At 70.2% G+C, this 56608-nt stretch carries 51 protein-coding genes and 1 tRNA gene (2 of these 52 running past the window's edge); 15 read left to right on the top strand and 37 right to left on the bottom strand.

All coding sequences use genetic code 11. The features are described from left to right. On the bottom strand, positions 1-815 hold the 5' portion of the coding sequence (locus RJQ01_RS02625; RefSeq protein ID WP_350475155.1) for a glycoside hydrolase family 3 N-terminal domain-containing protein. It extends 415 nt beyond the left edge of the window; only the first 815 of its 1230 coding nucleotides appear in the window; the start codon lies at positions 813-815; its stop codon lies beyond the left edge, outside the window. Positions 816-856: 41 nt separating this feature from the next. Here RJQ01_RS02625 and RJQ01_RS02630 point away from each other — a divergent pair, with 41 nt between their 5' ends. Then, on the top strand, positions 857-1687 hold the full coding sequence (locus RJQ01_RS02630) for a UbiA family prenyltransferase (RefSeq protein ID WP_350475156.1): 831 nt from the start codon (positions 857-859) through the stop codon (positions 1685-1687). On the opposite strand, the gene RJQ01_RS02635 is transcribed toward RJQ01_RS02630, so the two are convergent. Beyond that, positions 1670-3046 carry an MFS transporter gene (locus RJQ01_RS02635; protein ID WP_350475157.1) on the bottom strand — a complete coding sequence of 459 codons (1377 nt, stop codon included), beginning with the start codon at positions 3044-3046 and terminating at the stop codon, positions 1670-1672. The two genes, RJQ01_RS02630 and RJQ01_RS02635, sit on opposite strands and share 18 nt — an antisense overlap. A gap of 110 nt (positions 3047-3156) precedes the next feature. Between RJQ01_RS02635 and RJQ01_RS02640 the strand changes: the two genes are divergently transcribed. Next, a complete protein-coding gene (locus tag RJQ01_RS02640; RefSeq protein ID WP_350475158.1) occupies positions 3157-3522 on the top strand; it encodes a rhodanese-like domain-containing protein in 366 nt (121 codons plus the stop codon). A gap of 19 nt (positions 3523-3541) precedes the next feature. Here RJQ01_RS02640 and RJQ01_RS02645 read toward each other — a convergent pair whose 3' ends face one another. The 4 genes from RJQ01_RS02645 to RJQ01_RS02660 all read right to left on the bottom strand — a co-directional run bounded on the left by RJQ01_RS02645 (position 3542) and on the right by RJQ01_RS02660 (position 8191). Beyond that, positions 3542-4615, bottom strand: coding sequence for an LLM class flavin-dependent oxidoreductase (locus RJQ01_RS02645; protein ID WP_350475159.1), 1074 nt, complete (start codon positions 4613-4615; stop codon positions 3542-3544). A 98-nt stretch (positions 4616-4713) separates the two neighbouring features. Beyond that, positions 4714-5382 (bottom strand): pyridoxamine 5'-phosphate oxidase, encoded by a 669-nt coding sequence (gene pdxH, locus RJQ01_RS02650; RefSeq protein ID WP_350475160.1) that lies wholly within the window; start codon positions 5380-5382, stop codon positions 4714-4716. Positions 5383-5386: 4 nt separating this feature from the next. Continuing rightward, the gene (locus RJQ01_RS02655) at positions 5387-8044 is read right to left on the bottom strand and encodes a cation-translocating P-type ATPase (RefSeq protein WP_350475161.1); all 2658 of its coding nucleotides are present in this window, start codon (positions 8042-8044) and stop codon (positions 5387-5389) included. A gap of 71 nt (positions 8045-8115) precedes the next feature. Then, positions 8116-8191, bottom strand: a tRNA-Ala gene (locus tag RJQ01_RS02660). A 55-nt stretch (positions 8192-8246) separates the two neighbouring features. Between RJQ01_RS02660 and RJQ01_RS02665 the strand changes: the two genes are divergently transcribed. Beyond that, entirely contained in the window at positions 8247-8867 is a 621-nt protein-coding gene (locus RJQ01_RS02665; protein WP_350475162.1) for an antibiotic biosynthesis monooxygenase, read from the top strand. A gap of 19 nt (positions 8868-8886) precedes the next feature. Here the strand turns inward: RJQ01_RS02665 and rsfS are convergent, their stop codons facing one another. The 9 genes from rsfS to rplU form a co-directional block, all read right to left on the bottom strand. Continuing rightward, a complete protein-coding gene (gene rsfS / locus RJQ01_RS02670) occupies positions 8887-9267 on the bottom strand; it encodes a ribosome silencing factor (RefSeq protein WP_350475163.1) in 381 nt (126 codons plus the stop codon). A gap of 35 nt (positions 9268-9302) precedes the next feature. Next, entirely contained in the window at positions 9303-10397 is a 1095-nt protein-coding gene (locus tag RJQ01_RS02675) for a hypothetical protein (RefSeq protein ID WP_350475164.1), read from the bottom strand. A 27-nt stretch (positions 10398-10424) separates the two neighbouring features. Continuing rightward, entirely contained in the window at positions 10425-11024 is a 600-nt protein-coding gene (gene nadD, locus RJQ01_RS02680; protein WP_350475165.1) for a nicotinate-nucleotide adenylyltransferase, read from the bottom strand. A gap of 75 nt (positions 11025-11099) precedes the next feature. After that, entirely contained in the window at positions 11100-11300 is a 201-nt protein-coding gene (locus tag RJQ01_RS02685; protein WP_350475166.1) for a hypothetical protein, read from the bottom strand. Positions 11301-11346: 46 nt separating this feature from the next. Next, positions 11347-12633, bottom strand: a complete 1287-nt coding sequence (locus tag RJQ01_RS02690; RefSeq protein WP_350475167.1) for a glutamate-5-semialdehyde dehydrogenase — start codon at positions 12631-12633, stop codon at positions 11347-11349. A 31-nt stretch (positions 12634-12664) separates the two neighbouring features. Then, positions 12665-13453, bottom strand: a complete 789-nt coding sequence (gene proB / locus RJQ01_RS02695; protein ID WP_350475168.1) for a glutamate 5-kinase — start codon at positions 13451-13453, stop codon at positions 12665-12667. Next, positions 13450-15006 carry a GTPase ObgE gene (gene obgE, locus RJQ01_RS02700; RefSeq protein ID WP_350475169.1) on the bottom strand — a complete coding sequence of 519 codons (1557 nt, stop codon included), beginning with the start codon at positions 15004-15006 and terminating at the stop codon, positions 13450-13452. The genes proB and obgE overlap by 4 nt, the downstream gene beginning before the upstream one ends. Positions 15007-15158: 152 nt before the next feature. Beyond that, entirely contained in the window at positions 15159-15413 is a 255-nt protein-coding gene (rpmA, locus tag RJQ01_RS02705; protein WP_152582660.1) for a 50S ribosomal protein L27, read from the bottom strand. Between the two features lie 18 nt (positions 15414-15431). Next, complete coding sequence (gene rplU / locus RJQ01_RS02710; protein ID WP_152582661.1) at positions 15432-15740, bottom strand: 50S ribosomal protein L21; 309 nt, start codon at positions 15738-15740, stop codon at positions 15432-15434. Positions 15741-16139: 399 nt separating this feature from the next. Between rplU and RJQ01_RS02715 the strand changes: the two genes are divergently transcribed. Beyond that, positions 16140-17702, top strand: a complete 1563-nt coding sequence (locus RJQ01_RS02715; protein WP_350475170.1) for an HNH endonuclease signature motif containing protein — start codon at positions 16140-16142, stop codon at positions 17700-17702. Between the two features lie 174 nt (positions 17703-17876). After that, positions 17877-18149 (top strand): DUF4031 domain-containing protein, encoded by a 273-nt coding sequence (locus RJQ01_RS02720; RefSeq protein ID WP_350475171.1) that lies wholly within the window; start codon positions 17877-17879, stop codon positions 18147-18149. 164 nt (positions 18150-18313) lie between these two features. On the opposite strand, the gene RJQ01_RS02725 is transcribed toward RJQ01_RS02720, so the two are convergent. The 4 genes from RJQ01_RS02725 to RJQ01_RS02740 are packed head-to-tail and all read right to left on the bottom strand — an operon-like array spanning position 18314 to position 24357. Continuing rightward, complete coding sequence (locus RJQ01_RS02725; protein ID WP_350475172.1) at positions 18314-19846, bottom strand: hypothetical protein; 1533 nt, start codon at positions 19844-19846, stop codon at positions 18314-18316. Continuing rightward, complete coding sequence (locus RJQ01_RS02730; protein ID WP_350475173.1) at positions 19827-20579, bottom strand: TIGR03943 family putative permease subunit; 753 nt, start codon at positions 20577-20579, stop codon at positions 19827-19829. The genes RJQ01_RS02725 and RJQ01_RS02730 overlap by 20 nt, the downstream gene beginning before the upstream one ends. Next, on the bottom strand, positions 20569-21693 hold the full coding sequence (locus tag RJQ01_RS02735; protein WP_350475174.1) for a permease: 1125 nt from the start codon (positions 21691-21693) through the stop codon (positions 20569-20571). Before RJQ01_RS02735 ends, RJQ01_RS02730 begins: the two co-directional genes overlap by 11 nt. 42 nt (positions 21694-21735) lie before the next feature. Continuing rightward, entirely contained in the window at positions 21736-24357 is a 2622-nt protein-coding gene (locus RJQ01_RS02740; RefSeq protein ID WP_350475175.1) for an Rne/Rng family ribonuclease, read from the bottom strand. Positions 24358-24716: 359 nt separating this feature from the next. Here RJQ01_RS02740 and RJQ01_RS02745 point away from each other — a divergent pair, with 359 nt between their 5' ends. Beyond that, on the top strand, positions 24717-25343 hold the full coding sequence (locus tag RJQ01_RS02745; protein WP_350475176.1) for a vitamin K epoxide reductase family protein: 627 nt from the start codon (positions 24717-24719) through the stop codon (positions 25341-25343). A 21-nt stretch (positions 25344-25364) separates the two neighbouring features. Here the strand turns inward: RJQ01_RS02745 and ndk are convergent, their stop codons facing one another. The 4 genes from ndk to ileS all read right to left on the bottom strand — a co-directional run bounded on the left by ndk (position 25365) and on the right by ileS (position 30864). Next, on the bottom strand, positions 25365-25787 hold the full coding sequence (ndk, locus tag RJQ01_RS02750; protein ID WP_350475177.1) for a nucleoside-diphosphate kinase: 423 nt from the start codon (positions 25785-25787) through the stop codon (positions 25365-25367). A gap of 87 nt (positions 25788-25874) precedes the next feature. Further along, complete coding sequence (locus RJQ01_RS02755) at positions 25875-26252, bottom strand: DUF4233 domain-containing protein (protein ID WP_350475178.1); 378 nt, start codon at positions 26250-26252, stop codon at positions 25875-25877. Further along, entirely contained in the window at positions 26249-27607 is a 1359-nt protein-coding gene (locus RJQ01_RS02760) for a bifunctional folylpolyglutamate synthase/dihydrofolate synthase (protein WP_350475179.1), read from the bottom strand. The genes RJQ01_RS02755 and RJQ01_RS02760 overlap by 4 nt, the downstream gene beginning before the upstream one ends. Beyond that, complete coding sequence (gene ileS / locus RJQ01_RS02765) at positions 27604-30864, bottom strand: isoleucine--tRNA ligase (protein ID WP_350475180.1); 3261 nt, start codon at positions 30862-30864, stop codon at positions 27604-27606. Before ileS ends, RJQ01_RS02760 begins: the two co-directional genes overlap by 4 nt. 429 nt (positions 30865-31293) lie before the next feature. On the opposite strand from ileS, the gene RJQ01_RS02770 reads away from it, so the two are divergent. From RJQ01_RS02770 to RJQ01_RS02785, 4 genes are all read left to right on the top strand, one after another. After that, the gene (locus tag RJQ01_RS02770) at positions 31294-32118 is read left to right on the top strand and encodes a hypothetical protein (protein WP_350475181.1); all 825 of its coding nucleotides are present in this window, start codon (positions 31294-31296) and stop codon (positions 32116-32118) included. 30 nt (positions 32119-32148) lie between these two features. Further along, entirely contained in the window at positions 32149-32886 is a 738-nt protein-coding gene (locus RJQ01_RS02775; RefSeq protein ID WP_350475182.1) for an AfsR/SARP family transcriptional regulator, read from the top strand. Between the two features lie 133 nt (positions 32887-33019). Then, positions 33020-34357, top strand: coding sequence for an MFS transporter (locus RJQ01_RS02780; RefSeq protein ID WP_350475183.1), 1338 nt, complete (start codon positions 33020-33022; stop codon positions 34355-34357). A 204-nt stretch (positions 34358-34561) separates the two neighbouring features. After that, on the top strand, positions 34562-35104 hold the full coding sequence (locus tag RJQ01_RS02785) for a hypothetical protein (protein ID WP_350475184.1): 543 nt from the start codon (positions 34562-34564) through the stop codon (positions 35102-35104). A 27-nt stretch (positions 35105-35131) separates the two neighbouring features. On the opposite strand, the gene RJQ01_RS02790 is transcribed toward RJQ01_RS02785, so the two are convergent. Beyond that, complete coding sequence (locus RJQ01_RS02790) at positions 35132-35878, bottom strand: flavodoxin family protein (protein ID WP_350475185.1); 747 nt, start codon at positions 35876-35878, stop codon at positions 35132-35134. A gap of 107 nt (positions 35879-35985) precedes the next feature. Between RJQ01_RS02790 and valS the strand changes: the two genes are divergently transcribed. The 3 genes from valS (at position 35986) to RJQ01_RS02805 (ending at position 39386) form a co-directional block, all read left to right on the top strand. Continuing rightward, positions 35986-38589, top strand: coding sequence for a valine--tRNA ligase (gene valS, locus RJQ01_RS02795; RefSeq protein ID WP_350475186.1), 2604 nt, complete (start codon positions 35986-35988; stop codon positions 38587-38589). Positions 38590-38605: 16 nt separating this feature from the next. Beyond that, positions 38606-39064, top strand: a complete 459-nt coding sequence (locus RJQ01_RS02800) for a GNAT family N-acetyltransferase (protein WP_350475187.1) — start codon at positions 38606-38608, stop codon at positions 39062-39064. A gap of 85 nt (positions 39065-39149) precedes the next feature. Beyond that, on the top strand, positions 39150-39386 hold the full coding sequence (locus tag RJQ01_RS02805; protein ID WP_350475188.1) for a hypothetical protein: 237 nt from the start codon (positions 39150-39152) through the stop codon (positions 39384-39386). A gap of 36 nt (positions 39387-39422) precedes the next feature. Here the strand turns inward: RJQ01_RS02805 and RJQ01_RS02810 are convergent, their stop codons facing one another. Continuing rightward, complete coding sequence (locus tag RJQ01_RS02810; RefSeq protein WP_350475189.1) at positions 39423-39644, bottom strand: hypothetical protein; 222 nt, start codon at positions 39642-39644, stop codon at positions 39423-39425. Further along, positions 39641-40255 (bottom strand): ArsR/SmtB family transcription factor, encoded by a 615-nt coding sequence (locus tag RJQ01_RS02815; RefSeq protein ID WP_350475190.1) that lies wholly within the window; start codon positions 40253-40255, stop codon positions 39641-39643. The genes RJQ01_RS02810 and RJQ01_RS02815 overlap by 4 nt, the downstream gene beginning before the upstream one ends. A 160-nt stretch (positions 40256-40415) precedes the next feature. Here RJQ01_RS02815 and RJQ01_RS02820 point away from each other — a divergent pair, with 160 nt between their 5' ends. Beyond that, entirely contained in the window at positions 40416-42446 is a 2031-nt protein-coding gene (locus RJQ01_RS02820; protein ID WP_350475191.1) for a M3 family metallopeptidase, read from the top strand. A gap of 25 nt (positions 42447-42471) precedes the next feature. On the opposite strand, the gene RJQ01_RS02825 is transcribed toward RJQ01_RS02820, so the two are convergent. From RJQ01_RS02825 to RJQ01_RS02865, 9 genes are all read right to left on the bottom strand, one after another. Next, positions 42472-43803: a GNAT family N-acetyltransferase gene (locus RJQ01_RS02825; RefSeq protein WP_350475192.1), complete on the bottom strand. Its 1332-nt coding sequence runs from the start codon at positions 43801-43803 to the stop codon at positions 42472-42474. Beyond that, complete coding sequence (locus RJQ01_RS02830; RefSeq protein ID WP_350475193.1) at positions 43800-44615, bottom strand: hypothetical protein; 816 nt, start codon at positions 44613-44615, stop codon at positions 43800-43802. The genes RJQ01_RS02825 and RJQ01_RS02830 overlap by 4 nt, the downstream gene beginning before the upstream one ends. A 49-nt stretch (positions 44616-44664) precedes the next feature. Then, positions 44665-45867: a benzoate/H(+) symporter BenE family transporter gene (locus RJQ01_RS02835; protein WP_350475194.1), complete on the bottom strand. Its 1203-nt coding sequence runs from the start codon at positions 45865-45867 to the stop codon at positions 44665-44667. Positions 45868-45888: 21 nt separating this feature from the next. After that, complete coding sequence (locus tag RJQ01_RS02840; protein WP_350475195.1) at positions 45889-48123, bottom strand: glycoside hydrolase family 31 protein; 2235 nt, start codon at positions 48121-48123, stop codon at positions 45889-45891. Next, positions 48120-49295, bottom strand: coding sequence for a glycoside hydrolase family 15 protein (locus tag RJQ01_RS02845; protein ID WP_350475196.1), 1176 nt, complete (start codon positions 49293-49295; stop codon positions 48120-48122). The genes RJQ01_RS02840 and RJQ01_RS02845 overlap by 4 nt, the downstream gene beginning before the upstream one ends. Positions 49296-49419: 124 nt before the next feature. Beyond that, positions 49420-50664 carry an ABC transporter substrate-binding protein gene (locus RJQ01_RS02850; RefSeq protein WP_350475197.1) on the bottom strand — a complete coding sequence of 415 codons (1245 nt, stop codon included), beginning with the start codon at positions 50662-50664 and terminating at the stop codon, positions 49420-49422. A gap of 65 nt (positions 50665-50729) precedes the next feature. Next, positions 50730-51617, bottom strand: coding sequence for a carbohydrate ABC transporter permease (locus RJQ01_RS02855; RefSeq protein WP_350475198.1), 888 nt, complete (start codon positions 51615-51617; stop codon positions 50730-50732). Then, positions 51610-52578 (bottom strand): carbohydrate ABC transporter permease, encoded by a 969-nt coding sequence (locus tag RJQ01_RS02860; RefSeq protein WP_350475199.1) that lies wholly within the window; start codon positions 52576-52578, stop codon positions 51610-51612. The genes RJQ01_RS02855 and RJQ01_RS02860 overlap by 8 nt, the downstream gene beginning before the upstream one ends. Further along, positions 52575-53795 carry an ROK family protein gene (locus tag RJQ01_RS02865; protein ID WP_350475200.1) on the bottom strand — a complete coding sequence of 407 codons (1221 nt, stop codon included), beginning with the start codon at positions 53793-53795 and terminating at the stop codon, positions 52575-52577. The genes RJQ01_RS02860 and RJQ01_RS02865 overlap by 4 nt, the downstream gene beginning before the upstream one ends. 153 nt (positions 53796-53948) lie before the next feature. Here RJQ01_RS02865 and RJQ01_RS02870 point away from each other — a divergent pair, with 153 nt between their 5' ends. Next, the gene (locus RJQ01_RS02870) at positions 53949-54722 is read left to right on the top strand and encodes a hypothetical protein (protein WP_350475201.1); all 774 of its coding nucleotides are present in this window, start codon (positions 53949-53951) and stop codon (positions 54720-54722) included. 63 nt (positions 54723-54785) lie between these two features. Here the strand turns inward: RJQ01_RS02870 and RJQ01_RS02875 are convergent, their stop codons facing one another. Together RJQ01_RS02875 and RJQ01_RS02880 are read right to left on the bottom strand one after the other, a co-directional pair. Beyond that, complete coding sequence (locus RJQ01_RS02875) at positions 54786-56117, bottom strand: HNH endonuclease signature motif containing protein (protein WP_350475202.1); 1332 nt, start codon at positions 56115-56117, stop codon at positions 54786-54788. A gap of 207 nt (positions 56118-56324) precedes the next feature. Further along, positions 56325-56608 carry the 3' portion of a pyridoxamine 5'-phosphate oxidase family protein gene (locus RJQ01_RS02880; protein WP_350475203.1) on the bottom strand. The gene runs 238 nt beyond the window's last position, so only the last 284 of its 522 coding nucleotides appear in the window; its start codon lies beyond the right edge, outside the window; its stop codon occupies positions 56325-56327.

Consider the following 56608-nt stretch of genomic DNA (forward strand, 5'->3'; position numbering starts at 1 on the left):
AGGTGACCGGTCATGACGAGCGGGGCGCCCGCCTCGATGCCGGCCAGAAACGGCACAGCGTGGGTGCGACGCCACTCCTCGATGCTGATGCTCGAGCGAGGCACGCTGACGTGCGAGTCGTCGGGACTCGCCCCGTGCCCGGGGAAGTGCTTGAGAGTGGAGAGCGCGGCTCCGCTCTCTCCGCGCACCGCGGCCGCCACGCGCTCGGCGCTCGCCGTCGGCGACTCGCCGAGCGTGCGGGGGCCGATGAAGCTCGAGCGATCCGGCGTGACGTCGGCCACGATGCCGAAGTTGATGAGCACGCCGGCCCGGTCGACGAGCTCCGCCCTCTCACGGAAGGCGGCCTCCGCCGCGGACGGCGGCGCCGACCAGAGCGCACGGCCCGCAGGAGCGGAGTCGGCCAGGAGGCGACGCACAACGCCGCCCTCCTGATCGATCGCGGTCAGGATCGGCAGTCCCGGTTCAGCGTGCAGCGCGCTCGTGAGACGCGCGACCGTCTCGGCCGAGCCGCCGATATTGTCGCCCATGAGGATCACGCCGCCGAAGCCGTGCCGCTGGACGACGTCGCGGATGGGGCCGGGCTCGGTGCCGGGCACATGGATCATCACCTGTGACGCGAGCTTCTCCCGCAGGTCCATCGCCGCGAGCCGCTGGTCGACGTAGAGCTGGGCAGGGTCGAGCAAGGGCGGCGCACCCGCTGCCCGAGACTCGGGGGCGCGCGGCGCGACGTCGTAGGAGACGCACCCTGCGACCGCGAGCACGGCGATGGCGGTCACGGCGACGAGCGCGCGCGGTGGCCTCGGGCGTCGTCGCATCCTCCGATGGTAGCCCGGGCCTGTCGGCATACCATGGCCGCATGCTCTCTCGCGCGCGCGCCCTGCTCGGTGCCGCGCATCCGGGGCCGACCGTCGTCGTGACGGCCGTGTCGGTCGCTCTCGGCGCAGTCACCGGCCTGGCCCCCGATCGCGTGCTGGTGATCGGCGCGGTGATCCTCGCCAACCAGGTGTCGGTCGCCTGGTCGAACGACGCTCTCGATGCGGAGCGTGATCGCGACGCCGCTCGCTCCGACAAGCCGACCGTGCGCGGCGAGATCTCACCTCGCGCGCTGCTCGCGTGGGCGACGTCGAGCGCCGCCGTCTCGATCGTGCTCTCGTTGCTGCTGGGCCCGCCCGCCGCGCTCGCCCACCTGGTCTTCCTCGCCGCGGGCTGGGCCTACAACGCGGGTCTGAAGCGCACGTTCTGGGCAAGCGCCTGCTACGTGGTCGGCTTCGGCAGCCTGCCGCTCATCGTGACGCTCGCTCGCGAGCCCGCTCAGCCTGCCGCGTGGTGGGCGATCGGCATCGGCGGGATGCTCGGCCTCGCCGCCCACGTCGCGAACGTGCTGCCCGACCTGGCCGACGACGCCCGGCACGGCATCCGCTCGCTGCCGCACGCGATCGGTGCTCGCGCGTCGGGTGTCGTGGCGCTGCTCGCGCTCGCCGCCGCGGTAGGGCTGGGCGCACTGGGGCCGCCAACCCTCTCCCCCTTCGGCGTCGCAGGCCTGGCCGCCTCGGCGGCGCTCCTCATCGCGGGTCTGGTCGTCGTGGCTCGCGCACCTGCCTCCCGCGCGCTGTTCCGCATCATCATGGCGTCAGCCGTGACCGCGGTCGTGACGCTCGCGGGCGCGGGGTCAGCGATTCTCGGCTGACACCTTCTCCTCCGTCGGTACGGTCTCGTTGCGGATACCGATCGCGGAGGTGATGGCTCCTGCCGCGAGCAGTGCGGCGCACAGGATGAGGGCGCGGTCGAACCATGCGCCGTCCACTTCGGTGCCGATGACGAGGCCGAGCACGGCGATGGCGATGAGCCCGGCGACGCGCGAGACGGCGTTGTTGGTGGCGGACGCGATGCCCGACTGCCGCGGGTCGATCGCGCCGAGGATCGCCGAGGTGAGCGGCGCAATGGTCATGGTGAGTCCGAAGCCGAAGAGCAGAACCCCGGGCAGCGCTTGCGTGAGGAAGTCGAAGGGCTCGTCGATCGCGAGCATGAGCAGGAATCCGACGGAGGCGAGCGCCGGCCCACCCGCCATGAACCATCTCGGGCCGTAGCGCCCGGCGAGTGTGCCGAACCAGGAGGAGAGCGCGATGTTGAAGATCGTGACGGGCAGCAGCACGAGGCCCGCGAGGGTGGCCGAGAGGCCGAGGCCCTGCTGTAGGTAGATGACGATGACGAGCGAGCCGACCGAGAGGGCCGCGTAGATGGTCACGGTGGCGAGGTTGCCGACGGCGAAGTTGCGTGAGCGGAAGAGCCCGAGGGGCAGCATGGGATGCGCGGCTGTGCGCTCGCGCGCCAAGAAGGCCGCGAGGCTCACCACGCCGATGACGAGCGGGACGAGCACGATCGGATCGCCCCAGCCGTAGTTGGCCTGCTCGATGAGCGCGAAGACCACGCCACCGAGCCCCACGGCGCCGAGGATGGCGCCGATGTAGTCGATGGGCACGCGCGTCTCGGCGGGTTCATTGCGCATCGGGAGCATGAGAACGAGGGTGACGGCGATGGGGATGACGTTGATGACGAACACCCACCGCCAGCTCGCGAGGTCGGTGAGCACGCCGCCGATGAGGGGCCCGGCCAGAAACGCCGCTGAGGTCCACGCCGTCCAGATGCCGATCGCCTTCGCCTGCGTGGCGCCCCGGTGGGTGCTCATGATGAGCGCGAGCGAGCTCGGCACGAGGAGCGCGCCCGCCACGCCCTGCGCAGCGCGCGCGACGATGAGCAGCTCGGCGGTCGGCGCCAGGCCGCACGCGATCGAGGTCACTCCGAAGCCGATGAGGCCGATGCGCAGGATGGCGACCCGCCCGAAGAGGTCGCTGAGCGAGCCGGCGAGCAGGATGAGGGCGCCGAGCGTGATGAGGTAGGCGTCGACGACCCACTGCTGCACGGGGAGCCCCCCACCGAGCTCGTCGGTGATGGCGGGAAGCGCCACGTTGATGACGGTGCCGTCGAGGAAAGCAACGAAGGCGGCAAGGATGGCGACCGCGAGCGCGCGGCGATTGAGGGGGTTCACGCTGTTGAGTCAATCACGGGCGAAGTGCCAGCAGAAGCGTCGATGCTTGATACCCCAGGGGGTATAGTGGGTACCCGAACAGTTGACCCCCTCGAAACGGAGCCCCTGACATGCGACGCACCTTCGGCGCCCTCGCCCTCACCCTGACCCTCGCCTTCGGCCTTGCGGCGTGCGCGCCGAGCACCGAGCCGATCGCCGTCGACGAGGGCACCGTGCTGCTCGACGTGCGCACGCCGGGCGAGTTCGCCACCGGCCACCTCGAGGGCGCGCTCCTGGTCGACGTGCAGGCCGCCGACTTCGACGCACGCGTCGCCGAGCTCGACCCCGATGCCGCGTATGTCGTCTACTGCCGCAGTGGCAACCGCTCGGGTCAGGCCATCGCGCGCATGGAGGCGCTCGGCTTCACGAACCTCACCAACGGCGGCAGCGTCGAGAGCGCGTCTGCGGCCACGGGCATCCCGATCGTCACCGGCTGAGGGGCAGTTCCGCTCGCGATCAGGCGGGCACGGCGGATGCCTGGGCCACGAGCTCGCGCACGCGCGGCACGACCTGCGTGCCGTAGAGCTCGATCGCGTGCAGGAGCTTGTCGTGGCTCATCGGGCCCGTGCTGTACTTCATGTCGAAGCGCTGCACGCCCAGGCCCGTGACGGTCGCGGCGATCTTGCGCGCCACCGTTTCGGGCGACCCGACGTAGAGCGAGCCGTGGGCGATCTCCGAGTCGAACTGCGCCCGCGAAGTGGGCCCCCAGCCGCGCTCGCGGCCGATGCGCGAGTACATGACCTCGTAGTGCGGCCACAGCTCCTCGGCGGCCTGCTCGTCGGTGTCGGCGACGTAGCCGGGCGAGTGCACGCCGATGGGCTGCATCGGCTGCTCGAGCTGCGAGAGGGCGCGGTGGTAGAGGTCGACGTAGGGGGCGAAGCGCGCGGGCTCGCCACCGATGATCGCGAGCATGAGCGGGAAGCCGTAGCGCGCGGCGCGCACGACCGACTCGGGGCTGCCGCCGACGCCGACCCAGGTGCGAATGCTGCCGCTCTCCGTCGTCGGGTACACCTGCACGCCGTTCAGCGGCGGGCGGATGGTGCCCTCCCAGGTGACGGGCTGCTCTTTCTGCACCTCGGCGTAGAGGTTGAGCTTCTCCTCGAACAGCACTTCGTAGTCCTGGAGTGCGAGCCCGAAGAGCGGGAAAGACTCGGTGAACGACCCGCGCCCCATGATGATCTCGGCCCGCCCGTTCGAGACGGCGTCCAGGGTCGCGAAGCGCTGGTGCACGCGGATCGGGTCGTCAGAGCTGAGCACGGTCACCGCGGTGCCGAGCTTGATGCGCTCGGTGCGCGCGGCGATCGCGGTGAGCACGATGTCGGGGGCGGAGACGGCGAAGTCGTCACGGTGGTGCTCGCCGATGCCGAAGAAGTCGACGCCGACCGCATCCGCGAGAACACCCTCTTCAACGACGTCGCGGATCACCTGCGGGTAGCTGATGTACTCGCCGGCGGCGTCCTTGCTGCGGTCGCCGAAGGTCTCGAGTCCAAACTCGAGGGCGGTTCCGGGGTTCGTGTCGTGGCTGCTCATGCTCGTGTCATCCATCCCGAGCGGTCGACCGCTCATTTCTATTCAAACGCATTGATATCACGAACGCGGAGAGCACCACGGCTATTCCCGCGCGCCCGTCACGGCTGCAGGCGCCCGAGCTCCCACTCACCGCTCGCCCCGCGCGAGAACACGAGCCTGTCGTGCAGCCGCGAGGTGCGGCCCTGCCAGAACTCGACGCGGTGCGGCACGATGCGGAAGCCACCCCAGCGCTCCGGCCTGGGCACCGACGACGCACCCTCGAACCGCTCCTCCGCCTCCCGCACCTTGCGTTCCAGCCCCGCGCGACCATCGATCGGCTGCGACTGGTCGCTCGCCCACGCCGCCACCTGCGCACCACGGGGACGGTTCGCGAAGTAGTCGTCGCTCGCCTCCTGCTCCACGGGTCGCGCCTCGCCGTAGAGCATGACCTGCCGGTGCAGCGAGTACCACGGGAACACCGCCGAGATGCCCGGGTTCGCCAGCAGCGCCCGGCCCTTGCGCGAGGTGTAGTCGGTGTAGAACTCGAACCCGCGCTCGTCGACGCCTCGCAGCAGCACCGTGCGCACCGACGGTGCGCCATCCGGATCAATCGTGCCGACGACCATCGCGTTCGGTTCGTAGACCTCGCGCTCGGCCGCCTCGGCGAGCCACGCGCGAAACTGCGTCACCGGGTCGGCGGCCGCATCGACCTCCTCGAGCTTCTCGACCCCGTAGTCGGTGTGCGTGCGCAGGGCGGCGATGAGATCGGGCTCAGTGTTCTCGCTCATGCGGTCAGCGTAGGCGGCGCCGGCCGAGAAGTCTCCTCACCAGCTTGTCGAGTTCGACGATGACGAGCACGCTCGAGGCTGCCAGTGCGCACCCCGCCCACTCGGCGAGGGTCAGCGGCACGAGGCCGAGCACAGCCGCCGCGGGGCCCCACGTCATGACGAGCGCCTGCAGGCCGAGCGCACCGAGCGCCGTGGCGATGAGGAAGGGGTTGCTGACCGGGCTCACCGTGAACAGGGAGCGGTGCTCGGTGCGGGCGCTGCCCGACTGGAAGAAGCTCATGATGACGAAGAGGGTGAGCACGAGGGTGCGCGCGTGGTCGAGCGCGTAGCCGCTGTTCAGCGCCCAGGCGAAGGCGAGCAGCAGCACGGCGGCCATCCAGATCGCGGTGACGACCGTGCGCCCCCACAGCGCCCTCGAGAGGATGCCCTCGCTCGACGGTCGCGGAGGCCGCCGCAGCTCGTCGCCCTCCTCGGGCTCGAACGCGAGAGCGACGTCCTGCAAGCCGCTCGTGACGACGTTCAGCCACAGCACCTGGATGGGGAGGAACAGCAGAGGCTGGTCGAGGAACACGCTCACGGCGACGGCGAGCATGATGCCGAAGCCCGTAGAGAGGAGGAAGAAAGTGGCCTTGCGGATCGCCGCGAACGTCACGCGACCCTGCCGCACGGCCTCGACGATCGTCGCGAAGCGGTCGTCGGTGAGCACGACGTCGGAGGCCTCACGGGCGACGTCGGTACCCGCACGGCCCATCGCGACGCCGATGGCCGCCGCCTTGAGGGCAGGAGCGTCGTTGACGCCGTCGCCCGTGACGGCGACCGTGTGGCCGAGCTGCTGCAACGCACGCACGATACGCAGCTTGTCGGTGGGCGAGACGCGCGCCGCGACCGTGACCGTGCGCAGGCGCTCGCGCAGGGCGTCGTCGTCGAGGTCGCCCACCTCCACCCCCGTGATGACGCCGCCGTCGACGGCGATGCCGAGCCGGTCGGCGATCGTGGTCGCGGTGAGCGGGTGGTCGCCCGTGATCATCATGACTCGCAGGCCCGCGGCGCGACACTGCTCGATCGACGAGCGCGCCTCCGGCCGGGGTGGATCGGTCATGGCAATGAGACCGAGCAGCTCGAGCTCGCTCGGGTGCGGCAGCTCGGGCCCGTGCGGCGCGCTCTCGGGCGACTCGCCGCTCGGGTACCGGCGCCGGGCGAGCGCGAGCACGCGGTACCCCTCGCGGGCAAGCTCGGCGCCCCCCTCGAGCACGCGCTCGCACGCTGCCGCGAACGGCACGTCTGCGCCCGCGACGCTCGAGCACATGGCGAGGACCAGCTCGGGGGCTCCCTTGACGTGCAGCACGAGGCCGCCCGGCTCGTCCCGCAGGGACTGCGCGTAGCGGTTCTGCGGCTCGTAGGGCAGGTGGGCGAGCTGCTCGGGCAGCTCGTCGTCGGCGCCGACGACGCCCGCATCGCGCGCGGCGACGGCGAGCGCCACATCGACCGTGTCGCCGAGGAAGCCCGCCTCGCTGTCGGCGTTCGCATGGCGTTCGTTGACGAGCGCCGCCGTGCGCAGTGCTGCTCGAGCGGTCTCGTCGAGCTCGCGCGGAGCATCCACGATGTCGGTGCAGCCACGCGCCGTCCACAGTCGCTCGGCCGTCAGGCGGTTCTGGGTGAGCGTGCCCGTCTTGTCGCTCGCGATGACCGTCGTCGAGCCGAGGGTCTCCACCGCCGGCAGGGTGCGCACGATCGCGTTGCGGGCGGCCATGCGCCGCACACCGATCGCGAGCGCGATCGTGAGCACCACGGGCAGGGCTTCGGGAATCGTCGCGACGGCCATGGAGACGGCGGAGAGGAAGATCTCCTCGAGCTCCTCGCCGAGGAGCGCGCCGGCGACGAAGACGACCGCGGCCACGAAGCCGACGAACAGGCCGATGCGCCGCTCGAGGCGGCGGATGATGAGCTGCAGGGGCGTGGGGTCGGGGGCTCCCTGCACGAGCTCGTTGATAACGCCGAGCTCGGTGTCGGCGCCGATCGCGACGACGACGCCGTGCGCCCGGCCGGAGGTGGCGAAGGTGCCGCTGAAGAGCATGCTCGTGCGGTCGGCGACCTCGGTGTGCTCGGCGACCGGGTCGGCGGTCTTGTGCACGGATTCCGACTCGCCCGTGAGCATGGACTCGTCGACGAGCAGGGCGTGCGCGTCGAGCAGCCGCAGGTCGGCGGGCACGCGTTCGCCGCTCTCGAGGGCGACGGCGTCGCCGGGCACGAGCTCGGTGGCGCTCACACTGCGCACGTGGCCGTCGCGCACGACCCGAGCGGCGGGCACGGTGAGCGAGGCGAGGGCGCGCATCTCGCGGTCGGCCCGCAGCTCCTGCCAGAAGCCGATCGTGGCGTTGAGCACGAGAACGATGAGGATCGCGATCGAATCGATGTAGTCCTGCAGCAGCAGCGTCACCGCCGCGGCGACGATGAGGATCGCGATGAGCGGCGAGCGGAACTGCCGCAGCACGATCTTCCACGTCGGGTCGGGGGGCCGCGCGGTGAGCGCGTTGGGCCCGAACCGCTGCTGTCGCTCGGCCGCGTCAGCCGTCGTCAGCCCGCGCGGGCTCGACGCGAGCTCGTCGAGCACCGCGGCCGCGTCGCGCGCGTGCCACGGGGTCGACACTCCTGACGATGCCATCGCACCCAGGCTAGGGACGCAGCCGGGCTGGCTCCAGGGGCGAAGGTCCCCGAGGTGAACGATGACGATGGTGGTGGACCTGAGGGGACTCGAACCCCTGACCCCCTGCATGCCATGCAGGTGCGCTACCAACTGCGCCACAGGCCCGTGGCGAACCCGGCTCTCGCCGGGGACAACTCGACAAGAGTAGTACACGCACCCGATGCCCACCAATTCACGCGAGCCGGGCATCCGGCGCCTCGCCACGGTGTTGGATGGGGAGATGACCGCGACCCCCGTGACCGTCTCGATCACCCGCTCCGTTCCCCCCGAGCGCGCCCGCGAGTTCGCCGCGTGGGCGCGCGCCGGCGAGAACCTCATGAGCCAGTTCGCCGGCTACCTGGGCTCCGGATGGGTGCGCCCCGACCCCGCGTCGCCCGAGTGGCACATGCTGCTGCGCTTCGCCGACGAGCCGAGCCTGCGCGCGTGGGAGAACTCGAGCGAACGCGCGTGGTGGGTCGGCACCGTCAACGAGCTCGCCGCGAGCAAACGCGTCGAGGAGCGCACCGGTATCGAGGGCTGGTTCGACGAGCCGAGCCGCGTCGACGTCATCACTCCCCCGCCGCCCGCACCACCCCGGTGGAAGCAGATGATCTCCATCATCCTCGTCTTCTACCCGCTGAGCCTCGGCACCAACGCGCTGCTCGACCCGTTCACCGAGGGCTGGCCGCTCGTGCTGCGCGTGCTGCTGCTCGTGCTCATCGTCTCGCCGATCATGACCTACCTCGCGCTGCCGTTCGTCACGCGCACGCTGCGGCCGTGGCTGATGAGGGGGCGCCTCTAGGCGCCGTCAGACCGCGCCGCTAGGCAGAATCAGGGGCGGGATGCCCGAGCGCGAGCGGCACGGCGGGGCAGTCCTTCCACAGCCGCTCCAGGGAGTAGAACAGCCGCTCCTCCTCGTGGAAGACGTGCACGATGACATCCCCGAAGTCGATGAGGATCCAGCGGCCCTCCGCTCGCCCCTCGCGGCGCAGCGGCTTCACTCCCGCCTCGATCATCTTCTCCTCCACCTCGCCGGCGATCGACTGCACGTTGCGCTCGTTGCGACCCGTGACGAGCACGAACACGTCCGTGAGCGGCAGAGGCTCCGAGACGTCCAGCGCGACGATGTCCTCACCCTGCTTGGAGTCGGCGGCACGAGCGGCGAGCTGTGCGAGGTCGAGGGCGCGGGAGGAAGCGGTCACGGGATCCTTGAGAAGTCGAGGGCGAAGGGAAGCACTCAGAATAGTCCGTTGACCGCCGCGAGCACGAACAGGCCGATCGCGACGACCGCCATCACCACCGTCGCAGCAACGAGCACCGCCGTGAGCGTGTTGCCGTTGCGCTGCGGCTTGCCGTGCACGATGTTGCCCGTGCCCGTGTGCCCGCTCACGGCACGCAGAGCGCTCACCGGAGCCGCCCCCGTCGAGGTGAGCTCCACATCGCCCGGCTCCACATAGTCGTCGACGTCGGCGCTGTCGTGCACCGAGGGCACGGTGCCCGTGCTCGTCACGATGCGGGGTACCTCGATCATGCCTGTGACGATGATCTCGCCCGTGCCGGTGACGGGGCCGCTCAGGCTCGACTCCGGCATCTGCGGCAGAACGAGCGCGTTCGTCGAGTGGGAGGCCGACCCGACCTCGCGGCTGAACGTGTTCTCGAACGGGTCCTCGTCGTCGTGCACTCCCACCGACCAGTGGCTGCCGGTCGTCGGAGCCGACGACGACGGCTCAACACGCTCATCGGGAGTCGCCTCGGGCTCGATGAGAGGCGGCGGCACCGGCGCGGAGGGGGGCAGAGGCGCCGGCGACGGGAGAGTGTGGTGCTGAGGCGGTGCGAGGTCAGCGTACGGCGCGGGGTCGGCCGGCGGCGCCGTGAGGCCGGACGCAGGCGGCGCGTCGTGCTGCAGCGGTGCAGGCACCTCGTCCGCGGATTGGACCGGCTCGCTCGCGTCGCGAAGCGAGCGCAGCTGGCGTCGCGAGAGCGTGTGCTCGCTGATGACGTGCGGCGCCGACGGCAGGCGGTCTTCGGGCCCGGGCTCGGCGACGCGGTGGCCGGTGGGCGGGTCGACCGGGCGCTCAGTGCGGTACTCGAGCGGAGCATCCTCATCGAACGCCGGGGCGAAGGACGAACGCGACGCCTCCTGCTCCGACGGCGGGCGGAAGTCGCGGCGACGCATCCGCTGCGCGGGCTCAGCCGGAGCGGCGACAGGTGCCGACGACGCGAAGGCCGGCGACGCGGGAGTCGGAATAGGCGCAGCAGTCGGCGCCGACTCGTGCGCGGCAGCCTCGCGCGCGGCACGCTCGGCCGCTTCGCGCGCGGCGCGGCGGCTCATCGGCTGCTCGTTCTGACTGCTCATGACCTAGGAACTCCGGTACAGCTGGTGCTTGGAGATGTACTGCACGACTCCATCGGGGACCAGATACCAGACGGGTGATCCCTCCTCGACGCGACGACGGCAATCCGTCGAGGAGATCGAGAGGGCCGGCACTTCGAGCAAGCTTACGTCGCCCTCCGGCAATGCGCGAACGCTCAACGGATGGCCGGGGCGGCTCACGGCGATGAAGTGGGCCAACTGCCACAGCTCGCGCGCGTCCTTCCAGTCGAGGATCTGGGCGATCGCGTCGGCACCCGAGATGAAGAACAATTCGGCGTCAGGATGCTGTGCGTGCAGGTCGCGCAGTGTGTCGATCGTGAACGTCGGGCCCGTGCGATCGATGTCGACCCGGCTGACGCGGAAACTCGGATTCGCCGCCGTCGCGATCACCGTCATCAGGTAGCGGTGCTCGCTCGAAGTCGCATCGGGCTTCTGGTACGGCTGCCCGGTCGGCACGAACACGACCTCGTCGAGCGCGAAGTGGTGGGCGACCTCGCTCGCCGCGACCAAGTGGCCGTGGTGGATCGGGTCGAACGTGCCGCCCATGACGCCGATGCGCTCAGGGCGCTTCGACGTCGACGTCACGGTGGGGGCGGCGATGGTGATCGCGGTGCTGGTCGAGGGGCTCGGTCGTCGGCAGTCTCAGAGGCGTCGGCCGGCTCAGTGCCCGGCGTCGTGCCCGCCGGAGGACGGCCGGCGCTTGTTCCTGTGCCGGTTGGCGACGTCGCGATAGGCGAAGGTCACGAGACCGAGCATGAGGAACACGAGAGCAGCGATGCCGCCGAGAACGGGCGCGGGCGCGATGAGTGGCGCGAGCTCCTCTTCCGAGGCGATGATCACACTGGCCAGTGTCGACAACATGACGGCTCCTGAATCGTTGAGGTTCGAGACACCAATCTACCGTGTCCTAGCCGCGAACCTGCCCGGCGCCGCGCACGATCCACTTCGTGCTCGTGAGCTCGGGCAGCCCCATCGGGCCCCGCGCGTGCAGCTTCTGCGTCGAGATGCCCACCTCGGCGCCGAAGCCGAACTCGCCACCGTCGCTGAAGCGCGTCGACGCGTTCACCATGACGACGGCCGAATCCACCTCGGCCAGGAACCGCTCGGCGTTCGCCATGTCGGCGGTGACGATCGACTCCGTGTGCCGCGTCGAGAAGCGACGAATGTGCTCGAGCGCGCCATCCAGATCGTCGACGATGGCGATCGACAGCTCGAGCGCCATGTGCTCGGTCGCGAAGTCCTGCTCCGTCGCCGCCTCGAGACTCGCAACGATCGCCCGTGCGCGATCATCGCCGCGCACCAGAACTCCGGATGCCCGCAACGAGTCGACGAGGGGCGGCAGCAGGCGCGCCGCAGCGTCGCGGTGCACGATCACCGTCTCGACCGCGTTGCACACGCTCGGCCGCTGCACTTTGGCGTTGTGCACGATCTCGACCGCGGTAGTCAGATCGGCGCTCGCATCGAGGACGACGTGCACGACCCCGGCGCCCGTCTCGATGACCGGCACGGTCGACTCGCGCACGACTGTCTGGATCAGGTCGGCGCTGCCGCGCGGGATGAGCACGTCGACGAATCCGCGCGCGCGCATGAGCTGCTGCGCCCCGGCGCGGCCGAACTCGTCGATCGTCTGCACCGCCTCGGCGGGCAGGCCGACGCTCGCCAGCGCGTCCTGCAGCAGGCCCACGAGCTCGCGGTTCGTGCTCTCGGCGGCGCTGCCCCCGCGCAGCACGACGGCGTTGCCGCTCTTGAGCGCGAGCGCCGCGATGTCGACCGTGACGTTGGGGCGAGCCTCGTAGATGGCCCCCACGACCCCGAACGGCACGCGCACCTGGCTCAGCTGCAGCCCGTTCGGCAACCGGGAGCCGCGCACGACCACCCCCACCGGATCGGGGAGCCCGCGCACGTCGCGCACCGCCGTGGCGAGACCGGCCAGCCGATCGGCGTCGAGCCGCAGGCGATCCATGAGCCCCGCCGAGATGCCCTGCTCCCGCCCGCGCTGCAGATCGAGCTCGTTGGCCGGCAGCACTCGGTCAGCGGCACCGTCGAGGGCGTCGGCGATCGCCGACAGCGCGGCATCCTTGCGCGCCGTGGTCACCGTCGCGAGCGCCCGAGACGCCGTGACGGAGGCGGCGAGCAGCGACTCGAGAGCAGGGTCGACGGTGCGAGCGTCGGGCGCGAGATCGGTCAACGTCATGCCTACGATTCTACGGCGGGACGCAGTGCGCTCAGTCGGCGGGCGAGGCCTCGAACCACGTGCCCACGTCGTCGCCGCGCAGCGCCGCGTCGACTGCGGAGGTCGACGTCACGATCGCCGGCACGCCCTGCGCCGCCGCGAACCGTGCCGCACCGATCTTGGTGCCCGCACCGCCCGTGCCGACACCGGCAGCGCCGATATCGCCGAGCTCCACATGGGCCAGCTCGTCGCCCGCGGGCACGTACGCGATGCGCTGCGCGCCCGGCTCGTGCGGCGGCTTGGTATAGATCGCATCGACATCGCTCAGCAGCACCAGCAGGTCGGCGTGCACGAGCTCGCACACGAGCGCGGCCAGGCGGTCGTTGTCGCCGAAGCGGATCTCCTGGGTGGCCACCGTGTCGTTCTCGTTGACGATCGGCAGAATCCGCAGGCTCAGCAGTCGCTCCATCGCCCGCTGCGCGTTGCTGCGCGGCGTCGCATGCTCGAGGTCGCCCGCCGTGAGCAGCACCTGACCGGCGACGATGCCGTAGCGGTCAAGGCTCTCCTGGTACCGAAAGATGAGCAGGTTCTGGCCGACGGCCGCGGCGGCCTGCTGGGTGGCCAGATCGGTGGGCCGAGCATCCAGATTCAGATACGGGATGCCCGTCGCGATCGCCCCCGACGATACGAGCACGACCTCCACGCCACGGGAGTGCGCCGCCGCAAGCGCGTCGACGAGCGGGCCGATCTGCCCCGTGTTGGCGCCACTGATCGACGACGAACCGACCTTGACCACGACCCGTCGGGCCTGCGTCACGATGCGGCGCGCGGCTGGGCTCATCGCTCGTCGTCCTCCTGATGCTCGTCGCGGTGCGCATCCGACCGCTGCTCGTCGTCCTGCTGCCACAGGCCCGCCTCGCGCTCGCGCTCCAGCTCGGCGCGCGCCTCGGCCTTCGCATCCATACGGTCGAAGTAGTTCGCGCGGCGCTCCTCGCGCGTCAAACGCCCGCTGCCGTCCAGGCGCGGGTCGCTGCCGCGCGGCGCCGTCATGAGCTCGGCCGCGCTCGTGAGCGTCGGCTCCCAGTCGAACACCACGCCGTTGTCGCCGCCGATCACGACCGTCGCCCCCGCGATCGCGCCCGCCTGGAAGAGCTTGTCCTCCACGCCGAGCTTCGCGAGCCGGTCGGCGAGATAGCCGACGGCTTCGTCGTTGCGGAAGTCGGTCTGATGCACCCAGCGCTCCGGCTTCGCGCCGCGCACCCGGTAGACAGGGTCCTCTGCGCTGCCCTCGACCGTCACCGTGACCTCGACCTCGTCCACCGCGCGAGGGCGCAGCACGATGCGCTCGCGCACCGTCTCCTCCGCCGCGCGCGCCGCCCTGTCCGCCTCGACGAGCTCTGCGAGCGCGAACGTCAGCGGGCGCAGGCCCTCGCGGCTCACCGCGCTGATCTCGAAGACGCGGTAGCCGCGCTCCTCCAGCTCGGGCCGCACGAAGTCGGCGAGCTCGCGCGCCTCCGGCACGTCGATCTTGTTGAGCGCCACGAGCTGGGGGCGCTCGAGCAGCGGTGTCTGCCCCTCCGGCACCGGATAGGCGGCGAGCTCGGCCAGGATCACGTCGAGGTCGCTCAACGGGTCGCGGCCCGGCTCGAGCGTGGCGCAGTCGAGCACGTGCAGCAGAGCGCTGCACCGCTCGACGTGGCGCAGGAACTCGAGGCCCAGACCCTTGCCCTCGCTCGCACCCTCGATGAGGCCGGGCACGTCGGCGACCGTGAAGCGGGTCTCCCCCGACTCGACCACGCCCAGGTTCGGGTGCAGTGTTGTGAAGGGGTAGTCGGCGATCTTCGGCTTCGCCGCCGAGATCGACGCGATGAGGCTCGACTTGCCCGCGCTCGGATACCCGACGAGCGCCACATCGGCGACCGTCTTCAGCTCCAGCTGCACGTCACCCGTCCAGCCGGGCGTGCCGAGAAGTGCGAAGCCGGGGGCCTTGCGCTTCGTCGTCGCGAGCGCCGCGTTGCCGAGGCCGCCCTGGCCGCCAGGGGCGACCACGATACGCATGCCCTCCGCCGTCAGGTCGACGAGTTCGGCGCCCTCAGCATCCCGCACGACTGTGCCGACGGGCACCGGCAGAACCAGATCCTCGCCCGAGAACCCCGAGCGGTTGTCGCCCATGCCCGGGCCGCCGTTGTCGCTCGAGCGGTGCGGTCGCCGGTGGTACGGCAGCAGCGTCGTCTCTTGGCTCGACGCGAGCAGCACGATGTCTCCGCCGTCACCGCCGTTGCCGCCGTCAGGGCCGGCGAGCGGCTTGAACTTCTCCCGGCGCACCGAGACGCAGCCGTGGCCGCCGTGGCCGGCCGTGAGATGGAGGGTGACGCGGTCGACGAACGTCGCCATGAGCGCGAACCTCCTGAGGTTGGGATGCTCGACTCCCCTGGTGATGCGATCAGGGGTGCCGAGCGGAGTGGTGCTGCGGGGCCCGACGGGCCCCAACGGAAGAATGGGCGGGCCGAAGCCCGCCCATCCTCACCGAAAATGCGTGCGAAGCGTCAGGCGCTCGCCACAATGTTGACGACCTTGCGGCGGCCCTTCGCGCCGAACTCCACCGCGCCCGCCTCGAGGGCGAACAGGGTGTCGTCACCGCCGCGGCCGACTCCGGCCCCGGGGTGGAAGTGCGTGCCGCGCTGGCGAACGATGATCTCGCCGGCCTTAACGACCTGGCCGCCGAAACGCTTCACACCCAGGTACTGGGGGTTCGAGTCGCGCCCGTTGCGGGTGGACGATGCGCCCTTTTTGTGTGCCATGTCTTCTCGCGACCCTTCTTACTTGATGCCGGTGATCTTGACGCGGGTCAGGTCGGCGCGGAAACCCTGGCGCTTCTTGTACCCGGTCTTGTTCTTGAACTTCTGGATGACGATCTTTGGGCCGCGCAGGTCGCTCAGAACCTCCGCCGTGACCGTGATCTTCGCCAGCTTCTTCGCGTCGGTCGTGACGGTGTCGCCGTCGACGTGCAGGACGGGGGTCAGCTGGATCGTGCCATCCTCGCCCGCCTTGACGCGGTCGAGCACGACGACCGTGCCCACCTCAACCTTTTCCTGCCGCCCACCGGCGCGCACCACTGCGTAGACCACTGTTTACCCTTAATTCTCGTCGAAGAGATGAAGCTGAAGAATGCGGTGACTCGCGCGGGCTCGGCCCAGCGCACACCAACGGTCAAGAATAGCCGACGCGGGGATAGGCGGTCAAACTGACGGGAGCGGGTCGACGGGGGCTGGTGCGGGTGGTGCTGCGGGTGGTGCTGCGGGCAGTCATTGCTCTGCGCCACCCCGCGCACAGGAATCGCTCTGTGCCACCCTGCGCACGAGTGCGGTATCCGCATCGCCCGCCTGCGCGGGGTGGGGGCGCTCCTCCCCAGTTGCGCTCGCGCGATACCCGCCCCCTGCTCTCACGCTCCCTCCATGAGTGTCAGTGGTCGAATGTATGTTCGAGTCACGAAACCAGCCAGAGCCAGAGTGACGGGAGGCAGCACCATGACCATGACAGTCGCCGCGCCCTCGATCGCTGCCGAGAAGCCCTCGATCGCTGTCGCGAAGCCCTCGGTCGTTGCCGGGATACCCGCGGTCGCCCCGCTTCCGCCACCTTCGGTGGCGGCTGCCCACGAACGATCTGACGCTGTGGTCGAAGTGGCGGGCGCGTTGACTGCTGCCCGGGATGCTCTCGCCGCCGTACCTCGTCAGGTGCAGGCTTTTGGCGCTCTGGACGACACCGAGCTGCTCCACCTCACCCGCCTCGCAGCTGACGAGGTGCGGCTAGCGCAACTGCACGTCTCCCTCCTGGCCGGCGAGATCGCCCGCCGCTCCGCCCCCGAGCTCGGCCACGCCGGTCTCGCGCAGCGCACGGGGCACCGCACGCCCGAGGAGATGGTGCGCGTCACCACCGGCACCCGCACCGCCGACGCCCGCACCGCCGTGCGCGTCGGCACGTCGGTCAACTCCGACATACCCGGCGTGCTCGGCGACGCCGTACTGGCGGGGAGAGTCAGTGTCGCGGTCGCCGACGCCGTGCGCACCGGCCTCGGCCGACCCGGAGGCGGCGTGAGCGAGGCCGACCTTGACGCGGCCGCCGAACGGCTCCTGCCCCGCCTCGAGAGCCACGGAGGGTTGGCGGGCCTCGACGCCGACCGTGCCGCCCGCGAGGCGCGGGCCGCACGCGACGACCTCGACCTCGACGGCATCGCCGAGCGCGAGGAAGCTCGCCGTGAGCAGCGCTCTTTCCGCCTCGGCCGCCGAGCCGACGGCATGGGGTACGCCCACTGGGTGCTCGACCCCGAAACCTTCGCCCTCGTCAGCGACGTTTACGACCGCATCACCTCACCTCGACGCCGCGAACCAGCCTTCCTCGGCGACGAGGAGACCTCGCAGGACGGCGCGGACGGCTCCTCCGTCCACCCGGCACTGGAGGACGACCGCACGCCCGAGCAGCGCGCCAGCGATACCTTCGCCGAACTCCTGCGCCAGGGCGCCGCCGCCGACACGTCCCAGCTGTTCGCTGACGCCCCCATAGGGGTGCGCATGATCGTCGCCGCCCGCTCCCTCGACGCGCGCCGCGGCCGCGGCTGGATCGAGGGCCAACCCGACCCCATCTCCGTCGCCACCGTTGAACGCCATGCCTGCACCGCCGGCACCGTCACGCTCACCGTCGACGGCGACCCGGCGAACGCCGGGCAACCCCTGAACCTCGGCCGCGAGCGGCGCCTCTTCAGCCGCGCCCAGCGCCTCGCCCTCGCCGCCCGCGACGGCGGCTGCCGCTGGCCCGGCTGCGAACGCCCACCCTCCTGGTGCGAAGCCCACCACATCGAGCACTGGCAGCGTGACCACGGGAAAACCGACGTCGCCGACGGACTCCTCCTCTGCAGACACCACCACCTCCTCGCCCACAACAACGGGTGGGAGATCGAACGCGCCGGGCCCAGCTACCGACTCATCCCACCCGGCAGCGACCCCGGCGGTGGCACCGCGCCGCCGGGAGACGACGCCCGCCCCCTCGACATGCCCAGCCGCAGTCCCGCGCTGCGCGACGCCCTCAGCGCATGACGCTGTCGATTCGCGACACTCGGGGTGCCGGGCGCGCATGACGCTGTCGATTCGCGACACTAGGGGTACCGGGGGCGCATGACGCTGTCGATACGCGGCGCTCAGAGTACGGGGCGCGCACCACACCTGATGCTCGGGGCGTCGCGACGCGGCCCGCCTAGACTCGATCGAACCATGGCTGTGCTCATCGACGACCCCATCTGGCCCGCGCACGGGCGGCTCTGGGGGCACCTCGTGAGCGACACCTCGCTCGACGAGCTGCACGCCTTCGCGCGCGACGCCGGCATACCCGAGCGCGGCTTCGACCACGACCATTACGACTACCCGGAAGAACGCCGCGACGGTCTCATCGCCCAAGGCGCCAAACCCGTCACCGGCAAAGAACTCGTCGCTCGCCTCACCGCCGCCGGCCTGCGGGTGAGCCAGCGCCAAAAGCGCGGGCTCTGAGAGGCGCAGCGCCAGCGCGAAGAGCGCGCGCTCTGAGAGGCGCAGCGCCAGCGCGAGAAGCGCGGGCTCTGAGAGGCGCGGCGCCACGAAGCGCCGGCGCGAAGTGCGCCGGTTCTGACAGTCGCAGCGCCAACGCCTGAAGCGCCGGCTCTCACGCGTGACACTTACCAGACGGGCGCGAAGCCTTCGAGGCTGCGCACGAGCGCGCCCGTCTCGATGTCGACAATCTGCAGGGTGATCGACGTGGGGCGCGGGTTCACACGTCGGCCGTCCGGCTCGGCGGCCTCGACCGACGGGGTCACCTCGATCGCCACGTACTGGTCGTTGGGAGACACGGTCAGTGCGCCGATGCTCCCCCGGTCGTCGATCGTGCGGGCCAGCTGCCGCGACGCCCCCGAACCGTCGTCAACCACCACCACGATCGCGAAAGACCCGCCCGACGCGTCGGGCACCGCGACCTTCTGCACCCAGCGGTCGTCGCTCAGCAGCACCGTCTCCCCGCCGAACACGACCTCGTCCTCGAAGAGTGACGGGTTCAGACGCGTCTCGTCACCCGACTCCAGGTCGAGGAACAGCCCGCCGAAGGAATCCGAACCGCTCACGCGCGTGCCGTCCGTGGAGAGGTTCCACACCGTCGGCAGCTGGTCGACGGGCAACACCAGATCAGGCGCCAGCAGGTCGATACGCAGCAGCGACTGATCCAGCGCGTGCACCAGCAGGGTCGACCCTCCCGGCAGGAACATCGCGTCGAGCGCCCGCACCGGCTCACCGTCCAGACCCTCCAGGATGCGCACCTCCCGGTCGCCCGCGAGGTCGACGTAGGCGAGCGCGCTCGAAAACTGCGGCGTGCCCTGCTCGACCACATCCGTGAGCACGAGGCCGACCAGGGTGCCCGCCTGCGGCGCGACAATGCGATCGACCCGGGCGCCCTCGGGCAGTCGCACGGTCTCCGTATCGCCCGTGCCCGTCAGCACCGATTCGAGCACGCTCTCGCCTCCGCCGGCATCGCGCGCCACGACGAGCACACCCTCCACCGGCGCGAACGCTTGGATGCCCGGCGCGGCGTGCACGACCTCGCCGCGACCCGTGCCACTCACCTCGGCGCGCAGAATCTCGTCCTCCGTCTCGCCGCGGTCCAGGTACAGCACGCTGGCACCCGCCGTCTCGAAGCTGTGGCTGAACGTCGAGACAGCCTGACGACTGCGCGCCGCGACATCGCGCACCGTGACCGTGTACGCGGTGTCGTAGCGCAGGCGCTCGTCGAACTGCACAACGAGCAGGTCGTCCTGCACCCTCACGGTCACGTCCGTCTGCGGCTCGACGACGACCTGAGAGGCGTCCAGCTCGCGCAGCGGCTGGTTGGCGAACATGCGCAGCTGCTGACCCGCCTGTTCCGTCGCCCGCTGCGGGTCCACCTGAGCCGTCGTGAGTTTCGGGCCCTGCAGCGAACCGAGGACGAGAAACACCGCCGCGATGACGCCGAGTACGCCGGCGACCACCCAGAATGTGCGCTGAAAGCGCTGCAGTTCGCGCTGCTCGCGCAGGCGACGGCCCGCCTCGGCCGTGCGGCGAGTGCCCTCGCCCTCCGGATGCACGCCCCCGTGACGAGCAGGCTCGTGCGGCAAGCCCGCCTCGCCTGCCTCCTGCGGTGCTCCCGCCCGGCTCGGGTCGTCCGACTCAGAAGAGGTAGGGCTCACGCGGCTGCTCCACGGGCTCGACAGTGTCGGGAATGACCGCGACCGGCTGCAGGCTGCTCGAACTCGGATTGCTCGCGAAGTCCCCCGTCACACTCACCCAGGTGTCCGGCTCGAACGTCGCCGCCCAGCCCGGCAGGTGCACGGGCACGCCGAGCGGCTGGGCGTCGACCGCGCAGCACGTGACGACGAAGCGCGAGACGTAGAACACGTTCTCCGGGTCATCCTCATCGGCGATGACGAATCCGACCAGGTCGGTCACCGGCTTGTCGGCGAAGAACGACAGATCGCTCGTCTGCCGCAGGATGCCCGCCCACTCGCGCACCGTGAAACGCGCGATGGAGGCCTCATCGGCGGTCGACGCGGCCACGAGGCTCGCCTCGTCGCCACCCGCGGTCGCATTCATCTCACGTTGGTCGGCTGTCGCCGTGCTGAGCGATGCGGGAGGCACGAGCACCATGCCGAGCGTGAAGAGGCCCGCAATGGCGGCCGCGGTGAGCCCGAGCGCACGCTGCGAGCGGCGCGGCGGCGGTGCGTCCTCATCATCGTGATCGCGCCGGCCGACGACGGAGGCGACAGCGAGGACGACCGCGATGATCGACATCGTCACCGTGAACACGTTGTAGCGCGGGTGAATGTAGAGGGCCAGCTGCCCCGTGACGGCCAGCCACAGAGTGATCGCGGCGATCGTGCCGATGATCACGACTCCGCGCCAGCGCTGCACGCTACGCCACATAGTTCACCACCAGACCGAGCCCCGCGCTCATGAGCGCGACGATCGTCGTGAGCTGCACGAGCGTTCTCGTCGAATAGGTCGTGCGCATGAGGGCGAGCATCTTGATGTCGACGATGGGCCCGAAGACGAGGAACGCGACGATCGACCCGGGCAGGAACGTCGACGCGAACGGAAGAATGAAGAACGAGTCGACGTTGGCGCAGATCGAGATGACGAACGCGAGCACCATCATGGCGAGAACGCTCAGCAGCGGGTCGCTGCCGAGGGAGACAAGAACCTCGCGCGGCACGATCACCTGGATGCCGCCAGCCACGAGCGAGCCGATGACGAGGGCCGGCATGAGGATGCTCGACTCGCGCACGAACAGATCGAGGGTCTGCTCGCGCCGACTGTGGGTGTGACCGTGGCCGTCGTCGAGTCGGCACTGCTCGGCGAACCGGCCGCTCAGCAGCGTGAACGGCGCTGGGTGCTTGCTGAACAGCCAGCCGAGAACGTTGGCGATGAGGAAGCCGCCGAGCAGGCGGGCGACGAGTATGCCGTCGTCGAACCCGAACGCCTGGTGGGTCGTGATGATCGTCACGGGATTGAGGATGGGCGCGGCGACGAGGAACGTCATCGACTCGGGGATCGTGAAACCGCGGCGCACGAGACCGCGCGCGAGCGGCACGTTGCCGCACTCGCACACGGGCAGGAACATGCCGAACAGCGAGATGACGGCACGGCGACCCCACTCGTTGCGGGGCAGGATGCGCAGCAGCCACGACTCGGGAATCCACACCTGCACGAGGATCGACAGGGCGATGCCGAGCACGATGAACGGCAAAGACTCGACGACGACGCTCGTGGAGAGCGTCAGAAGATCCTGCACCGGGTTAGGCAGGCCCCACGGGCCGGTCTCGGCGGTGATCGACCGCAGCGCGACCATGGTGACGAGCACCCCGATGCCGCCCACGAGCCACAGGTAGTGCGCGGGCCGACGCCGCGAGCCGCGCGGCGCATCGGAGTGGTCGTGGCCAGCGTGGTCGTGGCGGGTATGGTCGTCGTTCGAACGATGGCGCCCGTCGCCCTCGTGCACGCCCGGCGCGCGCGACGAATCGAGGGAGGGTGAGCTCACGCGGTCATCCTAGGCGCGCTGCATCCGTGCACACTCCACCGACTACGACCCGGATGCTGCGCCGTCGCCGCTCGCGCGCTCCGCATCGCTCGTCCCGGCCGTGATGGTGCCCGTCGTGGCTCGTCGAGAGGCGCGCTTGCGGGTTCCGGGCGCGGGCGGCTCGGGCAGCGACTCGAGCACCGAGCCCAGCAGCTGCTGCGCGGCGTCCGGGTCGATCGCGGGGCGCGCGCGCTCTGTCTTCGCCGTCAGCGGGATATCGAGGATCGCCGCGGCCTCCTCGACCGCCACCGGGTTCGGCTCGACGACGCCGGACTCGGCGGGGGCGGTCTCGCCGACGCCGGTCGAGATCGGCTTCACGACGCCGGTCTTCTGGGCCGCAGCAGGCGCATCGTGGTGCACGGTCTTCGCCGCGATGGCCGCGAGCGCTTTGCTGACGTCGTCGGTGATCGCGTGCGTGCCGTTGCTGCCGTTGCCCGACTTGGGCTGCGAGCCGGAGGAGCCACGGCCACCGGACGAGCCGGAGCCCCCGCGCCCACCGCCGTTGCCGCGACGACGGCTGTCTCCGCCACCGCCGCTGTCGCCGCCGCGGTGCTTGACCACGGGGTCGTGGTGCAGGATGAGTCCGCGGCCGGCGCACACGTCGCACGGCTCGCTGAAGGTCTCGAGCAGACCGAGACCCAGGCGCTTGCGCGTCATCTGCACGAGGCCGAGGCTCGTGACCTCCGCCACCTGGTGCTTGGTGCGGTCGCGGCTCAGGCACTCGACGAGGCGACGCAGCACGAGGTCGCGGTTCGACTCCAAGACCATGTCGATGAAGTCGACGACGATGATGCCGCCGATATCGCGCAGCCTCAGCTGGCGCACGATCTCCTCCGCCGCCTCGAGGTTGTTCTTCGTGACGGTCTCCTCGAGGTTGCCGCCTGAGCCGACGAACTTGCCGGTGTTGACGTCGACGACCGTCATCGCCTCCGTGCGGTCGATGACGAGAGAGCCACCGGAGGGCAGCCACACCTTGCGCTCGAGCGCCTTCTCGATCTGCTCATTGATGCGGTGCTCGTCGAAGGGGTCGACATCGCCGTCGTGCTTCTGCACGCGGTCGATCAGGTCGGGGGCGACCGAGCTGAGGTAGCCGGTGATCGTGGAGTGAGCATCCTCACCGTGGATGATCATGGCGCGGAAGTCTTCGTTGAAGACGTCGCGCACGATCTTGACGAGCAGATCGGGCTCGCTGTGCAGCATCGCGGGCGCCTGCGCCTTCTCCACCTGCTTGCTGATCTCGCTCCACTGCTTCGTGAGGCGCTCGACGTCGAGCGTGAGCTGCTCTTCCGTCGCGCCCTCCGCTGCCGTGCGCACGATGACGCCGACGTTCTCGGGCAGGACCTCTTTGAGGATCTTCTTCAGGCGCGCCCGCTCGGTGTCGGGCAGCTTGCGGCTGATGCCGCTCATGGAGCCGTTGGGCACGTAGACGAGGTAGCGGCCCGGCAGGCTCACCTGGCTGGTGAGGCGCGCGCCCTTGTGCCCGATCGGGTCTTTCGTGACCTGCACGAGCACCTTGTCGCCGGGCTTGAGGGCGAGCTCTATGCGGCGCGGCTGGTTCTTCTCGCCGGCCTCGGCAGCGGCATCCCAGTCGACCTCACCGCTGTACAGCACGGCGTTGCGGCCACGACCGATATCGACGAACGCGGCCTCCATGCTGGGGAGCACGTTCTGCACCTTGCCGAGGTAGACGTTGCCGATGATGCTCGACTCGCTCGAGCGGGCCACGTAGTGCTCGACGAGAACCTCGTCCTCGAGCACGCCGATCTGGATGCGGTTGTCCTTGGAGCGCACGACCATGACGCGGTCGACGCTCTCGCGGCGCGCGAGAAACTCGGCCTCGGTGACGACCGCGCGGCGTCGGCCGGCATCGCGGCCGTCGCGGCGGCGCTGCTTCTTCGCCTCGAGGCGCGTGGAGCCCTTGATGCGCTGCGGCTCGGTGATCGGCTCGGGCTGGCGACGCTGACGACCGCGGGAGGAACCACCGTCACGGCCTCCGTCGTCGCGGGCGTCGCCGCGGGAGTCGTCGCGCTGGCTGCCGCCGTCGCCGTCGCCGGATGCTCCGCCACGCCCTCGACGCGAGCGCGAGCGCCGACGGCTCGAGCCGGAGGGCTCGTCGGCCTCGGTCTCCTCATCGCGTCCGCGCCCGCCGCGCAGCGGCGCGACGGCCTCGGGCGGCGGCGCGAAGAACAGCAGCGACGTCGTCGATTCGGGCTTCAGCTCGGGGAACGTGGCGCTCGTCTCGTCGGTCTGCGGAACCTCAGAGCCTTCCGCGTCGGCGGCCGAGCTGGCGGCGGCCTTCCGGGCAGGCGCCTTCCTCGCCGGAGCCGTGCGCGCTGTCGTACCGGGCGCGGTCTTCTCCGGCACAGTCTTCTCCGGCGCGGTCTTCTCCGGTGCTGCTGTCTCGCGTGACGCCGCCTCGGCGTCGGACGCACCTGCCGCGGGCGTCTCGGCCACCAACGCGCCGGCCGCAGCCTCAGCGTCGGTGCGCGCCTCCGGCTCAGCGGTCGGCAGCAGGCCGGGGCCGGTCGCGCTGCCCGCGTGATCCGCCGCCTTCTTGGGGGCTCGGCCGCCGAACAGTCCGGTGCGCTTCTTGGGGGTCTTCTTCGGTGTCTCGTCACTCACCATCGCTGGTGCACTCCTCGCCGCAGGGGGGCCGCGCCCCGCCCGGGTACTCTCTCCGCCGCACTCGGCCTGGTATGGCCTGCGCGGAACTCTCTCAAGTTGTGGTGAGCGGGCGCCCCCCGTTCTCGTCGGGTCGGGCGCTGGCTCCGTGCACTGTCACTGCACTCTCACGCGAAACTGGCTATTCGCTCCCAGCCGCGATATCGGTACCGCGGCGTATGGTCCGGTCATGCCCGGAAAGCTTTGTTGTGGGTCACCGCGAGCGCGGCTGGCGGCGACTGTGACCGATTATCGCATGCGCAGGCCCTGCTCGGGACTTCCGACCCGGGTGCACCCCCAGTGGAGTCGACGATAATCGTCGGGTGAGCATCCCGACAGAGACGACCATCGATCGCGCCCGCCGCCCGATAGGGTTCGGAATCTTCCTCATCGTGACCGGGGCCGTCGCCTGGTTCGCGGCCATGCAGCTCATCACGGAGCGCATCGCGCGGCTCATCGACCCGGACTATGTGCTCAACTGCGACGTCAACCCGCTCGTATCCTGCGGCACCGTTATGACGTCTCCCGAAGCCTCCCTCTTCGGGTTCCCCAACCCGCTGCTCGGCGTGGCCGGCCTAGTCGCGCCGATCGCGGTCGGCGTCGCCCTGCTGGCCGGTGCGCGCTTCGAACGCTGGTTCTGGGCACTGTTCCTGGCCGGAGTGACGCTCGCGTGGGTCTTCGTGATGTGGCTCTTCGGCGAAGCCGTCTACGACATCGGCTCGCTGTGCCCATGGTGCATGCTCGTGTGGGTGATGGTCATCCCGATGTTCTGGTGGCTGCTGATGTGGACGCTCTCCACCGGAGCACTCGCCCGAGAGGGCGGGGCGGTGCAGCGCGTCGCGGCGGCCGTGTGGCCGTTCACCTGGACGATCGTGTTCGTGAACCTCGCGGGGATCGCGATCGCGATACTCGTGGAGTTTCCCACCCTCATCCCGAGCCTTCTCGGCTGACGAAGGTCGCGCGCGGAGCGCTCAGCCGAACCAGAGGGCCAGTTCGCGCTGCGCCGTCTCGACCGAGTCGGAGCCGTGAACGAGGTTCTGCTGCACGGCGAGACCCCAGTCGCGGCCGAGGTCGCCACGAATCGTGCCGGGGGCGGCCGTCGTGGGGTCTGTGGTGCCCGCGAGCGACCGGAATCCCTCGATGACGCGATTGCCGGCGAGGCGAATGGCGACGACCGGACCGGACTCCATGAACTCCAGGAGCGGGGCGTGGAACGGCTTGCCCTCGTGCTCGGCGTAGTGCTGCGAGAGCAGCTCGCGGTCAGGCTGCACGAGCTTGAGGTCGACGAGCTGGTAGCCCTTCGCCTCGATGCGGGCAAGGATCACTCCCGTGAGGTTGCGTGCGACGCCGTCGGGCTTGATGAGGACGAGGGTCTCTTCCACAGTCGTGGTCATGTCGGTCTCCTGAGGATCAGTGTGGGATGGGCGTCGGCAAGGGGCGGGAACGGAGGGTGCGGACGGGGCGGCCAGCTCGGGTGGTCGTCACGCCTGCGCGGCGCGCTTGGCGGCGTCCAGCTGGCCGCCGCGGACCACTGCGTAGATCCAGAACCCCACGAAGATCGCCGCCGTCACGGCGGCGAGCACCTCGATGAATCCCGTCGCGAGCAGCAGCACCTGCAGCACGCCCGTGAACCAGACACCCCAGCGGTAGCGGGCCACGCGCACGCCGAGGAGCAGGAGCACGAGCAGCACGGCACCACCGCCGAAGACGCTCACCGGGTCGAGAACGTCGAGGCCGTTGATGGCGAGCATGCCGAACACGACGACGATGATCTCCATCGAGAGCGTGACGACGAGGAGCGATTCGGTCGCGCTGCGCTCCCGTCTGGGGCGACGTGCGGGCGTGGTCGTATCGGTCACGGTTCCCCATCCTCCTGGGCGCTCATGAGCATCGCCTGACCGACGAGGGTGATCGAGCCCGTCACGAGCACCGCGTCACCCGGGCCGGCCTCCTCGCGCGCCTCGGCGAGCGCTACCGCCAGTTCGGGCTCGACGCGCACCCGGTCGGGCCCGGCCACTGCGGTCGCGATCTCGGCGAGCGCCTCCGCATCGAGCGCGCGATCGGAGTCGGAGCGCGTGACGACGAACCGTGTGACGACGGGGTCGAGCGCCTCGATGATGCCCCGGGCATCCTTGTCGTCGAGCACGCCGACGATCGCCGTGATCGACTCGAACGCGAACGATCCCAGCAGGGTCGTGGCGAGCGCACGGGCACCGTGCGGGTTGTGGGCCGCGTCGACGATGACGCTCGGCTCGGTCGCGAGCACCTGGAGGCGACCGGGGCTCGTCACGGCCGCAAGACCCTGGGCGAGCACGTCGGCGGCGAGGGGCTGGGTGCCGTCGCCGAGGAACGACTCGACAGCAGCGATCGCCACGACGGCGTTCTGCGCCTGATGCTCGCCGAAGAGCGGCAGCGCGAGATCGCGGTACTCCCCCGCCCGGCCCCGCACGTCGATGACCTGCCCGCCGACGGCGAGCCGAGCATCCAGGAGGGCGAAATCGACGCCCTCGCACTGCAGGGCGGCCTCGTCATGCTCTGCCGCGCGCGTGAGCTCGTCCATCGCCTCGGTCTGCTGGAGTGCCGTCACGACGACGGCGGCGGGCTTGATGATGCCCGCCTTGGTGCGCGCAATCTCGGCGATCGTGCGCCCCAGTCGCGCCTGGTGATCCAGCGCGATGGGCGTGAACACCGCGACATCGCCGTCAGCGACGTTCGTCGAATCCCACTCGCCTCCCATGCCCACCTCCAGCACGACGACATCGACGGGCGCGTCGGCAAAGGAGGCGAACGCGAGGAGCGTGAGGGCCTCGAAGTAGGTCAGGGGCTCCTCGCCGTTGGCGGTGAGCTCGGCGTCGACCATCAGCACGTACGGGGCGATGTCGGCCCAGGTGTCGGCGAGGGCGCGGTCGCTGATCGGCTGGCCGTCGATCATGATGCGCTCGTTGACGCGCACCAGGTGCGGGCTCGTGAGGAGGCCGGTGCGCAGCCCGTAGGCGCGCAGGATGCTCTCCGCGATGCGGCTCGTCGTCGTCTTGCCGTTCGTGCCCGTGACGTGGATGATCGCGTAGCTGCGCTGCGGGTCGCCCAGCAGCTCGGCGGCGCGCCGGGTGGGCTCCAGGCGAGGGCGCGGCGCGGCCTCGCCGATGCGCGAGAGCAACTCGTCGTAGACCTTGTCGGCGTCGGCGCGGTCGATCGCCTCCTGCTCGGCGGTCATGCCCGCACCACGGTGATCGTCACGGTCGCTCCTTCGCCCACCGCGATCGCGGCTCCTTCGCCAGCCTGGCCGACCTCGAGGGAGGTGGCAAGCACCTCCCCGCTGATGAGGTCTCGATGGGCGTCGATCGCGGCTCGGGTCTCGGCCGATTCCGCCCCGACGCTCAGTGCGATGCGGTCGCTCACGTCGAGACCGGCATCCTTGCGCGCCTGCTGCACCGCGCGAACGACGTCGCGCGCGAGGCCCTCGGCGGCGAGCTCCGGCGTGACGACCGTGTCGAGCAACACGAAGCCGCTGCCGGGCAGGAACGCGACGGCCGCTGCCGGGTCGGCGAGCTCGAGCTCGAGAGTGAACTCTCCCGGCTGCAGCGCGACGCCGCCGACGACGACTCCCTCGCCCTCGACGCTCCACTCACCGGCCTTCGCGGCGCCGATCACCTGCTGCACCTGCTTGCCGATGCGGGGACCCGCTGCGCGAGCGTTGACCGCGAGGCGTCGGCTGATGCCGTAGCTCTCGGCGAGCGAGTCGTCGAACTCGACGAGCTCGATGCTCTTGACGTTCAGCTCGTCGCGCACGATGTCGCTGAAGTCGGCGAGCGCCGCCGCCTCAAGGGTGACGACGGTGAGGCGCTGGAGGGGAAGGCGCACGCGCAGGCTCTGGGCCTTCCGCAGCGCGAGACCGCTGCTCGCGATCGCGCGCACGCGGTCCATCGCCGCGACGAGCGCGGCGTCCTCCGGAAAGTCGGCGGCCTCCGGCCAGTCGGCCAGATGAACGCTGTCGCCGCCGGTGAGCCCGCGCCACACCTCCTCCGTGACGAGCGGCGCCAGCGGAGCGGCCACGCGCGCGAGAGTTTCGAGCACCGTGTACAGGGTGTCGATCGCGTCGCGGTCGTCGCCGGACCAGAAGCGCTCGCGGCTGCGGCGCACGTACCAGTTCGTGAGCACGTCGGCGAAGTCGCGCACGGCGGCGGCGGCCAGAGGACTGTCGAGGGCCTCGAAATCGCGCGTCACCGTCGAGACGAGGTCGCGCGTCTTGGCGAGCAGGTAGCGGTCGAGCACGTGGGGCGAGTCGGTGCGCCAGCGGGCATCCGAGACCTGGCCCGCGTTCGCGTACAGGCCGAAGAAGTAGTAGGTGCTCCACAGGGGCAGCAGGAACTGCCGCACCCCCTCGCGAATGCCCTCCTCGGTGACGATGAGGTTGCCCCCGCGGATGACGGAGCTCGACATGAGGAACCAGCGCATCGCGTCGGCGCCGTCGCGCTCGAAGACCTCCCCGACATCCGGGTAGTTCTGCAGGCTCTTCGACATCTTCTGGCCGTCGTTGCCGAGCACGATTCCGTGGCTGATCACGTTGCTGAACGCGGGACGGTCGAACAGGGCTGTCGCAAGAACGTGCATCGTGTAGAACCAGCCGCGCGTCTGCCCGATGTACTCGACGATGAAGTCGCTCGGGTTGTGCGACTCGAACCAGTCGGCGTTCTCGAAGGGGTAGTGCACCTGCGCGAACGGCATGGAGCCGGAGTCGAACCACACGTCGAAGACGTCCTCGATGCGGCGCATGGTGGAGGCGCCGCTCGGGTCGTCGGGGTTCGGGCGGGTGAGCGCATCGATGAACGGCCGGTGCAGGTCGACCTCGCCGTGGGCGTTGCGCGGCAGCTCGCCGAAGTCGGCCTCGAGCTCGGCGAGGGAGCCGTAGACGTCGACGCGCGGGTGGTTCGGGTCGTCGCTCTTCCACACCGGGATCGGGCTGCCCCAGTAGCGGTTGCGGCTGATCGACCAGTCGCGCGCCCCCTCGAGCCACTTGCCGAACTGCCCGTGCTTGACGTTCTCCGGCACCCAGGTGATCTGCTGGTTGAGCTCGATCGCCCGGTCGCGAATCTCGGTGACTCTCACGAACCAGCTCGAGACGGCCTTGTAGATGAGCGGGTTGCGGCAGCGCCAGCAGTGGGGGTAGCTGTGCTCATAGCTGCGCACCTGCAGCAGGCGCCCAGCATCGCGTAGGAGGCCCGTGAGGGTCTTGTTCGCCTCGAACACCTGCAGGCCGGCGACGTCGCTCACCTGGTCGAGGAACCTGCCGCCATCGTCGACGGAGATGATGACCGGGATGCCCGCCGCGGCGCACACGTTCTGGTCGTCCTCGCCGTACGCGGGCGCCTGATGCACGATGCCCGTGCCCTCGCCCGTGGCGACGTAGTCGGCGACGAGGAACTGCCAGGCGTGCTGCATCCCCCACGTCTCGAGGTCGGCGTAGTAGTCCCACAGCCGGTCGTACTGCACCCCTCCGAGCTGCGCACCGTGGACGGTGCGGGTGACGGCGCTTTCGGCCTCCTGCACCGACTCGTAGCCGAGATCCTTCGCGTAGGCGGCCAGCGTGTCGGCGGCGAGAAGGTACAGAGACTCCCCCTCGACGGCCTCCTGCGCGCTCGACGCGGCGCGAGCATCCGCCGCACCGTTCGGTCCGGCCGGAAGCACCGCGTACGCGATCTCGGGGCCGACCGCGAGGGCTGCGTTCGTCGGGAGGGTCCAGGGCGTCGTCGTCCACGCCAGAGCCTTCACCCCGGTGAGGCCGAGCACCTCGGCCTTGGCTCCGACGAGGGGGAAGGTGACGGTGACTGACTGATCCTGCCGCATCTGATAGACGTCGTCGTCCATGCGCAGCTCGTGGTTCGACAGCGGCGTCTCGTCGCGCCAGCAGTACGGCAGCACACGGTAGCCCTCGTAGGCGAGGCCCTTCTTGTGCAGGGTCGCGAAGGCCCACAGCACGCTTTCCATGAACGTGATGTCGAGCGTCTTGTAGTCGTTGTCGAAGTCGACCCAGCGCGCTTGCCGCGTGACGTAGTTCTGCCACTCGTCGGTGTAGCGCAGCACGCTCTCGCGGGCCTTGGCGTTGAACGCCTCGATGCCCATCTGGTCGATCTGCGCCTTCTCGGTGATGCCGAGCTGCTTCATCGCCTCGAGCTCGGCCGGCAGCCCGTGGGTATCCCAGCCGAAGCGGCGGTGCACCTGCTTGCCGCGCATCGTCTGGAATCGGGGGAACACGTCTTTCGCGTACCCGGTAAGGAGGTGCCCGTAGTGGGGCAGGCCGTTCGCGAAGGGCGGGCCGTCGTAGAACACCCACTCGTCGCAGCCGTCGCGCTGGGCGATCGAGCGGCGGAAGGTGTCGTGCGTCGCCCAGTAGTCGAGCACCTCGTGCTCGAGGGCAGGGAAGCTCGGGGAGGCGACGATGCCCGTCTCGTCGCGGTGCTGGGGGTAGCCCATGGTGTCTCCGGTCGTGTCGCGTGCACACTCACCGCGAGGACGACAGCGCCCGATGGGTCTGCCGCGGTACCACCCCGCTTGCCCTCGTCACCCTCGTCTCGCGCCTGCGATCCGGGATGCTCGGGCCCCTCTCCAGCGGCTGTGACGGGCCTGCCCCGCTCGGGTCTAGTAGGTCACCGAGGTGACGGTTCTTCCGAGGACTCCCCGGTGATGGCCGGATCGCAGTCGATACCTCCATGCTAGGGCACTCGGAGCGTGCGGAAAGCGACGGTCCACGCGCACAGGACGAGCGTGGTCACGCGGGCGTCACGCTTCCGTCACGCTCGGAGGAGCAGTCTGTGAGTGCGCGGGGGAACTGCGCATTCTTTGCCGTTCGGGGGAACAGTGCACACTACGCAGCGCCACACACCATCGATGCTCGCGAGAGCCATGAGCGCGCTGGGAATCGCGGTGCTGGCAGGTGCCCTGCTGAGCATCGGCGGAGTCAGCTCCCCGGCGAGCGCCGCACCGTTCGAGCAGTGCGAAGGCGTGTTCAATGGCGGGGGCGAGGGTGTCAACTGCCAGATGACGGTCGAGAACTTTCTCGACCTGGATACGGGTGCGACGAGCTCGACCGTGACCACCCTCGTCTGCAGCGGCGCGGCCAATACGGTGACCACCTGCACCGGCGAGCCCTCCGTGCAAACATTCCCTTTCCTCACCGACGTCATCGAGCAGTGCAACGGCACCGGTGAGGGCGGCGGCAGCACGATGCACTGCAGCGTCGCGGTGATCAACACCATCACGGGAGCGGGCACGACGAGCGCTCCCTCCGTGAACCAGTGCAACAACTCCTTCGATTCGCTGCCCCTTCCTGCCGGTTCTGCATGTGATCCCGCGGAAGCGACGACCGGCGCGACCATCACGCAGTGCAACGACAGCATGAATGGCGGCACTCAGGTCAGCATGAACTGCACGGTCGGCACCTCCGCCACGAGCTCGGCCTTGCCCGTGACGGTCGACCAGTGCAACAACAGCGTGAACGGCGGCGGCGCACTCCTGGTGTGCTCGACCCAGATGACCACTCTCTTCGTGCCCGCGGACACCGGCGATGAGGGCCCCGGCGGCGATACGGTCGGCGACAACGCTGACGTCCTCGCCGAAACCGGTCCCACCGCCGAGCACGCGACACTGGGCGGCCTCGCTCTCGCGCTCCTGCTCGCGGGAGTCGGCCTCCTTCGTGCAGGCCAGCCTGTGCACGCACGCAGGGTGTAGCGCTACCGTCCGGTGCAGGGAAGGTCGTTCATGACCGGAATCGAACTGCAACTGCTCGGGTCGTTCGATGTGCTGACGGCCGACGGCGCTTCGGTCGCGAGCACCGCGGGTACCCAGCGCCTTCTCTCTCTGCTCGCGCTGCGGTCGCGCACCGTCTCGCGCGCCGCGATCGCGGGCGCGCTCTGGCCGGAGGCCCCACGCTCGCTGGGAGCCGTGCGGCTGCGTGCCGTGCTCGCCCGCATCAACCCCCTCACTCGCACAATGCTGATCGTGAGCTCGGGCGGTGTCGGCCTCGATCCACTGTGCACCGTGGACTACCGCTCCGCTCGCGCGCTCGCCGACCGCGTGCTCGACAGCGCCGCCGAGGCGACGACCGCAACCGCCAGCGAGACCCGCTCGACGATCGCCGTGCTCTGCCTCGAGCTGCTCCCCGACTTCTACGACGACTGGGCGCTCGAGGAGGCGGAAGAATGGCGCTGGGTGCGGGCGGAGGCCCTCGAGTCGCTCGCGGCCTCGCTCGCGCGCGACGCCCGTCCTTCCCTGGCCATGCACGCCGCTCAGTCAGCGGTTCGCACCGAGCCCTTGCGCGAGACCGCGCACGCGGCCCTCGTGCGACTCCACATCTCCGCCGGCAACCACGGCGAGGCACTGCGGACCTTCGAACGGTTCAGCACATCCCTCGCCGAAGCCGTCGGCGTGGGCCCGAGCACTGCCTTTCGCGAGCTCATCGCCACATTGCCGGGTCAGACGACCCTGCCGCACCGGTAGCCGCCGCAGTCACCCACCTGCTCGACTCGGGAATGCACAGGCCGCCCGGTACGCTCGACTCCTTGTGACTGACAACTCTCGTGGCACAGCGCCCACCACGTCTCCCTCGGTCACGGCCTCCGATTCGGTTGTCGTGGCAGCACCCTCCGACCCACGCACCGCGCGACGCGCGCGCTGGGCATCCCTCGTCGGAACCTCCCTCGAGTCGTACGACTTCTACATCTACGCGTACTTCGCCGCGTTCTTCGTCGGCCCGCTCTTCTTCGACCCGCTGGGCGGATTCGGGGGCACGCTCGCGGCGTTCCTCTCCATCGCCCTCGCCTTCGTCATCCGCCCCGTCGGGGCGATCATTTTCGGCCACGTGGGCGACCGGCTCGGGCGCCGCACGACGCTCATCATCACGGTCACCCTCATGGGTGTCGCCACGGGCCTTATCGGCGTGCTGCCGACCTTCGAGCAAGCCGGCTGGTTCGGTGCCGCACTGCTGGTGCTGCTGCGCCTTCTGCAGGGCATCTCGCTCGGCGGCGAGTGGGGCGGCGCGGTGCTCATCGCGACCGAGCACGAGTCGCGCACCAAGCGCGCGTTCGCCGCCGCGATGCCGCAGCTGGGCTCGCCGATCGGGTCGATCCTCTCCGCCACGGCGTTCATCTGGCTCACCCTCGCACTCACGAACGAGGAGATCAGCGAGTGGGCGTGGCGCCTGCCGTTCCTCACGGCCATCCCGCTTCTGCTCGTGTCGCTGTACCTGCGCGTGACCGTCACCGAGACGCCGGTGTTCCGCGCCGTCGCGGCGACCGAGCGCCGGCCGCGCGTGCCGATCGCCACCCTCCTGCGCGCTCAGCCGGTCTCGATCATCGTCGCCGTGGGCGTCGCGCTGCTCGGCATCGGCTCGTACTCGCTCATGAATACGTACACGATCAACTACGGCGTCGTGCAGCTGGGCTTCGAGTACTACGAGCTCCTGATCGCCACGACGATCGGCGGGCTGCTGCAACTGGTGACGATTCCGCTGTTCGGGGCGTGGGCGACGCGCATCGGCTCGGGCACCGTCGTCGCGTGGGGTGCCCTCGGCACCCTTCTCGTCGCGTTCCCGCTCTACTACTTCCTCCAGTTCGCCGACTTCGGCGTGCTCGTGGCGATGATGATCATCGGCGGCATCCTGCCCACGATGAGCTGGGCGGCACTCGGCGGCATCTTCACCGAGATGTTCGACGAGCGCTACCGCTACTCGGCGCTCGGCTTCGCCTACTCGATCGCCGCCGTCATCTCGGGCTTCGTGCCCGCCCTGACGCTCACGATCGGCGAGGCCAGCGGCAACGCGTGGTGGCACCCCGGCATCGTGCTCGCGGCGATGTCGCTCATCACCCTCGTCAGCGCGCTCATCGCGGTGCGCATCCGCGTCGACAAGGACGAGGACGAGCCCGCCGCGGTCGAGCGCGAGGGCAGCCACCAGGAACCCGTCACCAGCTAGTGCGGGTGGCGGGGCGCCGAGCCCGCCGCCTGACACCGCGCACCCCTATCGCGCCCTCCGCCGATCCCCGTAGTCTGGTCGAGCGGGGGCGCGATGGTCCCGCGCGATGTCCAACGGCGTGGAGCGACCATGAGCGACGAGACACCTACCGAACGGCTCGATCACCCAGTCGACCCTCTCGGCTCGGGGGCTCACAGTGCGGGCGTGGGGGGCAATGCGCCCTCGCGGCAACGCGCACTGCTCATCGCACTGATCGCGGTGGGCGCGGCCGTGCTTCTCGCGCTCATCGTGCTCATCGTGGTGCTGCTGAACTCCGACGACGGCTCTCCACCCGTGGCCACACCGACTCCGACGCCCACACTCGAGGAGACCGTCACCCCCGACCCCAGCGCGGACCCCGCGCCAGAGGTCACCCCGAGCGATTCCGGAGGGTCGAGCGCTCCCCCGGCTCCTGCGCCCCCGAGCGGCCCCACCTTCGCGACGTTCAGTGCGACAGATCGCGCTGTGTGCGAAAGCGACGCGGGGTCAGTCAGCATCACCTGGTCATGGAGCAGCACCGATGCCGTGCGGGCCTGGTTCGGAATCGGCACCACCAATGCGAAAGCGGAGCCCTTCGAAGAAGTGCCGACAACGGCGAGCTATGTCTTCACCTATCAGTGCTCCGAGCCGAGCCAGCTCTACACGGTCACCCTCGAAGACGCCTCGAACCGACTCACGAGCGAAACGGTGGAGGTCGTCCGCGAGTAGCGCACGGCTGGGCAGCCGGCTCCGGAACTAGCGATACTCGGGGTTGGCGTCGAAGCCCCAGCGCTCGCCCTCCGCCCACTGCTCGCGCACGTTGCCGTAAGCAGGGATGCCGTCGGCGTCCTTGAGCCGTCGCGCGGTGTGCAGCAGGTTCCACGACATGAAGGTCGTGTTGCGGTTCGTGAAGTCGTTCTGCGGGCCGCCCGAGCCCTCGTCCAGGTAGCTCGGGCCGGGCCCGACCTCGCCGATCCACCCCGCGTCTGCGGCGGGCGGGATCGTGTAGCCGATGTGCTGCAGGGCGTACAGGGTCGACATGGCGGAATGCTTGACCCCGTCCTCATTGCCCGTGACGAGCATCCCGGCCGTCTTGCCGTAGTAGACGTACTGGCCGCTCTCGTTCGTCATGCCGCTCATCGCATACAGGCGCTCGATGAGCACGCGCAGCTGCGAGGAGACCTCGCCGAGCCAGATCGGCGTGCCGATCACGAGAATGTCGGCGTCGCGCACGCGCGGCCACAGGTCGACCCACTCGTCGGCCTCCCAGCCGTGCTCCCGCATGTCGGGGTAGACGCCCGGCGGCACGGCGTGGTCGACGAGCCGGAGGCTGTCGACGGTCACGCCCTGCGAACGCAGCAGGGCGATGCTGCGATCCATGAGTCCCTGCGTGTGGCTGAGCTCGGGGCTGCGCTTGAGGGTGCAGTTGACGTAGACGGCGCGCAGGTCGCCGTAGTCGGCTGGCGGAGTGGTGTGGGCGCGGTGCTGGGTCGAGTCGGCCATGCCTCGACGGTAGCCCCCTGGGCATCCCGTTACCATGGAGTCACAACCCACACTCAGGCACCCTTACCTCTGACACGGTGCCGCCTATAGCGAGACGAGATCTGCCGATGAGCCCTGCATCCCTGCCCGACAAGCCCGCCCTGGAAGGTCTCGAAGCGAAGTGGGGCGAGATCTGGGAGCAGCAGGGCATCTACCGTTTCGATCGGGATGCCGCGCTGAAGGCCGGCAAGGCTCAGGTCTACGCGATCGATACCCCGCCGCCCACCGCCTCGGGCTCGCTGCACATCGGCCACGTCTTCAGCTACACCCACATGGACCTGGCCGCCCGCTACCAGCGCATGCGCGGCCGGCACCTGTTCTACCCGATGGGCTGGGACGACAACGGCCTGCCGACCGAGCGCCGCGTGCAGAACTACTACGGCGTGCGCTGCGACCCGGCGCTGCCCTACGACGCCGACTTCACGCCGCCCTTCGAGGGGGGAGACACCAAGGCGTCGAAAGCGGCCGACCAGATCCCTATCAGCCGCCGCAACTTCATCGAGCTGTGCGAGCGCCTCACCGTCGAGGACGAGAAGCAGTTCGAGGACCTGTGGCGCACGCTCGGCCTCAGCGTCGACTGGACCCAGACCTACCGCACGATCGGTGAGCCCGCCCAGCGCGCGGCCCAGCGCGCCTTCCTGCGCAATCTTGCCCGTGGCGAGGCCTATCGCGCTGACGCGCCCACCCTGTGGGACGTGACCTTCCGCACCGCCGTTGCGCAGGCCGAGCTGGAGGACAAGGAGATGCCCGGGGCGTTCCACCGGGTGTCGTTCCACCTGCCGGGCGGTGCGGGAACGATCGAGATCGAGACCACGCGCCCCGAGCTCATTCCGGCCTGCGTGGCCCTCGTCGCGCATCCCGATGATGAGCGCTACCAGCCGTACGTCGGCACGACCGTGATGACGCCCCTGTTCGGCGTCGAGGTTCCCGTGGTCGCGCACCGGCTCGCGCAGCAGGACAAGGGCTCGGGAATCGCGATGGTGTGCACCTTCGGCGACGTCACCGACGTCGTGTGGTGGCGCGAGCTCGACCTTCCGCTGCGCCCCATCCTCGGCAAGGACGGCCGTATCCTCGCCGAGCCGCCGCAGGGCATCGAGGGCGCCGCCGCCGAGACCTACGCCGAGCTCGCCGGCAAGACCGTCTTCAGCGCCAAGGCGCGCATCGTGGAACTGCTCGCCGAGTCGGGAGACCTCCAGGGCGAGCCGCGCGCGATCAGCCACCCCGTGAAGTTCTTCGAGAAGGGCGACAAGCCGCTCGAGATCGTCACCACCCGCCAGTGGTACATCGCCAACGGCGCGCGCGACGAGCAGCTGGCCGAGCGCCTGCTCGAGCGCGGCCGCGAGGTCGCCTTCCACCCCGACCACATGCGCGTGCGCTACGAGAACTGGGTCGGCGGGCTGAGCGGCGACTGGCTCATCTCGCGCCAGCGCTTCTTCGGCGTGCCGATTCCCGTCTGGTATCGCCTCGACGCCGACGGCGAGCAGACCGGTGAGCCGATCGTGCCGACCGAGGATCAGCTGCCCGTCGACCCCTCATCGATGCCCGCACCGGGGTTCGAGGAAGCCCAGCGCGGCCAGCCGAACGGCTTCATCGGCGAGGTCGACATCATGGACACCTGGGCGACCTCGTCGCTGACCCCGCAGATCGCCGGCAAGTGGGAAGAGGATGCTGAGCTCTTCGACCTCGTCTTCCCCTACGATCTGCGCAGTCAGGGTCAGGACATCATTCGCACCTGGCTGTTCTCCACCGTGCTGCGCGCCGAGCTCGAGCACGGCACGGTGCCGTGGAAGCACGCGGGCATCTCAGGCTTCATCGTCGACCCCGACCGCAAGAAGATGTCGAAGTCGAAGGGCAACGTCGTCACCCCGGCCGCGATGCTCGACGATCACGGCAGCGACGCCGTACGGTACTGGGCGGCCTCCTCGCGCCTCGGCACCGATGCCGCCTTCGACCCGCAGAACCCGAAGCAGATGAAGATCGGCCGCCGCCTCGCCATCAAGGTGCTCAACGCGGCCAAGTTCGTGCGCTCGTTCGAGGCGCCCGCCGGCGTCAGCAGCGTCGATGACCTCGGCGCGACCGCGATCACCGAGCCGCTCGACCGCGACATGCTGGCCACGCTCGCCGAGGTCGTGCGCCTCGCAACGGCCGCGCTCGACGAGTACGACCACGCTCGTGCCCTCGACGTGGCCGAGCAGTTCTTCTGGACCTTCACCGACGACTACCTCGAGCTCGTGAAGGAGCGTGCGTACGGTGCGCAGGGCGTCGAGGGTCAAGCGAGCGCCGTCGCAGCCCTGCACCTGGCCATGGACGTCTTCGTGCGGCTCTTCGCCCCGGTGCTGCCCTTCGCCACCGAAGAGGTGTGGAGCTGGACGCACGACGGCAGCGTGCACGTCGCGCCGTGGCCGACCGTCGACGACGTGAGCAGCGAGAGCCCGACCGGGCTGCTGCCGCTCGTCTCCCAGGCGCTCATCGGCATCCGACGAGCCAAGACCGACGCCAAGGTGTCGCAGAAGACTCCCGTCACGCACGTGACCCTCGCCGCACCCATGCTGCTCGCCGAGGCCGCGGGCGACCTCAAGGCCGTAGGTCGCATCGACGTGCTCGACATCGTGGATGGCACCTCCCTTGAGATCACCGCCATCGAGCTCGGCGAGGCGCCCGAGCGCGCGTGAGCGGTACCCTGCGGTGATGAGTGCGAGCGGCATCACCATTCGACCAGCGAGCCCGAGCGACGCGCAGCGCTGGCGCGAGCTGTTCACGGCGTACGGCGTGTTCTACGAGACCGCCTTCGACGAGAGAGTGCTCGACGGTGTGTGGGCGTGGATTCTCGATCCCGAGCATCCGGTCACGGCGTTCCTGGCCGAGACGGACGGTGCCGTCGTCGGCTTCGCGCACATGCGGTCGCACCCGGATACCTTCGTCGCCGGCCCTGGGTGGTTTCTCGACGATCTCTTCGCCGACCCCTCCCATCGCGGGTCGGGAGTCGGCACCGCGCTGCTCGAGGCGGTCGCCGCGCACGCCGCCGAGAACGGAGGCGGCACGCTGCGCTGGATCACCGCCGCCGACAACGAGCGCGCCCAGCACGTGTATGACCGTCTCGCCACGCGCACGACGTGGGTCACCTACGAGAAGGAGACGAGCCGGTAGCATCGATGTCGCCACCGCGATCCACCCGTACGAGAACCCCTGCTCGCCACGAAGAGCCGGCGAGCACCGCTAGGAGGCCTGAGCAATGCAGCTCGGAACCCGATGGACGGTCGGCGCTGAACCGCCCGCACGCTTGAACCCTGACGTTCGCGCCGCCGTGCGCGCCGTGGAGGGCGAACTCTTCGGTCGAGACACCAGCCTGTGGCGCTGGACCCTCACCTGGTTGGAGGGGCGACCCGTCGTCGAGCTCGACGACGGAACGATCATCCGCCAGGGTCACGACGGCGCTGTCGAGATCACCGACGGCGTCACGCCGCGCTGAGGCGGCCGTCACCGGCACGCGGCTGCTGCGCGGCCGCTACTGGGTGATGCCGTAGCGGAACGGCGCCGCCGCCTGCAGGCGCAGCGTCTCGGTGCGGATGCTGCGCGCCTGCTCCTCGTGGCTGCGGCGCCGCACGGATCGACGGCTCCAGCTGACGAGCGCGAGCCCGGTGGCGAGCACGAGGCGCCGCACTATCGGGATGCGGCGCGGCGAACGAGGCCGGCCGTAGCCGGCCGTGGGGATGCTCATGGTGGTCATGGTGTCTCTTCTTCTGTGATCTCGTGCCCGTCGAGCACGGGGAAGGCGAAGTACTGCAGTTGGACTGGTCGCGAACCGGCGACCCGTTGGCCGCGGTGCTCGCGGGCGAACTCGGTCAGAAGTGACGACACCCGCTCACTCAGGTCGTTGAGCTGCTCAGCGGTCACGTGGACGCTCGCCGACTGGAGGTTGGTGGCCTCCCGCCAGCGCGGGGGCAGCTCGGTCATGCCGCGCTCGACGATGTCGCGCACGCCTGCCTCCCGGTGGTGCAGCCACTCGCGCATGATGACGCGGCTGGCCTGACGACCGGCCTCGCTCTCGTCGAGCTCGGGGCTGCCCATCTGGATGGCCCCCGGCACGCGCTCCCACCAGCGCTCGCGGGCGGTGCCGCGGTCGGCGACCTCCCGCACGTAGCCGTGCTTCTCGAGCTGCCGCAGGTGGTAGCTGGTCGACCCGCTGGATTCGCCGAGCCGCTCGCCGAGCCCGCTGGCCGTCTGGGCGCCGTAGGTGGAGAGCGCCTCGATGATCTGCACCCGTAGTGGGTGGGCGAGCGCCTTGAGACCGTCGAGGTCGGCGATGCGAGTCTCGGGGTCGTGCGCGCTGGCTGTCATGCTGACGACACTATCAATGCAAATGTTTCTTTGCAAGCAGTTCTTTGCAAGTAGTTCTTTGCACTTGTCCCTGTGCGCCATCAGCGGCCGCGCGGGGGCCGTCACGCGGGACGGCGGCCGGCCCAGCAGCAGCACGGATGCCCGGCTCTAGGCTGTGCGCATGACCAACCCGTTCTTCGCCCCGAGCACGCTCCCCTACCAGCTGCCGCCCTTCGCCGAGATCGACGAGCGGCACTACGCCGAGGCCATCGAGGCCGGCATGGCCGAGCAGCGGGGAGAGATTCGCGCCATCACGGCGAAGCGGGACATACCGACCTTCGAGAACACGATGGTGCCGCTCGAGAGCAGCGGTCAACTGCTCACGCGCGTGCTGCGGGTCTTCTCCAACCAGTCGGGAGCCGACTCGAGCGAGGCCACGAACGCGCTCGAGGAGGAGTTCGCCCCTCGGCTCTCCGCGCACGAAGACGCCATCATGCTCGACGCGGCGCTGTACTCACGCATCAGTCAGCTGCACGAGCAGCGGCACGCGCTGAGCCTGAGCGACGAGCAGCGCTACCTCATCGAGCGCCACCACACGCGCATGACGCTCGCCGGCGCGGGCCTCGACGACGAGCAGAAGGCGCAGTTGAGCGCCTTCAACGGTCGACTGTCGACCCTCACGACGACGTTCGAGAAGAACCTGCTCGCCGACACCAACGCGCTCGCCGTGCACGTCGCCACGCGCGACGAGCTCGACGGCCTCAGCGAGGGAGAGATCTCGGCGGCCGAGGCCGCGGCACGCGACCGCGGGCTCGAGTCGGGCTACCTTCTCACGCTCGTGCTGCCGACCGGGCATCCGTACCTGGCGTCGCTCACGAACCGCGACCTGCGCGCCCGCATCATGCGGGCATCCCGCTCGCGCGGCACGCGCGGCGGCGACCACGACAACCGCGAGGTGCTGCTCGAGATCGTGCGGCTGCGAGCCCAGCGAGCGCGCCTGCTGGGCTTCGACAGCCACGCCGCCGTCGTCGCCGCCGACCAGACCGCGAAGACGCCCGAGAACATCGCCGCGATGCTCTCGACCCTGGCGCCCGCCGCCGCGCGCAACGCCCGCGCCGAGCAGGGGAAGCTCGCGGCCCTCGCCGGCCACCCGATCGAGGCGCACGACTGGCCCTACTGGAGCGAAAGGGTGCGCGCCGCCGACTTCGACGTCGACACGGCGGCCCTGCGACCCTACTTCGAGGCCGAGCGGGTGCTGCAGCGCGGCGTCTTCGCGGCCGCGACCGCGGTCTACGGCATCACCTTCACCGAGCGCGGCGACCTCGTCGGCTACCACCCCGACGTGCGCGTCTTCGAGGTACGCAATGAGGACGGCACTGAGCTCGGCCTCTACCTGCTCGACCTCTATACTCGCGACTCGAAGCGCGGCGGCGCGTGGATGAACGAGCTCATCGGGCAGAACACCCTGCTCGAGCATCCCACGATCGTCGTCAACAATCTCAACGTGCCGAAGCCCGCCGCGGGTGAGCCGACCCTGCTGACCTTCGACGAGGTGAGCACCTTCTTCCACGAGTTCGGGCACGCCTTGCACGGCCTCTTCGCGCACGTCACCTACCCGCACTTCACGGGCACGAATGTGTACCGCGACTTCGTCGAGTTCCCCAGCCAGGTCAACGAGATGTGGATGCTCTGGCCCGAGATCGTCAATGACTACGCGGTGCACCACATCACCGGTGAGCGGATCCCGCCAGACACACTCGACCGCATTCGAGAGAGCGAGACGTGGGGCGAAGGCTTCGCCACCTCCGAGTACCTCGCGGCAGCCCTGCTCGACCAGGCGTGGCACCGCCTCAGCCCCGAGGAGGCCGAGGCGGTCACCGACGTGGCAGCCTTCGAAGCGGATGCCCTGGCCGCAGTCGGACTCGACAACCCGGCCATCCCGCCGCGGTACTCGTCGAGCTACTTCGCGCACACCTTCTCGGGTGGCTACGACGCCGGCTACTACAGCTACATCTGGAGCGAAGTGCTCGATGCCGACACGGTCGAGTGGTTCCGCGAGAATGGTGGCCTGACGCGGGCCAACGGCGACCGGTTCCGGCAGCACATCCTGGGCATCGGCGGCACGCGCGACCCGCTCGAGGCGTACCGCGAGTTCCGCGGGCGCGACGCCGTCATCGAGCCGCTGCTCGAGCGGCGCGGGCTCGCCGAGTAGCCGCCCCGCGGGCGGCGGCGCGCGGTCAGAACCAGATGCTGAGGTGCGGGGCGCGCGTCGTGCGGAAAAGGGCGTCGAGGCGGGCGGCCGAACCGGGGCGCTCCTCGACCAGGCGCGCCGCCGCGCGCAGCGGTTCGACGGGCGCGCCGCCCAGCAGCACGGTCGCGAGCACGTCGACGCCGAGACGCACCACCGCCGCCTCGGGTGCGGGGTCGGCGTCGGCGGGCGTCACGGTGGCGGTTCCGTCGGGGCTCGTGGTGAGCATCCAGTCGCCGTGCGCGTGGCCGAGCGGGTCGTCGACGCGCAGCAGCACCGTGTCGGCGTGCGCGTAACGACGGGCGGTCAGGCTGGCAGGCAGATCGAGGATGCGCAGCCACAGGTGCTCGCTGCGCGCCGTCGTGCGCACGGCGCGGGGGTTCGAGACCATCCACTGCACGGGCTCGTCGACGGGCCGCAGCGGCGCCCGCACCGTCGCCACGAGGTCGAGCTCGAGCACGAAGCGCCACAGCGCCGCGTGAGCGTCGTCGCTCGCCGCGCACAGGTAGTCGAGGGTCAGAGTGTGCGCCGTGAAGTCATCCGGGTCGGTGGTGAGCGAGTAGAGCGCGAAGCCCTGCGGGGTACCGTGCTCGTCGTCGTAGCGCACGGCGCGCAGCTTGCTCGCGAGCGTGCTGCCGGCGGTGAGGCCGAGCATGCGGTGCCAGAAGTGCTCCCATCCGGGCACCTCGCCCGACTGGCGGCGGTGCGCACGCTGAGCCAGCTGCGGGGCGAGCTCTCGCAGGCTCGTGGGCACCACCTGGTGCACGCGCCCGGTCGGGCGCGGGCCCGTCCACCGCAGCGCGCGTGCGTCGACGCTGTAGTCGGCCGCCCACGTGGCAGGCCCGAAACCCCAGCGGCCATAAATCGTCGCCTCCGACACGGTGATCATCGCAAGCGGAATGCCCGCGCTCGCCGCGGCCCGCAGCTCGCCCTCGAGAAGGGCGCGAGCGATACCACGACGACGGTGCGTCGGCGCGACCGTCACCGAGCTGACCGCCCAACCCTCGATGCTCGAATCCTCGCTCGCGGCGCCCAGGCTCAGCGTCGACCGCCAGGAGCCCGCCGTCGCTACGGGTGTCGCCGAGTCTGCCGCAGAAGGGTCCCACACTCCGACGCTGCGGGCGAAGGAGAGCCCTGCGCGGTGCTCAGCGAGCTGCTCCTCCGTCAAGGTCTCGGCGTGGAAGCCTCGCTGATCGGCCTGGAGCCAGGCATCGAACTGCGCCGCATCCTGCGCGTCGACGAGCGCGTAGCGAAGACCCTCCGCCGCGAGCGCCTCGCGCGACCGCACGTCGAGGGGCAGCGCGCTGCTCTGCGCCGTCACGAGTCGTCACCTGCGAGACCCCGACGCAGGGCGTCGAGCGCGAGCGCCTCGGGGGCACGTCCCTGCTGGGCCGCACGCGAGCGCACCACGTCGGCGAGGTCGTCCGGCACACGGAGCTGCAGGGGCGCACCAGCCACGTGACGTGGTGCGGCGGCCGAGACCTCCTGGGCAGCGGGAGTCGCGGGCCCCGCGCCGTCTCGCAGGAAGAGCGCGAGCACGGGCACCACGACCGTGCCGAGCACGTCGAGGATCGCGATGACGCCGAACACGCGCCAGTACACGTCGGCGGCGTCCTCGCCCGGAATCCCGCCGTCGGTGACGATCGGCAGGATCAGCATGACCGCGACCACGGCGATCGCGACGAGAGTGGCGGCGAGCCCCCAGCGGATCGCGGCGCGACGGCGCCCCACGAGCAGGAGGAGCAGGTTGGCGTGTGCGAAGCTCACGGCGAGGATGCCGCCCGCGGCGAAGACCCTGAACCACACCTCGAGGTCGGAGTCAGCCCAGTCGCGCCAGATGAGCACGAGCCCGGTGACGAGGGCGACGCCGCTCGCGAGCAGACCGCTCATGCCCACGAGACGCATCGCGCGATCGGCGATCGCGAGGTGGCACAGCGCCGTGATCGAGAACGCCCCGAACAGCACGGTCGTAAGCAGGATCTTGCCCTGCGTCTCGCCGAAGTCGCCGCCCAGCAGCGCGATGATGCCGACGAGCGCGGCACCCGAGAAGGAGATGATGATTCCGTAGATGGCTCCCTTGCGGGCGCCGCTCACCAGTGGGTCGCGGGCATGCTTGGCGGTCTCAGTCGACACGGTGGCTCCTTCGTGCTGGAAGATGCCCGGCTCGCGGGCGACCCCGACCCTACTCCTGCGGCCCCGCGTCGTGCAGGGTCTCGTCGTGCACGGCGTCGTCGCGCACCCGCCGTGGCCGCGTCACGAGCAGCACGACCGCGCCGACCACGAGCCCCCAGAAGGCACTGCCGATGCCGAGCACGACGATGCCCGACGCGACGACGATGAGCGTCACGGCCGCGGTCAGTCGAGTCTCCGGCACCTCGAACGCGCCCACCAGGCCCGTCGTGAATGCCCCGAGCAACGCGAGGCCGGCGACGGCGATGATGAGGATCGGGGGCGCCGCCGCCACGAGTGCTGTGGCGACGCCCGCGCCGAGCCCGAGCAGAACGTAGGTCACGCCGCCGGCCACCGGCGCCACCCACCGTCGAGCCGGGTCGGGGTGCGAATCGGGGCCCGCCATGAGCGCCGCCGTGAGCGCCGCGAGGTTGAGCGCGTAGCCCCCGAACGGGGCGCTCACCGCCGTCGCGAGCCCGCTCGCGGCGAGGACGCGCCGCGCTGGCACGTCGCGGTAGCCGAGCGTCGTCAGCACTGCGAAGCCCGGCACGTTCTGCCCCGCCATGGTGACGATGTACAGGGGCACCCCGAGCGAGACGATCACGAAGGGGTCGAACGCCGGCATCGTGAGGGTGAAGCCGGGCGAGAGGGTGGCGCCGAGCATCCAGTCGCTGCCCGCCGAGACGACCACGCCGATGATCGCGACGAGCATCGCCGCGGGCACCGCCCACCGCGTCGCCCATCGCACGAGCAGCAGCCACACGACGATCACGGGGGCTGCCAGCAGGGGCTCCTCGATGACCGCCGTCACGGGCGCGATGCAGATGGGAAAGAGGATGCCGGCGAGCATCGCCCCGGCGAGAGGCATCGGGATGCGCGTCATCGCGCGGCCCAGCCGACCCCACAGGCCGCTCGCGAGGATGAGCAGACCGCACACGATAAACGCGCCAATCGCCGCGCCATAGGAGCCCGTCGAGCCCTCCGCGGCGACGAGCAGGGCCGCACCCGGCGTCGACCACGCGAAGCTCAGCGGCAGACGCGAGCGCCACGACAGCAGCCCGGCCAGCATCGCCTGGGCCACGCACAGCGCCAGCAGACCGCTTGCCGCCTCTTCGGGGCTCGCACCGACGGCGAGAAGCCCCGCCACGACGAGCGCGAACGAGCTCGCGAAACCGGTGAGAGCGCCGACGACCCCGGCGATGATCGGCTGCAACACGCCGTCGAGCCTACTGCCGCATCAGCCCTCGAAGACGGCGCGCAGGCGCGGCCACGAAGCGGCGCGCACGTACACCGGTGCTTCATCCCACGGCACCTCGGCGGTGTGGGTCGCGCCGCCCGTGACCGACTCGCCGCTGAAGGCGTGCACCCACGCACCGGCCGGCAGCGTGGCCGTGTGCGCGGTCGCACCCTCCTCCGTCACGGGAGAGACGAGAAGATCGCGGCCGAGCATCCACTGCAGGGGAGCGCTCCACAGCCGCTCATCATCCGGCCAGTCGAAGAACAGCGGCCTCATGAGCGAGGTACCGGCATCGATCGCCCACGTCGTCTCCTCAGAGAGGTACGGCACGAGGCGTTCGCGCAGCTGCACGAGGCGCCGCACCCCGGGCAGCACGTGGGGATCCCCCGTGCGCTCGGCGATGTTCCACGGGGTGCGGTCGCGGCTGGGCGAGCGGTGGTGGTTGAACTCCGAGTGGTACTGCATGATCGGCACGAACGCGGCCGCCGCCATCGAGCGCAGGTACAGCTCCGCCGTGGGGATCTCCCCGCTGAAGCCCGCGACATCCCACCCCCAGTAGAGGATTCCGCTCGCCGTCGCACTGAGCCCCGCGAAGAGCGACCAGCGGAACGCCTCCCAGGTGGAGTTCTCATCACCCGCCCAGAACGCGCCGTGCGTCTGCGACCCGGTGAAGCCCGCGCGCGAGAAGGTCACCGGCGCCTTGCCGGAACGTCGCAGCAGGTCGCCGTACGCTTTCGCGTAGGCGACCGGGAAGGTGTTGTTCGCCTCGTCACCGCGACGCCCATCGAGGTAGTGCAGCTCGCGCCCCCAGGCATGCTCGCCGCCGTCGGTCTTGAAGCCATCCACACCGATCTCGTCGACGAGATAGCGGCGCTTGTCGGTCCACCACCGCGCGGCACGCTCGTCGGTGAGGTCGGGCATGAGCCCGAGCGGAAACCACCAGCCGCGGTTGCGGTACGGCCGTAGCCGCCCATCGGGGCCCGGCTCACGGATGAGCACGCGCTCCCGGCGCGCCGCATCGGCGTCGTGCCGCAGCTGCCCGCGCGGATGCGGGCGCATCTTCAGCAGTGGTATCTGCCACAGCACAAGCCTGACGTCCCGGTCGTGCAGCTCGTCGACCATGCCCTTCGGGTCTGGCCACGCGCCCTCCGCCGGGAAGGTGAAATCGGCGAGGCGCATCGGCGCGGCATCCTCGCGGGGCGTGTACTGCGCATCACGCCAGACATGGAAGGTGCTCTCATCGCTCCACGCCTCGATGACGATGCTGCCGACCGGTATGCCCTGCTCGCGGTGCGCGTCGACCTGGCGCATGACCTCCGCCTGCGTGTTCCACTCGTTGCCGCTCGCCCACAGCCGCAGCACCCAGTCGGGCAGCTTCTCGGGTCGGCCGACCTCGTTGAGGAAGGCGTCGAGCACCGCGTGCGGCGTGCCGGTGTACGCGCCGATCTCGATGACGCGGGATGCTGCGCTCGCCTCGTCGACCTCCGCCTCGATCAGCAGGCGGTCGGCCACCGAGGAGGCCACATCGAACCAGACACGGCGCGAGGTGCGCACGTGAAAACCCCAGCCTCGCCCGCCGACGACGTGCGCGAACGGCATGGGCAGGTAGGTCTTGCGCTCCGCGCCCTGCGACTTGTACTGCTCGAAGACCACCGAGTCGAGGATCGCCCCGCGGTGATCGAGGGAGTCGAAGCGCTCGCCGAATCCGGCGACCCTCTCCTCCGGGGCGAGCGCGAGCGCGACGCGCACGCGCAGCAGGCGCTCGCCGTCGTCGAGCACCTCGACGCTGCCGGGCACGAGGCCGGCCTGCGGATCGGCCGCGACGAGGTCGTCGGGCGCGCTGCGCCACGCGGCAACGCGCACGTCGAACCACCGCGTGCGCTGGCTGGCCGGAGCGCCGGTCGGCCCTCCGACGAAGCGGTACCGGTAGGCGCGCTGCGGCTCGAGGTCGGTGAGCGTCACGGAGAACCCGCGGGCGGCGCGCGCGAGTCGCGCCTGCGCGCTCGCGAGGTGCCCGCCGTCGACCGACTGGCCGCGCGAGCGCCGCTCCGTGCGGATCAGGGGATGCTCGCGCACACCAGAGCCGTCATCCCACTGCAGGGTCACGGCGTCGACCTCCGCGCTCGAGCGCACACCGAGGGCGAGCGGCTCACCGGCCACCGGGTCGACGGGGTGGCGCTGGTCGGTGTCGACCGAGTAGGGATGACCGGAGCCGAACGGGGAGTGGCGGATCATGATGCCCCCTCCGTCGAGGCGTCGACGACCGCCGCGGCAGGCGCGCCGGCGACGCCGAGCTCGACCGCGAGGCGCACGAGCATCGCGTGGCTCCACAGCAGGGGCGTGGCGACAGACCCCCAGCGGTCGATCCACTCCTGCTCCCGATCGGGAGCGAGCAGATGCTCGCCGACCTGCTCGGGCAGCATTCCCTCCGCCGTCTCCGTGCGCGCCGCCCACGCCAGTTGCGCGTGCGCGCGCTCACGGTCGCCCGCCGCGGCGTAGGCGAGCCCGAGCATGCAGCTGAGCAGCGGCCACTGGCCACCGCCGAAGAAGGTGTCGTCGAGGTAGCGGTGCACTCCCCCGTCGACGTTGAGCGCGTCGTCGATCGCGCGGATGCTCGCGAGACCGAGCGGGCTCGTCGCCTCGATGACGCGCAGCGGTGCGACGACGGCCGCGAGGGAGGCATCGACCGCGGTCGACCCGAGCCACTTCGCGAGGTGGTCGTCGTGGGTGCCGCGGTCGATCATGAGGGCGCGGCACTCCGCGGCCGCGGCGGCGGCGCGCGCGGCGGTCGCCGAGGCCAGCACACCCGAGTCGACGGCGGCGTCGAGGCCGGCGATGATGCATCCGAGCGTCGACACGTGCACCTGGTCGGCATGCTCCTCCCACCAGTCGTAGCACGGGCGGTGCGCGGTCGCGAGAAGGTAGTCGACGCTGAGGCGGATGCCCGGCGCCCAGCGCTCGAGACTCAGACCATGGCGGCGCGCGTGCGCGACGGCGGCCCACACCCAGGTGCCGTAGCCGTCGGTCTGGAAGTCCCACCAGTCGTCGTCGCCCGCGGAACCGTCGAGGGTGAAGCGGGTGGGCAGCATGCGGTCGTCGGGGAGCGGCGAGCCGGCGGCTTCGGCGGCGACGATCTCGGCCACCTCGTCGGCGTGCGCGGCGAGCATCCTGCCGCACCAGTCGAAGAAGCGCGAGGCCGAGTCGACGGCGCCCGCTGCTGACATCGCGTCGGCGATGAAGGCACCGTCGCGGAACCAGCTGTAGCCGCGATACGCCGAGAAGGTCGGGCTCGCCGGGTAGGCGCCCTGCGGGTGCTGCAGCCGCTCGATGAGAGCGACACTGCGCTTCACCAGATCGGCGAGGTCGGCACCGCGCGGGGTGCGGGGGTCGATGGAGACGTGCGTCATGCGGGAGCCTTCCAGGGCAGGCAGAGCGTGCGGGTGCTGTACAGGTGGTCGGTGACGCGGCGGGGCTCCGAACCCGAAAACTCTCGGAGCCCCACCGGTCGGGGTGGAACGAACAGGAAGGCGATCAGCCGCCGATGACGGCGTTGATGCGCTCCTCAGCACTCGCGAGGGCATCGGCGACCGACTTGCGTCCGGCCTGCGCCTCGATGAGCTCCTCCGTGATGATGTCCTGCATCTCCTGCTGGCCGTTCTCGACCAGCGGGGTCAAGGCGATGCCGTCCAGCGAGTCGAAGACCGCCTGGCGGTTGGCCGGCGAGCCCTTCTCGAGGTAGACGGCCAGCTGCGCCTCGTCGCTGATCGGCGGCAGCTCCCAGCCGGAGTCGAGACGCACGTCCACCATCGTCTGCGACGACGTGAGGAACTCGGCCCACAGGGTGGCCGCCTCGATGCTCTCAGCGTTCGCCGACACGCCCACGGCGTTCGAGAACACGGCGCTCGCCTGCGTGCCGTTGTCCGGCTCCACCGCGATGTCCCATGCGAAGGGCACGTCGGCGACGGCGCCGAACACCCAGATGCCGGTGTGCATCATGCCCAGCTTGCCCTCGACGAACAGGTTCGTGTCGAAGTCGGGCGAGCCCTGGCCCTGCTCGATCGTCGGCATGACGGTGCCGCTCTTCGAGGTGAGCCACTCGGCCGCTTCGATACCGCCGGGCGTGTTGAAGGCCACGGCCGTGCCGTCGGCGGTGAGGAACGACTCGCCGTTCTGCTCGAGCACCTTGTAGAACTCGTAGAAGGAGACCGGCTGGTGGCTGCCCCAGATGCCGTCGCCGAGCGCCGTGATCGCCTCCGCAGCGGCCCGCTCGTCGTCCCACGTCCAGTCGGCGCTCGGGTACTCGAGGCCGGCCTGGTCGAAGAGGTCGGCGTTGTAGTAGAGCACGACGGCCGAGAAGGAGCTCGGCAGACCGTAGCTCACGCCGTCCACCGAGTACGCGTCGAGGAGCGACTCGCGGTACGCGCCGGGGTTCGAGACCTCGAGCGGTGCGAGTGCTCCGCTCGCGGCGAGCTGCGGGAAGAAGTCGTAGTTGGTGTCCACGACATCGGCGATGGTGCCCGCAGCGAGATCGGTCTGCAAGGTCGTGAAGTAGTCGGCGTACGGCAGGGTCGTGACGTCGATCGTGATGCCGGGATTCTCGACCTCGAACGCCTCGACGATGAGGTCGAGGTTTTCCTCGTTGCCTCCTGCCGAGATGAAGTTGCTGTAGGTGACGACGACATCGTCGCCACCCTCAGCGGCGGGCTCGCTCGCGCATCCCGCGAGGATGAGTGCTGCCGCGGCGGTGACGCCGACGGCGGTGAGTGTGCGCTTCATGTGAGTGCTGTCTCCTATCGGATTGTTGGGGTGGTGCGGTGGGTGGATACGGATGACCTCGGGGCCTACTTGATTCCCGAGCTTGCGACGCCCTGGATGACGTACTTCTGGGCGAAGATGTAGAGCGCGAGCATCGGGATGATGCTCACGACAGAGCCGGCCATGACGACGTCCCAGGCCGTGGTGTACTGCCCCTGGAGCGCGGCGAGCGCGATCGGCAAGGTCTGCAGCTCGGCGTCGCGCAGCACGATGAGCGGCCACAGGAAGCTGTTCCAGCTGCCCATGAAGGCGAAGATCGTGAGCGTCGCGAGCGCCGGGCGGATGTTGGGGATGATGATCTGCCAGAAGATGCGGAAGTGTCCGGCACCGTCGAGGGTCGCCGCCTCGTCGAGCTCTCGCGGCACCTGGTTGATCGCCTGCCGCAGCAGGAAGATGCCGAAGGCCGCCGCGAATGTCGGCAGGAGCGCGCCGAGATAGGTGTTGATGAGCCCGAACGCCTTGATCTGCGCGAACAGCGGAACGACGAGAACCTGCAGCGGAATCATCATCGTCGCGAGGTAGACGGCGAACACGATGCCGCGACCTCGGAACGGCAGCCGGCTGAAGGCATAGGCCGCGGTGGCGCTCGTGAACAGCTGCGCGACGGTCGTCGCGGTCGCGAGGAAGAAGCTGTTCGCCACGACCCGAGCGAACGGCCGCTCGGTGAAGAGCGTCTCGTACCCGTTCAGCGACGGGTTCTCGGGCCAGAGACTCGGCTCCGTCGACAGGCCGACGCCGTCGGAGAGCGATGTCACGACCGTCCACAGGAACGGGAAGAACATGAGCGCAGCGCCGAGGATCACGACGGCGTGCAGGAGGACCCCTCCGACGGATGCCCTGCGCCGGGCATCCGCGCTCGTCCGATCGGACCTCTCCCCCGCGCCGCGGCGGTCGAGCGAGCGCGCCTCAGCCATAGTGCACCCACCTCTTCTGACCGATGACCTGCACGAGAGTCACCGCGAGGATGACGGCGAACAGCATCCACGAAAGGGCAGAGGCCTCACCAGCCTGGCCGTAGCGGAACGTCAGGTCGTAGATCTGCTGCACGACCACCTGCGTGGAGCCGGCCGGACCGCCGCCCGTCATCGCGTACACCTGGTCGAAGACCTGGAAGCCGTTGATGAGGGAGATGACGACGACGAAGAACGTGCTCGGGCTCAGCATGGGCAGAGTCACGCTCACGAGACGTCGCCATGCCCCGGCGCCGTCGACCTTCGCGGCGTCGTACAGGTCGGGATTGATCGCCTGCAGGCCGGCGAGAAGGATCACCATGACGAAGCCGAGATCCTTCCAGGCGCTCGCGAGGATGATCGACGGCATCGCCCACGCCGGGTCAGTCCACCAACCGGGGCCGTCGATGCCGAACCAGGCGAGCACAGCGTTGACGACGCCGTTGGCGGGGTTGAGCAGCCAGCGCCACACGATCGCGACGACGATCCAGCTCGTGACGACGGGCAGGAAGTAGATGCCGCGCCAGAACGCGCGACCCTTCAGCGCACGATTGAGGGCGAGGGCGAGCAAAAGACCGCCGATGTAGACGAGAGGCAGGTAGCCGACGATGTAGTACAGCGTGTGCGCGAAGACTTCCCCGGTCTCGCCCTCGCTGATCAGTCGGGCGAAGTTGTCGAGCCCCACCCACTGCATGGGGGTGATGAGGTTCCACTCGTGCAGGCTGATCCACGCCGCAGCCACCATGGGGCCGAGCACGAAGAGGGCCAGGGGGATGGCGCTCGGCAGCAGGAAGGCGAGCACAGTGAGCGTGTAGGTGAAGCGGGTGCGGCGCGACCGGACGGGTCGCCGGACGCCCGCGGCCGGAGTGCGCTCGGGCCCCGGGGACCGGTCGAGCAGGCTCGTCTGCAGGGTAGAGGTGCTCACGGCGTCGCCTCGGGAGGCGCTGCCTGCTGCACGAGGCGGCGGCGCACGAGGTCGCCCTGCTCGCCCATGGAGCCGTCGGCATCGAACGGGGTCGCGAGCACGAGCGTCGCGGCGCCCTGCGCCCAGCTGTCGTCCTGCCATGATTCGACGGCGATCGGCACTCCGCGGCGGGACGGGATGAGGGCGGCCCGGAACGCCGGCTCGAAGCCGTAGGACCAGTGCGTCCAGTCTGCGGTGCCCTCACCGAGAAGGATCACGACCTCGGGGTCGAGCACGTGCACGAGGCCGGCGAGAGTGCGGCCGAGGAGGTGACCGGCTTCGCTGAAGACTGCGGTAGCGCGATCATCACCCGAGTCCGCAGCATCCCGCAGTGCCTCAATACCGGCCGCGGCGCCGATGATGCCGCGATCGCGGGCGATGCGCACGAGGGCCTCCTCGCTGAGGAACGTCTCCAGACAGCCGTGGTTGCCGCACGAGCACAGGGGGCCGTCGTCCCGCACGGGAGTGTGGCCGATCTCGCCCGCTCCCCCGCGAGAGCCGCGCAGGATCACGCCGTCGACGACGATCGCGGCGCCGACTCCGGTGCCGATCGTGACGACGAGGAAGCTGTCGTGGCGGCGACCAAGGCCGTAGAGGCGCTCGGCCATGGCGAGGGCGTTGACGTTGTTCTCCACGAGGACGGGAAGGCCGAGCTCGCGCCGCAGGCTCTCCCCTATAGGGGCGTGGGTCCAGCCCAGTTGGGTCGAGTCGACTACGCCCTCGCCCTGTCGGTCCACGTCGCCGGGCACGCCGACGCCGACGCCGAGGATGGGAGTGTCGGCCCCGCCCTCGATGAACCGGCGCAGCAGCTCGACGAGCTTTGCGAGCATCGTGGTCGCCGAGGCATCGAAGGGCTCGCTCGCGGTGCGCAGCACAGCGCCGTCGATGCCCACCTCGACGAAGGCGACGTGGTCAGCGGCGACCTTGACGCCGACGGCGCGACCGGCGCTCGCGACGAGCCCGAGCATGCGGGCGGGCCGGCCCCCCTGCGATGGCTGGTGGGCGAGCTCGCGCAGGAGTCCGTCGGCCAGCAGGTCCTTGGTCAGCTGGGTCATGAGCGCGGGAGAGAGACTGAGTGCACGGGCCAGCTCAGCGCGCGATGCGGGGCCGTGTGCACCGAGGTGCGCCAAGATCGCGGAGCGATTGACGTCGGTGCGAGCCATCGGGCGGAGCGCCATTGATTCCCCTTACTTCAGGACTAAACAAACCATAGAATGAAGTACCGAAGTATGTCAAGCGGCGCCGCACTGCCGGCGTCAGGGCCCCATACGCGCAGGCCCACCGGCAGCGTTGCCGTGGCAGCGCCTACCCACCCCACCTGAGGAGATCCCATGACCGCCAGCACGCGCGAGCGCTTCGAGCAGTACCTGTGGACGGTGCGCGACCGGCTCGCTGGCGACGACCGCATTCTCGGGCTCGTCGGCATGGGCTCCACCGCCGAGAGGCATCGCGTCGATGAGTGGAGCGACCACGATCTGGCGATCATCACCTCCCCCGGGTCTCAGGACGAGGTGCGGCACGAGCGGTGGTGGCTGCCCGACGCCGATCGGATTGTGCTGGACGTCATCGAGTGGCACGGCGGAGGCACGCTCGTGTTCGACGACGGGCGCGTCATCGAGTTCGGGGTCGCGAGCCCCGATGAGCTCTCCGTATGGAGCGTGCACCACCATGATGTGCTGTTCGACCGCGGTGGCGTCGCCGAGGCGGTCGCACGGGCGATCGCGCGCTCACCGCGCAACAGGAATGCCTCCCTCGCCGACGAGCTCGCGCTCGTCGTTGCCAAGGTGCACCTCGGTGCGGGGAAGGCTCGTCGTGGCGAGACTCTCGCCGCATCCGCGCTGCTCAGGGGCGACGCCGTCACGCACCTGCTCACGGCAGTCGCCGTGCTCTCCCCCGAGGACGATCGTGCCGACCGTCTCGACCCGCGGCGTCGGCTCAACCTGACCCACCCTGACCTGGCCGTTTCTCTCAGCAACGCTCTCAGGCTCGAGGAGGTCTCGCTCGCACGCCGCCTGCTCGATCTCGGGGAATCGCTCGCGGGCGACTGCCCCGAGTTCCCTCATGCAGCGCTGGCCGCGGTGCGCACCAAGCACGGCTGGGCATAGTGGGCGCGCCCGATCGCGGCGCGCACCGCACGGTGCCGGTCGCCTGACGGGCGGACGTTCGCACTACGCAGTGGCACGCAGGTCGCGCTCTGGCCGCGTCATGTACTCGCGACCGCTCGGAGCTCGCCACTGGAGCAGGCCGTCACCCGCGTGGCGCACCGTCCACCGCGTGTGGTGCTTGAGTCGATGATGCGAGCGGCACAGATGCGCGAGATTGTCGTGGTCGGACCGGCCGCCGTGCTGCCAGTCGATCGTATGGTCGAGGTCGGAGGACGATGCGCTACGTCCGCAACCGGGAAACCGGCACGTGCCGTCGCGCACTCTCAGCCAGAGCTTCAGATCCGCCGGCACCGCGTATCGATCGCGCCCGACCGACAGAACCGCGCCCGTCTCCGGATGAGTGAGGAGTCGCGTGAATGACGGAGCATGTGCCGCGAGTCGACGGGCGGTCTGGTCGTCGATCGGACCGTAGCCCTCGAGCTCGGCAGGCGTATCGGACACTGTGCCGCCCGAGCGGTCGAGGAGCGTGAGAACGGGCACCGTCACGAGAACCTGCGCGCGAACACCGTACCCGAGCGCCGTTTCGACCACGACGCCGTCGACCAGGAGGTCGGCGAGAACATCGGCGCGCCGCTGCGCGAGGGTGCGGCCGTCACCGGCGGCGTGGGATGCGGCGGCCGCCGACTCGGCAGACCGCGATTCTGCGCCCCTGGAGTCCGCGCTCGGGTGGGCCTCGCCCGTCTCGAGTGTCCGTGCGATGCGCGTGAGCCGCGCGTAGATGCCCTGCGCCTGCTCAGCGGGCAGATAGGCGGTCAGCCACGCCATGCCGTCGCGCGCTGATTCGACTGCCACGTGCCGTGACTGCGCGGCTTCAGCGCGACGCGCATCGATGGAGTCAGGGTGCACCCGCTCGCGGATCACCCGCGCGCGCTGCCGAAACCGCTCGGGGGTGCGGGTCTCGGCCGCGGGCAGCGCCGCGGCCTCGAAGTCGGCGCGAACCTCGACGGGGAGCGACCACGCCTGGTCGATGAGTATGGAGGCGTGACGATACGTGATGCGCCCGTCGGCGAGGGCCTGACGGGTGAGGGGAAGGTCGGCGTGCAGCGTACGCGCCTGCTCCAGCAGCGTGGTCGCGGCTCGCTCTGAGACCCGCAACACAGCAGCGAGCTCGGTGGCGGTAGTGCGCTGGGCCACGACCTCCGGACTCCAGCCCGCTGCACCACTCGATGAGCCGCCGGCACCCTCGACGTGCGAGATGAGCGCGCTCACGTCAGCGACGAGCGCGGCTCTGCGCACCGCGATGCGCGCCTCACGAACCTCGAGCTCGATGAGCTCGTCGAGCAACGTCTCGAGACGCGAGTCGCTCGCGTTGCGCTCCGCCACGGTCATCGTCATGCTCTCATTCCAGCACCGACCACCGACATTCCCCCTCGGCACGGGCGCCGTCGACGCGCGTGCGTGGACGAATGCTCGCGATGCGCAGGTGCCCAGTGCGCCCCCTGCGCTCGAGCACGCAGTCTCGAGCGCGCGACGTGCCCCGGTAAGCGGGGCCGGGCGTGCGGTCCGGGCACCGACCGCATGCGTCTTGCCCGTGCCGCAGTGTCAGCGTGCGGGATACCAGTGCCGCACGTGCCGGCGGTCGGCGCGAGCCTGCCAGAACTCAACCTCGGTGGGCTGCAACGCCCACGCGGCCCAGTCGTGGTTGTGCGGCTCAGTGACGGCGGGGCGGGCCGCCCAGTCGGCGGCGGCGACCTCGCTGGGCAGCTCTTCGACCTCCCCGGTCACGCGCACCTGCCGGCCACGCTGCGGCCAGTAGAAGGTCAACGCAGCGAAAGGGTTGGCTGCCAGGTCGATGCCTTTTCGTGTCGACCGCGCGCCGGCGAACA

It is taken from the genome of Microcella sp., assembly GCF_040286215.1.
Classification (GTDB): Bacteria; Actinomycetota; Actinomycetes; order Actinomycetales; family Microbacteriaceae; genus Microcella.

What these genes read in the sequence shown, in the direction of transcription:
- RJQ01_RS02655 (WP_350475161.1), bottom strand. Translation starts at nt 8,044, where the DNA reads ATGGCATCGTCAGGAGTGTCGACCCCGTGGCACGCGCGCGACGCGGCC.
- RJQ01_RS02720 (WP_350475171.1), top strand. Translation starts at nt 17,877, where the DNA reads ATGGCTGTGCTCATCGACGACCCCATCTGGCCCGCGCACGGGCGGCTC.
- RJQ01_RS02775 (WP_350475182.1), top strand. Translation starts at nt 32,149, where the DNA reads ATGACCGGAATCGAACTGCAACTGCTCGGGTCGTTCGATGTGCTGACG.
- RJQ01_RS02815 (WP_350475190.1), bottom strand. Translation starts at nt 40,255, where the DNA reads ATGACAGCCAGCGCGCACGACCCCGAGACTCGCATCGCCGACCTCGAC.
- obgE (WP_350475169.1), bottom strand. Translation starts at nt 15,006, where the DNA reads ATGGCGACGTTCGTCGACCGCGTCACCCTCCATCTCACGGCCGGCCAC.
- RJQ01_RS02805 (WP_350475188.1), top strand. Translation starts at nt 39,150, where the DNA reads ATGCAGCTCGGAACCCGATGGACGGTCGGCGCTGAACCGCCCGCACGC.
- RJQ01_RS02810 (WP_350475189.1), bottom strand. Translation starts at nt 39,644, where the DNA reads ATGACCACCATGAGCATCCCCACGGCCGGCTACGGCCGGCCTCGTTCG.
- RJQ01_RS02640 (WP_350475158.1), top strand. Translation starts at nt 3,157, where the DNA reads ATGCGACGCACCTTCGGCGCCCTCGCCCTCACCCTGACCCTCGCCTTC.
- RJQ01_RS02665 (WP_350475162.1), top strand. Translation starts at nt 8,247, where the DNA reads ATGCCCACCAATTCACGCGAGCCGGGCATCCGGCGCCTCGCCACGGTG.
- RJQ01_RS02855 (WP_350475198.1), bottom strand. Translation starts at nt 51,617, where the DNA reads ATGGCTGAGGCGCGCTCGCTCGACCGCCGCGGCGCGGGGGAGAGGTCC.
- RJQ01_RS02730 (WP_350475173.1), bottom strand. Translation starts at nt 20,579, where the DNA reads ATGTGGCGTAGCGTGCAGCGCTGGCGCGGAGTCGTGATCATCGGCACG.
- RJQ01_RS02760 (WP_350475179.1), bottom strand. Translation starts at nt 27,607, where the DNA reads ATGACCGCCGAGCAGGAGGCGATCGACCGCGCCGACGCCGACAAGGTC.
- pdxH (WP_350475160.1), bottom strand. Translation starts at nt 5,382, where the DNA reads ATGAGCGAGAACACTGAGCCCGATCTCATCGCCGCCCTGCGCACGCAC.
- RJQ01_RS02645 (WP_350475159.1), bottom strand. Translation starts at nt 4,615, where the DNA reads ATGAGCAGCCACGACACGAACCCCGGAACCGCCCTCGAGTTTGGACTC.
- RJQ01_RS02845 (WP_350475196.1), bottom strand. Translation starts at nt 49,295, where the DNA reads ATGACGCACGTCTCCATCGACCCCCGCACCCCGCGCGGTGCCGACCTC.
- RJQ01_RS02690 (WP_350475167.1), bottom strand. Translation starts at nt 12,633, where the DNA reads ATGACGTTGACCGATCTCGCGCCCGACGCTCGCACCGTCGACCCTGCT.
- RJQ01_RS02875 (WP_350475202.1), bottom strand. Translation starts at nt 56,117, where the DNA reads ATGACGATGACCGTGGCGGAGCGCAACGCGAGCGACTCGCGTCTCGAG.
- RJQ01_RS02715 (WP_350475170.1), top strand. Translation starts at nt 16,140, where the DNA reads ATGACCATGACAGTCGCCGCGCCCTCGATCGCTGCCGAGAAGCCCTCG.
- RJQ01_RS02800 (WP_350475187.1), top strand. Translation starts at nt 38,606, where the DNA reads ATGAGTGCGAGCGGCATCACCATTCGACCAGCGAGCCCGAGCGACGCG.
- RJQ01_RS02790 (WP_350475185.1), bottom strand. Translation starts at nt 35,878, where the DNA reads ATGGCCGACTCGACCCAGCACCGCGCCCACACCACTCCGCCAGCCGAC.
- RJQ01_RS02820 (WP_350475191.1), top strand. Translation starts at nt 40,416, where the DNA reads ATGACCAACCCGTTCTTCGCCCCGAGCACGCTCCCCTACCAGCTGCCG.
- valS (WP_350475186.1), top strand. Translation starts at nt 35,986, where the DNA reads ATGAGCCCTGCATCCCTGCCCGACAAGCCCGCCCTGGAAGGTCTCGAA.
- RJQ01_RS02865 (WP_350475200.1), bottom strand. Translation starts at nt 53,795, where the DNA reads ATGGCGCTCCGCCCGATGGCTCGCACCGACGTCAATCGCTCCGCGATC.
- RJQ01_RS02770 (WP_350475181.1), top strand. Translation starts at nt 31,294, where the DNA reads ATGAGCGCGCTGGGAATCGCGGTGCTGGCAGGTGCCCTGCTGAGCATC.
- RJQ01_RS02685 (WP_350475166.1), bottom strand. Translation starts at nt 11,300, where the DNA reads ATGTTGTCGACACTGGCCAGTGTGATCATCGCCTCGGAAGAGGAGCTC.
- RJQ01_RS02850 (WP_350475197.1), bottom strand. Translation starts at nt 50,664, where the DNA reads ATGAAGCGCACACTCACCGCCGTCGGCGTCACCGCCGCGGCAGCACTC.
- RJQ01_RS02740 (WP_350475175.1), bottom strand. Translation starts at nt 24,357, where the DNA reads ATGGTGAGTGACGAGACACCGAAGAAGACCCCCAAGAAGCGCACCGGA.
- ndk (WP_350475177.1), bottom strand. Translation starts at nt 25,787, where the DNA reads ATGACCACGACTGTGGAAGAGACCCTCGTCCTCATCAAGCCCGACGGC.
- proB (WP_350475168.1), bottom strand. Translation starts at nt 13,453, where the DNA reads ATGAGCCCAGCCGCGCGCCGCATCGTGACGCAGGCCCGACGGGTCGTG.
- RJQ01_RS02675 (WP_350475164.1), bottom strand. Translation starts at nt 10,397, where the DNA reads ATGAGCCGCCGCGCCGCGCGCGAAGCGGCCGAGCGTGCCGCGCGCGAG.
- RJQ01_RS02630 (WP_350475156.1), top strand. Translation starts at nt 857, where the DNA reads ATGCTCTCTCGCGCGCGCGCCCTGCTCGGTGCCGCGCATCCGGGGCCG.
- ileS (WP_350475180.1), bottom strand. Translation starts at nt 30,864, where the DNA reads ATGGGCTACCCCCAGCACCGCGACGAGACGGGCATCGTCGCCTCCCCG.
- rpmA (WP_152582660.1), bottom strand. Translation starts at nt 15,413, where the DNA reads ATGGCACACAAAAAGGGCGCATCGTCCACCCGCAACGGGCGCGACTCG.
- RJQ01_RS02870 (WP_350475201.1), top strand. Translation starts at nt 53,949, where the DNA reads ATGACCGCCAGCACGCGCGAGCGCTTCGAGCAGTACCTGTGGACGGTG.
- RJQ01_RS02840 (WP_350475195.1), bottom strand. Translation starts at nt 48,123, where the DNA reads ATGATCCGCCACTCCCCGTTCGGCTCCGGTCATCCCTACTCGGTCGAC.